We start from the raw sequence: 57,429 nt of genomic DNA on the forward strand, positions 1-57,429 counted from the left end.
CGCAGGGGGTCTCCACCCCAAAAGGATGGCCTGTCGAGGTCTCGTGGGGGCCCGGCCACTGTGCCCGCCGGGGCCGCGCGGTCCGGTGCCTGGCGATGCACGGCACCGGACCGCGCGGCCTGACCGGGCGCTCACAGTGCAGCAACCCCTGGGCTGCGGCGCTCCGCCCCCTCACACCGGCACCAGCCCCGGGTTGCCCGCCTCCGTCACGAAGGACGCCGCCGTGGTGACGGGGGCGCCGGATGTCGTCACCGCGGCGACCGTGCGGAAGTCGGCGCGGGCGGCGTCCCGGCCGAGCGCCACGCGGAGGTAGCCGCGGCGGCCGTCGTAGAAGCGCAGGTGCGGGTTGGCCTGCAGGAGCGTGTCCCAGTTCGCGGGTCTGACCGCGCCGTCCCCGCCGCTGGCGACGGAGGTGGCGACGAGTTCGGTGCCCAGGGTCCTCGACGTCGGGTCGCCGAAGTCGGTCTTGATGTCGAAGGCGTAGCCCACGTGCACGTCACCGGTGAGGACGACCAGGTTGCGCACCCCCGCCGCGGCCGCCCCGGCGAGGACGCGGTCGCGGGAGGCGCGGTAGCCGTCCCAGGCGTCCATCGACATCAGCGGCTGTGCCGTGAGGTCCAGCCCGCGCTGGGAGAAGCAGACCTGTTGCGGCAGCACGTTCCACAGCGCCCGGGACGTCCGCCAGCCGTCGACGAGCCACTGCTCCTGGGTGGCACCGATCATGGTGCGCGCCGGATCGTCCGACTCGGGCCCGGGCGGGTGCTTGGTGTCGCCGTACGCCTGGTCCGAGCGGTACTGGCGGGTGTCGAGCACGTCGAACTGGGCGAGGTCGCCCCAGTGCAGCCGCCGGTACAGCGGCAGGTCGGGTCCGACGGGCATCCGGGCGGCCCGCAGCGGCTGGTGTTCCCAGTAAGCCCGGTAGGCGGCGGCGCGGCGCAGCAGGAACTCCTCCGGCGGGCTGCCGTGCTCGTCGACGGCGCCCGCGTAGTTGTTCTCCGTCTCGTGGTCGTCCCAGGCGACGACGAAGGGGTGGGCCGCGTGGGCCGCCCGCAGGTCGGGGTCGCTCTTGTAGAGGGCGTACCGCAGCCGGTACTCCTCCAGCGTGACGGTCTCGCGGTCGAACAGTTCGGGCAGCACCCGGTCGGTGTAGGCGCGGGCCCCGCCGGCGGAGTTCACCGCGTACTCGTACAGGTAGTCCCCGAGGTGGAAGACGACGTCCACGTCTTCCTGGGCGAGATGGCGGTGCGCGGTGAAGTACCCGTCGTGGTACGCCTGGCAGGACACCGCTCCGAAGGCCAGGGCGTCGACGGCGGCGCCGGAGCCGGGCGCGGTGCGGGTGCGGCCCGTCTCGCTGATCCAGCTGCCCGTCCGGAACCGGTAGTGGTAGGTGCGGCCGGGTTCGAGTCCGTCGACCTCGACGTGCACGGTGTGGTTGTACTCGGGGAAGGCGGTCGCGACCCCGCCTCGGACCACCCGCGCGAAGCGCTCGTCCCCGGCCACCTCCCAGACGACGGGCACGGACCGTCCCGCGAGCCCGCCGCCCGGCTCGTACGGGGCGGGCGCGATCCGGGTCCACAGCACCACCGACGTGGGCAGCGGGTCTCCGGAGGCGATGCCCAGGGTGAAGGGGTCCTCGGTGATCCGCGCCGTGTTCGCCTCCCGGGCGGCGGCCACGCCGGTGGCGGGCAGGTGCACGGCGAAGGCCACGGCGGCCACGGCGGCGGTGCGGGTCAGGAACCGGCGGCGTCCGAAGTGCCGTGCCGCGGACCGCAGTTCGGGTCCGTGGTCGGCCGGGCGGTGCAGGAGCGGGGGTCGGTGACGGCCTGTCGGTCGCATGAAGCCTGGCTCCCAGGGCTCGGTGGGGCGTCTGCGGCCCCCACGGGCCGGAGCCTGCGAGCGGCAGGCGACTCGATGCTAAGCAGACATACTTCATATGTCCGGCAGGCGGGACGGGCGTGCCGGACACGCGCCGGACCCGCCGGGCGAAGGTCGCTGATCCTCCGTCGGTCCGACGGAGGACACGCGCCGGGCCACCTGGACGAGGGCCGCTGATCCTCCGTCGGTCCGACGGCCGCGGACCCGCGCCCCGCCCGCCCGGCACCTCACACGCTCAGGTAGAAGCGCACCGCCGTCCCCTGGTCCGAGGTGTGCGTCCGCACCAGGTCGGCCACGTAGTGGACCAGCATCAGGCCCCGGCCGCCGATCTGACCGTTCCTCGGGGGCCTGCGGCCGGCGAGGAGATCGGTGAGCCGGCCCCGGTCGCTGACCTCGCACACGACCTGACCGGCCTCCGCCCAGATCCGCAGGACCCCCTGCCCGCCGCCGTGGACGACGCTGTTGGTGGTCAGTTCGGCGACCGCCAGTTCCGTGTCCTGGAGCCGCTGTCCGCTCAGGCCCAGCCGGCCCGCCTCGCCGACGGCGAAGTGGCGGACGCCGGGGAGGTCGGCGGAGCCGAAGGGGAAGACGGCGGCGTCCGCGGCGGGGACCAGCGTCTCGTTGTAGCGGGCGACGACGGCCTGCCAGTCGTAGGCGTCGCTGGCGCTCTCCAGGCCATCGGAGATGACGGTGGGGTGGGTGACGCGCGCGTCGTTCAGGACGTGCGCGTCCAGGCGGCTCTCGTCGTAGGGACACAGGATCGTCGCGGCGCGGCCAGTGAAGGCGGCGTTGATCAACGCCTCGTGCTGGGCGCACGCCGGGTACTCCACCGGGGTGCGGCCGGCCCAGATCGGCTCGCCGATGATCCGCACCCGGCCCTGCGGGTGGGCGTCGGCGAACGCCCGCAGGACGCGGGGGATGATCCGCCCCGGGTTGCGTCCGACCTCGGTCATGTCGAGGAACAGCACCCGGGCGGCGTCCGCGCCGAGCCCCGACCGGACCAGTTCCAGGTTGGGTCCGGGCACCGCCACGGCCACCGGTTCGTCCGCGGCCAGACCCTCCCGGACGAAGGTCACCGTCCGGTCGGTGTAGTCCTCGGCGGTGCGGTAGAACAGCGCCGGGTGGGCGAACTCCTCGTCGACGGCAACTGAGCTCATCGCGGCGCCACCTCGATCCTGCGCAGACTCGGCCAGAACAGGTCCAGCACCCGGGAGACCTGGGGTGGTGGCTGTTCGACCACGACACGTCCGCCCGGCAGGCCCAGGGCCGTCACCGCGAGGGCGGACACTCCGGCCACGTCGACGAACTGCACCCGCGACAGATCCATGTAGGAGACGTCGGTGTGCAGCCTGGCCAGCTCGGCCAGGGCGCTCTCCCAGGTCGGACGGGTGGTGACGCTGATGTCACCGCTGACGCGTATTCCGGCGCGACCGGACAACGGGCTCACCTCCAACACGGCCCCGCCATGCTCTGAAGCGGGTTCCCCGATGTCGCGTGTGCCATCCACCCTCGATCCCCTCGGCAGTCCGCCGCCCCTTTCTCCGTGCCGCGCGGCCGTCGGCGGAGAGAGGCCGTTCGACCTGGCAGCTTAGCGCGCACCCCGGCACCGGCGGGGACCGCCGTCGGAAGCGGGCGCGGCTCGCCGGCCGATGCCCTCCACCCGGAGTGACCCGCGGCGCCCCCGGCGCGACGATCAGCTGACGGGTTGTCGATAACGTGGGCCCGCCGCCCGCCGCCCGCCGCCCGCCGCCCGCCGCCCGCCGCCCGCCCGGCTCTCCGGCGGCGGACTCCAGCGCGCGGCCCTCGCCCGCGCCCTGCTCGCCCGGCCGAGGGTGCTGGTCTGCGACGAGATCACCTCCGGCCTCGACACGGTCGCCCGACGCGCCCTCTTCGACCTCCTCACCGGCCTGCTCCACGACGGCGGCGACCTGTCCCTCCTCCTCCTCACCCACCACCCGGACACCGCACGCCTGGCCGACCGTGTCGCGGTCGTGGACGAAGGCCGGCCGGTCGCACCGGACGCGGGGGAGAAGGGCCGCGGAAAACCGCTGGCGCCGCCGGCCCGCCCCTCCCTAGGCTGAGCCCGCGACGGCACGCGTCGCACGCAGCGCACGCCGCGCACGACCTGACGAACGGGAGGTGTGACCGATGACCGCCGCCACCAACGGCGCCGTCCACAGCGACGGTGACCGGACGATCGTCCACTCCACCTCCGCGGTGACCGGCTGACCCCTTGAGTTCACGCGCGCCGTGAGCGCGCCGCCGGGACCGCCCCGTGAAGGGTCTGTCTTGAACCTCTCCACCTCCCCGGCCTCCTCCCACCCCCTCGCCGCCTACGGCTGGGACGAGGGATGGGCCGCCGCGTTCGCGCCGTACGCCGAACGAGGACTCCTGCCCGGCCGCGTCGTCCGCGTCGACCGCGGGCAGTGCGACGTCGTCACCGCCGACGGGGTGATGCGCGCCGACACGGCGTTCGTCACCCCGCACGACCCGCTGCGCGTGATCTGCACCGGGGACTGGGCCGCCGTCGACGCCGACGGCACCCCGCGTTACGCCCGGGCCTGCCTGCCGCGCCGCACCGCGTTCGTGCGGTCCACCTCCTCCAAGCGGTCCGAGGGACAGATCCTCGCCGCCAACGTCGACCACGCCGTCGTCGCCCTGTCCCTGGCCGTCGAACTCGACCTCGGACGGGTGGAACGGTTCGTGGCGCTGGCCTGGGAGTCCGGCGCCCAGCCCGTCGTCGTGCTCACCAAGGACGACCTCGTGCCCGACCCGGCCGCGCTGGCGCACCTCGTCGAGGACGTCGAACGCAGCGCGCCCGGCGTCCCCGTGCTCACCGTCAGCGCCCGGCTCCAGCAGGGCGTCGAGGAACTCGCCCTCCAGCTCGGCCGGGGCACCACCGTGCTGCTCGGCGCGTCCGGCGCGGGCAAGTCGACCCTCGCCAACGCCCTCGCCGGGCAGGACGTGATGGATGTCCGCGCCACCCGCGACATGGACGGCAAGGGACGGCACACCACGACCACCCGCAACCTGCTCCCGCTGCCCGGCGGCGGCGTCCTGATCGACACGCCGGGGCTGCGCGGGGTCGGACTGTGGGACGCCGGGGCCGGCGTCGGCCAGGTCTTCGCCGAGATCGAGGAACTCGCCCGCGACTGCCGCTTCCAGGACTGCGCGCACGAGCGCGAGCCGGGCTGCGCGGTGCTGGCCGCCGTCGACGACGGCGACCTGGCGGTCCGGCGGCTGGACAGCTACCGCAAGCTCGTCCGGGAGAACCGGTGGATCGTCGCCAAGTCCGACGCCCGGCTCCGCGCCGACGTCCGCCAGCACTGGAAGCGCAAGCAGGCCGCGGGCCGGGCCGCGGCGCGGGCCAAGCGCGGGGAGTGGTGGTGACCCCCACGAGCTGACACCCCGCCGCCGCGCCCGCTCCACCTCTGTGTCCGAATCCCGCTGGCCGATCCACCGCCGCGGACCAAGACTGGAACGCGTGAGAGACCGGGTGACAGACCCCGTGACGGACGGGGACAGCAGGTACGAGGCGGTCCGCAGCAGGGACGCCCGCTTCGACGGCGCGTTCTTCTTCGCCGTCGAGACGACCGGCATCTACTGCCGGCCCAGCTGCCCCGCCGTGACGCCGAAACGCCGCAACGTGCGGTTCTTCACGACGGCCGCCGCCGCGCAGGGCTCGGGATTCCGGGCCTGCCGGCGGTGCCGCCCGGACGCCACGCCCGGCTCGGCCGAGTGGAACGTGCGCGCCGACGTCGTCGGCCGCGCCATGCGCCTCATCGGCGACGGCGTCGTCGACCGCGAGGGCGTCGCCGGACTCGCCGCCCGTCTCGGCTACAGCGCCCGGCAGGTGCAGCGGCAGCTCACCGCCGAACTCGGCGCCGGTCCGGTCGCCCTCGCGCGGGCGCAGCGCGCGCACACCGCGCGGGTGCTGCTCCAGACCACCGGCCTGCCGGTCACCGACATCGCCTTCGCCTCCGGGTTCGCCAGCGTGCGCCAGTTCAACGACACCGTCCGGGCCGTGTACGCGCAGACCCCGACCCAGCTGAGGGCCGCCGCCCCACGGCAGGGACGCACGGCCGCCCCCGGAGCCGGGATCCCGCTGCGGCTCGCCCACCGGGGCCCCTACCACGCCGCCACCGTCTTCGACCTGCTGCAGGACGAGGCGGTCGCCGGAGTGGAGGAGATGGCCGGCCCCCCGGGCGGACGCACCTACCGCCGCACGCTGCGCCTGCCCTACGGCACCGGGATCGTCGCCGTCCGGGAGCGGGCGGGCACCGCGCCTGCCACCGCCGTCCACCCCGGCGGCTGGCTCGACGCCCGCCTCCACCTCACCGACCCCCGTGACCTCACCACCGCCGTCCAGCGGCTGCGCCGGCTGTTCGACCTGGACGCCGACCCCTACGCCGTCGACGAACGGCTCGGCGCCGACCCGCGGCTCGCCCCGCTCGTCGCCGCCCGCCCCGGGCTGCGCGCGCCGGGCGCCGCCGACCCCGACGAGTACGCGGTGCGCGCCCTGGTCGGCCGCGCCGAGGCCGAACAGCTGGTGCGCGCCCACGGCAAGTCCCTCGACGCGCCCTGCGGGGGCCTCACCCACCTCTTCCCCGAACCGGCTGCCCTGGCGGAGACACCGGGCCCCGTGGGGACCCTCGCCGCCGCCCTCGCCGACGGCACCGTGCGCCTCGACCCCGGCGCCGACCGGGACGACGCCCAGGAAGCGCTGCTCGCGCTGCCCGGTCTGGACGGCCCCGCGGTCGCCGCGATCCGGGCCCGCTCCCTCGGCGACCCCGACGTCGCGCCGCCCGACGCGGACGTCCCCGACACCTGGCGGCCCTGGCGGACGTACGCCCTGCACCACCTGCGGGCCGGGCGGCTCACACCGCGGGGCGCGCCGTGAGAGCGGCGTCGGGCAGCGCGAGCAGTTCCACGATCCCGGTCGTGTCCTCGTCCCCGTGCCCGCCGGCCAGCCGGCGCTCCATCAGCGCCATGTACGGCGTCAGCAGCTCCGTACTGACGCCCTGCTCCTCGGCCGTGGCCAGCAGGGTGGCGTTGCCCGCGACCTGCATGGCCAGGTTGGACACCACGCCCCGGCCGTAGTCGCCGCTCTCCAGCTGCGCGGCCGCCTGCAGGGCCATCGGCGCCATCGCGCCGAGCCACGACACCAGCAGCGGCGCGAAGTCGGAGGGCGCGATGTCCTCCCGCCGGATCAGCGCGAAGGCGTGCAGGATGCCCGCGAACATCGAGTTCATCGCGCTCAGCAGCGCCACGTCGTGCAAGGCGGCGAAACCGGCGTCCGCACCCACGTACACGGCCCCGGCGGGCACGGCGAGGGCCTCCCGGTGCTCCTCGAAGAGACCGGCGGAACCGCTGTAGAAGACGTACGCCCCGCTCTCGGGCGCCCCGACCATCGGCGGTACGGCCATGATCCCGCCGTCCAGGAACCGGGCTCCGCGCGCCGTCGCCCAGGCGCCCCGGGCGCGGCCCTGCGCGGGCGTGCCGGTGGTGAGGTTCACCAGGTCGCGGCCGGTGAGGTCGGCCTGTGCGAGGGCCGCGCCGACGGACGCGTCGTCGAGCAGGCAGACGACCACCAGCCGGTTCGCCGCCACCGCGGCCGCCGCGCTCGGGGCGACGACGGCACCCTCCGCGGCGAGGGCCTCGGCACGGGCCGGGGTGCGGTTCCAGACGGTCACGGAATGCCCGGCGGCCAGCCAGGCGCGGGCGAGCGCGGTCCCCATGGCACCGGCGCCGAGCAGAGAGATCGGGGAAAGGGTGTTGTCGGTCATGGCGACTAGGCTCGTGCCCGGCGGCCGGCCTGCTCAAGTACGTACTCCGAAGTGGGCGGTTACCGCCGGGAAAGCATCCAGGCAGGGGGAGGACGGCATGGCGATCGGCCGGCGGCCGGGAGCGTACGTGTGCGGCATCGACGCGGCGATGGACGTCATCGGCGGCAAGTGGAAGGTACTGATCCTCTGGGAGCTGCACGAGGGACCGCGCCGCTTCGGCGCGCTCCGGCGGGGCCTGCCGGGCGTCACGGAGAAGGTCCTCGCCGCCCAGCTGCGCGAGCTGGAGGCCGACGGCATCGTGCACCGCGAGGAGTACGACGAGGTGCCGCCCCGGGTCGTGTACTCGCTCACCCGCCGCGGTGAGTCCCTCAACGAGGCCCTGGGCCCGCTCGGGGCGTGGGGCCGGGAGAACCTCCTGGAAGGTCCCCGCCTCACCCCCACAGCACCGCCCACAGCCACGCCCCCAGGATCAGCAGGCAGGTGAACAGCTCCGCGAGGATGCTGGAGCCGCCCGCGCCCATCACCGTGCGCAGGGACGCGCGGGCCGCGTCGGGGCGGCCCAGCCGGATGCGTTCGGACAGGTAGACGCCGCCGAGGAAGCCGGGGATCGCGCCGACCACCGGCAGCAGGAAGAACCCGAGGAACGCCCCGGCGCCCGCGTACCCCGCCATCCGGCGGGTCGCGCCGCTCACCCGCAGCCGGCGCGGTGGCAGCGCCCAGCGCACCACCTGCGACAGGAACAGCACGACCGTCGCCCCGACGAGCACGGCCCAGGCGACGGGCCGCGGGTCCTTCAACGCCCACCACAGGACGGCCGCCCACACCAGCCAGGAACCCGGCACACCCGGGACCAGCACCCCGCACACACCGAGCAGGATGACCAGACCCACCAGCAGGAGTTCCCACGCTCCCATCTGCCCAGCCTGCCGGACTCCGGGAGAATCCGCAGGTCAAGACCGATGCCCCACGCATGCGGCAGGCCGTCGGCAGCCACCGCGGTCGAACCGGGACCCGCCGCCGACGCGGGTGCCCGCGCCCGCGTCCTCGGCGGTGGTCCCGGGACGCGGTCACCGTTCGCGCGTCACCCATCCCCGCTCGTGCGCGTGCCAGCCCAGTTGGAGCCGCGTCGACGCGCCCGTGAACTCCATCAGCCGCCGCACCCGCCGCTGCACGGTCCGCAGCCCCAGACCGAGCTGCTTGGCGACGCTCGCGTCGGTCAGGCCCGCCGGCAGCAGCGACAGGATCTCCAGATCGGCGACGTCCGGGCCGTCCGGGCCGCCTTCCTCCCGCGCGACGCCGTCCGTGCCCAGCCGCAGCGGCAGGGCCCCCCGCCACACCGACTCGAACAGACCCGACAGCAGCTCCAGCAGCCCGCCGGCGTGCACCACCAGCGCGGCCGGCTCCGCACCGCGGCCGGCCAGCGGCACCAGGGCGAGCGAACGGTCCGCCACGACCAGCTTCGTCGGCACCTCGTCCACCACCCGCACCCGCTCCCCCCGCCCCAGCGCCGCGGACAGCTCCGTGACACCGTGCGGCTGGCCGAGGACCGCCCGCTCCAGCACCACGCGGTAGCGCACCCCGCGGGCCGCCGCCTGCTCCTCGGCGTCGTTCTCCGCGCCGACCACCGCCACCGGCGTGCCGGTCACCAGCGCGCACACCTCCTCGCTCGCGCCCAGCTGGATCTGCAGGAAACGCTGGGCGACCGCGGCGGCACCCGTCACCACCTCCACCAGGTCGTGCACCGACGGCTCGGCCGGCGCCGCCCGGTACTCCTCGGCCAGCAGCACCGCCGCCGGCTCCGCCTGCTCCAGCTCGTGCCGCCGCCGGGTCAGCAGCGCGCCCAGCGCGACGCCCGGCGGCGCCGAGACCCCAGCGTCCGGGCCGCCCCGGGGACTGCGCGGCCAGCCCGTGCCGCTCCAGCCGGCGCAGCGCCCGCTCGGTGTCCTCCTCGCCGAGCGTCAGCCGACGCGCCAGATCGGGCACGTCGGCGGCGCCCACCGTCACCAGCGCCCGGTACGCCGACTCGTGCGTCTCGTCCAGCCCGATCGCCGACAGCATCCGGTGTCGTCCCTCCCCGCGCCCGCCCCTTCGCGGGTGGCGGGAAACAGCCACGGCGCGAACCCGCCACCGCGCATCATCGCCCGCGAGCCGGTCACTCTGCCGAGGTGAGGCCACGCGTCCTCACCGGTGGTGACCCACGAGCGGCCGCGAGCGTCCGTCACAGCGGACGCCCAGATGGGCTGGGCACACTCTGGCCCGCACCCCGGAACGTGGTCCGGGCTCATCGTGCGCAGGGGCGCTTTCAGAGGATATGAGCCCGCGCCACCGAAGTCGCCGGACGGTCCTCCCGTGGGGGGTGGGACCGTCCGGCGGCCTCCCCCTCGCGGGGGGAACCGTCCGCCGATTTTCCCGATGCCCCGTTTTCACACGGCCGGTGCGGTGGACAATCAGGGGCATGAGCCAGCAGGGGGGAACGCCCACCGGTCGCGAGGACGACTGGTGGGGGCAGCTGTACGACGACTCCACCGAGGACACCGGGCCCACGGCCGCCGCCGACTCGCTGGACGACCGCTTCGCCTCGGCGGCGGGAGCGGTGCGCTCGGCGGGCGGAACGGACGACACGATCCCACCGGCACCGGCACCGGCACCGGCACCGGCACCGGCGTCGCCGGCCGGACCGCCACCGTCGGCGGAACCGCCACCGGCGCCGGTCCCGCCCCAGAGATCGGAACCGGCCGGGACACCCGGACGCGCAGAGGCGTCGGGCCGGGAGAGGGATCCGGACGAGCCCGGTGGGCCGGGACGGGCGGCGGCTTCGGACCGGTCCGGTGCGTCGGGCCGGCGGGGGCCTTCGGACACCGGCCCTTCCCGTCGCTCCGGTGCGCCGGACCGGTCCGACCGGCGGGCGCCGGAGACCCCGGTGACCACCAGACCCCCCGGGGCCCCCGAACCGGCACCTCCCACGCCTCCGGCACCGTCTCAGGCACCCCCTGCACCCCCCGCCCCTCCGGCACCTCCCACACCTCAGGCACCCCCCGCATTTCCGGCACCTCCCGCGCCTCCGGCACCGTCAGCACCCCCGGAACCTCCGCCGCCTCCGACCTCCGCACGGCCCCGTGCTCCCTGGGAACCTCCGTCGGACCCGCCCGCCGACCCCACCACGTTTCTTCCGGGCCCCCTGCCTCCCGGGTTCGACGAGCGTCCGCCGCACGGCGCCGCCCCGTCCCCGTCCGCACCCACCGCCTCCGGTCCCGGCTCCGGCCCGGCCGTCGTCCCGCCGGTCCCACAGAGCCCCCCGCCCGCTCCCGGGCGTCGGCCCGCGGCCAAGCCCTACGTCGGTTCCGGCCCGCCCACCTACGACGCCGAGCCCACCGCGCTCCCGGCCGCCGACGCCGACGCCCTCGACGACCTGGTTCCCGACACCGTCCTGGACGGCGCCCGCTACGGTGCCTGCACCCTGAGGGCCGCCTCGGTGCGCGGGGACTCCGCCCGCTACCGGGGCGAGCCGCGCCGCGACTTCCTCCTCACCGCCCGCTTCGGCAGCGGCGAGCAGGCGCTGCTCCTGGTCGCGATGGCGACCGGCGCCCGGGCCACCGCGGGCGCGCACCGGGCGGCCGCCGAGGCGTGCCGGTGGATCGGACGGGCCGTCGGCCGCAGCCACGTCCGCCTCTGCGAGGACATGAGAGGAGCCCGGCGCGGCGACCTGAAGTCCGGCCTGCACCGCCTCACCGACCGCAGTCTCGGCCGGCTCCGCGCCAGCGCCGCCGAACAGGGCCTGGAACCCGGGGAGTACGCGGCGACCCTGCGCTGTCTCCTGCTGCCCGCCGACCCCGCCTGCCGGACCCGGGTCTTCTTCGGCGTCGGCCCCGGCGGACTGTTCCGTCTCCGCGAGGGCGAGTGGCAGGACATCGAGCCCAGGGCCGGTGAGGTCGTCGGCGAGCCGGTCGTCGGGTTCGGCTCACCGCCGTCCGAGACGCCCGAGGGCGACCGGCTCACCATGGATCTGGGCATCCCGACGCCGCCGAACCCCTACGACCCGGACCCCGGGCCGCCCCGCGAACCCTTCCGGTTCCGCGCCTCCGTGGCCCGTCCGGGGGACACGCTCCTGATGTGCACCGGCGGCCTCGCCGACCCGCTGCTCGGCGAACCCGAACTCCGTGCCCACCTCACCGAACGGTGGTCCGGCCCCACGGCTCCCGGTCTGGCCGCCTTCCTCGCCGACACTCAGATCCGGGTCAAGGGATATGCGGACGACCGTACGGCCGCCGCCGTGTGGGAGGCGTGACGCGGGCCGCCGTGGATTCATGGGATCCGGAGGGACCCGATGGATCCACGGAGACCGAAGGGGCATGAGAGCACCATGGCCAAACAGAACGTTGCCGAACAGTTCGTCGACATCCTCGCCCGCGCCGGGGTCGAACGTCTCTACGGGGTCGTGGGCGACAGCCTGAACCCGGTGGTGGACGCCGTCCGCCGCAACCCCGCCATCGACTGGGTGCACGTCCGCCACGAGGAGACCGCCGCCTTCGCCGCCGGTGCCGAAGCGCAGATCACCGGGAAACTCGCGGCGTGCGCCGGTTCCTGCGGGCCGGGCAACCTGCACCTCATCAACGGCCTGTACGACGCCCACCGCTCCATGGCACCCGTCCTCGCCCTCGCCTCCCAGATCCCCTCCAGCGAGATCGGCCTCGGCTACTTCCAGGAGACCCACCCCGACCGGCTGTTCCAGGAGTGCAGTCACTACAGCGAACTCGTCTCCAGCCCCGAGCAGATGCCGAGGCTGCTGCACACCGCCATCCAGAACGCCGTCGGCCGCAGCGGCGTCAGCGTCGTCACGCTCCCCGGTGACATCGCCGGCCGGCCCGCCCCGGAGCGGGCGGCCGGGACGGCCCTCGTCACCTCCCGGCCCACCGTCCGCCCAGGTGACGCGGAGATCGACCGGCTGGCGCGGATGATCGACGAGGCGGACCGGGTCACCCTGTTCTGCGGCAGCGGCACGGCCGGCGCCCACGCCGAGGTCATGGAGTTCGCGGAGAAGGTGAAGTCCCCGGTGGGACACGCCCTGCGCGGCAAGGAGTGGATCCAGTACGACAACAGGTTCGACGTGGGGATGAGCGGTCTCCTCGGCTACGGCGCCGCCTACGAGGCCACCCACGAGTGCGACCTGCTGATCCTGCTCGGCACCGACTTCCCGTACAACGCGTTCCTCCCCGACGACGTGCGGATCGCGCAGATCGACGTCAGGCCCGAACACCTCGGCCGGCGCTCGAAGCTGGACCTGGCCGTGTGGGGGGACGTGCGCGAGACCCTGCGCTGTCTTCTCCCGCGGGTGCGGGAGAAGACGGACCGGCGCTTCCTCGACAAGATGCTGAAGAAGCACGCCGACGCGCTGGAGGGCGTCGTCAAGGCGTACACGCGGAAGGTGGACAAGCACGTCCCCATCCACCCCGAGTACGTCGCCTCCGTGCTCGACGAACTCGCCGACGAGGACGCGGTGTTCACCGTCGACACCGGCATGTGCAACGTCTGGGCGGCGCGTTACCTCTCGCCCAACGGCCGCCGCCGCATCATCGGTTCCTTCTCACACGGCTCGATGGCGAACGCGCTGCCCATGGCGATCGGCGCCCAGTTCACCGACCGTGAGCGGCAGGTCGTGTCGATGTCGGGGGACGGCGGGTTCTCCATGCTGATGGGCGACTTCCTCACCCTCGTCCAGTACGACCTGCCCGTGAAGGTCGTCCTCTTCAACAACTCCTCGCTCGGCATGGTCGAGCTGGAGATGCTCGTCGCGGGCCTGCCCTCGCACGGCACGGCGAACAAGAACCCCGACTTCGCCGCCGTCGCCCGCGCCTGCGGGGCCCACGGGGTGCGCGTGGAGAACCCCAAGGACCTTCCCGGGGCCCTGAAGGCCGCCTTCAAGCACAAGGGTCCGGCCCTCGTCGACGTCGTCACCGATCCCAACGCGCTGTCCATCCCGCCGAAGATCAGCGCCGACATGGTGACCGGGTTCGCGCTGTCGGCGTCGAAGATCGTGCTGGACGGCGGCGTCGGACGCATGCTCCAGATGGCCCGCTCCAACCTGCGCAACGTGCCGCGGCCTTGAGGGGTCCTTGCCCCATGCCCGCCTGGGCCGCGCGGCCCGGTACCGGACTGTTCGCAGCTCCCAGCCGCCGCGGATGCCTGAGGGGGTCCTTGCCCCATGCCCGCCTGGGCCGCGCGGCCCGGTACCGCACCTCGCCGCGTTGCCGGAAAGCCCTGGTAGCGGAGTTACCAGGCTTTCCGGCGCCTTGCGATGCACGGCACCGGACGACGCGGCCTGATCAGGCGCTCACAGTGCGCGGACCCCTGAGTCAGTCGGTCACGGGGACCCACCGGCGTTGCCCGCCGTCCGAGTCGTACGCGTAGCGGGGCAGGCCCTTGATGCCGCTGGTGCGGAACGGGCGGCCGTGGTCGTCGATGCGGACCGTGCCCGTGCGGCCCTGGGAGGACCAGTCGAGTTCGAGGTACCAGGAGCAGGCGCAGCTCTCGGTCCGAGCGGTGACCAGCAGCACCTCCGGGTCGGTGGCCGACACGCTGTAGGGCATGCGGACCGCCGGGATCGGGGTGCCCGTGTCGTTGCCGTCCACCGAGCGGGCGATCGGGCGGTCCCTGTCCAGGTCGACGGCGAAGTGGCGGGGGCTGATCGCGCCGCCGCAGCCCTGGTCCATCGCGTAGACGCTGCCCGTGGCGGGAGCGGTCCGGCCGACGACCCGCACCCGAAGACCCGTCAGGACGACGGCCGCGGAGCCGCGGCCCTGCACCGAGATCTCCACGTTGGTCTTCCGCCCGTGCACCGCGCCCTGGGTGGCCGCCCAGGGGCCGGCGTCCTGCGGCACCGGGGGCGGCGGCACCTGCGCCGGCGGCTTGCGGACGACGTAGTCGTGACTGCACCCGAACTCCCACACCTGCGCGTCGGCGGTCCAGGTGAGCGGCACGGCGGGGGCCGCGCCGTCCGTCCCGGCGGTGCCCGGGGCGGCGGACGACGGCTTCCCCGGTCTCCCCGGCCTCCCCGCGGTGGGGGAGGGCGAGTCGCCGCCGGGCCGGGCGGAGGGGGAGGCGGACGGCGACACGGAGGCCGTGGGGGCGGGTGACCGGTGCGGCGCCGCCGGGGCCGTCGTCCGGGCCGAGGCCGAGGAGCCGTCCGCCGCGGGAGGCCCAGGGTCGTCGGCGGGCAGCGCGGACAGCGTGCCCAGCGTGGCCAGGAGCACACAGGTCAGAGCGGCGAGCAGAGCCGTGCGGCGGCGCCGGTGCCAGGGGCGGGCCGGGGGAGCGGGGGCGTCCACCGGCCCCGGCCTCCCACCGGCCACCTCCGGCAGCATCCGCCCCGATCCCCTCCCGGCCCGCTCCACCGGCCCGTGTCCCGGCCCGTCCTGACGTCCGTCCGCCGGCCCGTCCTGGTGTCCGTCGGTCGGTTCGTCCTGGTGTCCGTCGGTCGGTTCGTCCTGGTGTCCGTCGGTCGGTTCGTCTGCCGGTCCCTCCTGGTGTCCGTCCCGCGGGCCGTCGGTCGGTTCGGGTGCGGGTCCCTCCTGGTGTCCGTCCCGCGAGCCGTCCGCGGATCCGGGTGCGGGTCCCTCCGGCGGTCCGTCCGGCGGCTGTGCCGTGCGCGGACGTTGCCGTGCCGCCACCGCCAGGAGCCAGCGCCGGTGCAGTTCGAGCCGCTCCTGCGGCGAGGCCCCGCAGAACTCGGCGAGCCGCTCCACGGGCGCGAAGTCCTGCGGTACGGCGTCCCCGGCGCAATAGCGGTGCAGCGTGGAGGTGTTCATGCCGAGTCGGCGCGCCAGGGAGCCGTAGCTCCGCTCGGTGCGCGCCTTCAGCTCCGTCAGCAGGGCCCCGAACTGCGCGACCTCGTCCGGTGTTGTCGACACCGTTCTCCTCGTCCGTCCCGACCCGCATCCCAGGCACTCACATATCTGCACGTCAGAAGGGATGGGATGGTTCCATGCCCGCCGAACGGGCGTCATGGCTTGCCCCCGGCCGGGGTGCCCGCCGATGCTCTTGGTGTCGCCGCGGGGCGGTGCCGGGCCGACCACCCGCCACCCCGCGACGCCCACCGATCCCTGCCTTCACTCACTCACTCACTCACGGGGGGACACCCATGTCCAAGCACATCCGAGCGCTCACCGCGCTCACCGCACTCGCCTCCGCCGGCCTCGCCCTCGGCACCGTCCTCACCGCACCGGCGGGCGCCGCTCCCGCGCCGAGGCAGCCCGCGTTCCTCTCCGCGAAGGAGCTTCCGCCGCACCCCTCGTCGACGTGGACGGCCGGGCCGGTCCGGGACGGCGTCCCGGAGTCGCTGCTGAACTGCGTCACGGACGCGCTGCCGGGCTACGACTCCCGTTATCGCGAGTTCCGCACCGACCTCGACGCCGGCGCCGAGCAGGTCACGTTCGTCGTCGGCAGCACCGCCAAGGCCAAGGCCCTGGCCGGACGCCTGAACGAGGAGATGCGCACCTGCGCCGCCGAGATCGAGCAGGCCGACCCGGAGACGGACGCGGCCGTACGGGACTACGGCGCCCTCGCGGTCGAGGAGGGCGCCCACGTGTACGGCCTGCACACCGAGACCTCGTGGGGCGCCACCGACATCCACCTCTTCTCGGTCGGCCGGGACGGCCGGACCGTGACCCTCGTCCAGTGGGGCCAGATGGGCGACTTCGCGGACGCCCCGGTGCAGGCCTTCAGGAAGACGACCACCACGGCCGTCACCAAGCTCTACTGACCGCACGGCCACCGCAGGGAAAGAAGGGGCCGCCGCCCTCCCGCCACGGGGGTCGGGAGGGCGGCGGCCCCGCACCATCCCCCGGCCACCGGCAACCTCGCCGGGCCGGCGGCTTCTTTTCGGCCAACTTCCCCGGCGCCCCGGCGTCGGGCACCACGCGCCCCACCCCTTCCTCGTATACGGCCGGGTCGGCAGACACGCCTCGGTGAAGCGGCGCACCCGCTCCGGACGGACGCACCGGCTCACCACTCCTCGCCGGGGCGGCACCCGCGCGCCGCCTCGCGCGCGGGTGCACGCCGGTCGGCGGCCTGCCCGCGCCGCCGACCGGTGAACGGCTGACCCATGCTCGGGGACCGGCGGCCACCAGGGGTTTCCGCCGACGGGGCCGGCCCGGGCAGGGACCGCGACACCCGCTCACCGGTGCTCGGCCCGCCCGACGCCCGGCCGGTGCGACACCCGTCGGGACCGGCGGAAGCGGTCCGCGGACTTGGCCGAACATCCGGTCGTTGATGATTCGACATGACTGGTCCCGTGTCGATCGGGCAAGCATCCCCGTGAACGTGTTCGAGCAGGAGGGAAACCGACATCGGCACGCGGGCGGGGGTCATGAAGAGGCAGGCACGAGGCAGCGGTTCCACGGTGATCGCGGCCACCTCGAAGAACACGGGGACAGCACGGGACAAGACCGACGGCGACGACGAGCGGGCCCGGGCGGCCCAGTTGCGGCGCAGACTGGGGAGCGCGGACCTGCGGGCCGTCCCCGAGACCCGCCGGGCACTGCGCGAACTGCTGCGGCACTGGGGGGAACCGGGACAGTCGGAGACGGCGGAACTGCTCACCAGCGAGCTCGTCACCAACGCGCTCGTCCACACCGACCACGACGCGGTGGTCACGGCGACCGTTTCGGCGGAGGGGCTGCGGGTGGAGGTGCGGGACTTCGTGGCCCGTGGTCCGCGACCACGCCCGCGGCACACCGAGGGCACGAACGGCCGGGGCCTGGTCCTGGTGGAGTCCCTCGCCGACGCGTGGGGGGTGCGGGCGCACGGCGTCGGCAAGGTGGTGTGGTTCGAGCTGGACGCCGAAGCGGCGTGACCACGACGACGTGAACCACGGGAAGGGGCCGCGACCTCGCCGGTCGCGGCCCCTTCCCGTGGTGCTCCCGCCCGGCCGTCAGCCGAACTGCTGCTCCAGGTCCTTGAGCTTGCGCTCCAGGGAGTCCAGGCGCGGCAGGGCCATGGTGTCGTCCTCGGCGGTGAGGTCGACGGTGATCGGGTCAGAACTCTGGCGAACGGGCTGCAGGGAGGGCCGCGTACGCACGGGCAGCTGCTCCGGCGAGCTCGCTATGGCAGGCTCCGCGGAGACTCGTTCGCCGGCCCGCTCGAGCGTGGCCTGCGTCTCCATCTGACGGCCGCCGCGGCCCGGGAAACCCCGGTGCCCCCGGCTGATCGCCTTCAGCTGGGCCCGCTCCACGCGCTGCTGCTCGCGGCGGCGCATCCGGGTCTGCTCCTTCTGGCGCTTGTCCTCGCGGACCTCCTCGACGGCCTCGTCCAGGCTGCGCACACCCTCCAGCAGCATCAGCGACCACGCCTTGTAGGTCTCGCGGGGGGCACGCAGCCAGCGCACGACGCGGATCTGCGGCAGCGGCCGCGGCACGAGGCCCTGCTCGCGCAGCGCGGCGCGGCGGGTCTGCTTCAGTGCGCGGTCGAAGAGGACGGCCGCCGAGAGCGACATGCCCGCGAAGAAGTGGGGGGCGCCGTCGTGGCCGAGGCCCCGGGGGGCGTGGACCCAGTTGAACCAGGCAGCGGCGCCCGCGAACGTCCACACGAGTATCCGGGAGCCGAGTGCGGCGTCACCGTGGCTGGCCTCGCGCACCGCGAGGACCGAGCAGAACATCGCGGCACCGTCCAGGCCGAACGGCACCAGGTACTCCCAGCCGCCGGACAGATTCAGGTTCTGCCGGCCGAAGCCGACCAGTCCGTGGAAGGAGAGCGCGGCGGCGACCGCCGCGCAGCAGAACAACAGCACGTAGGAGGCGGTACCGTACAGGGCCTCCTTGCGCCTGCGGCGCTCCTCGCTGCGTTCCCACGAGTCGTCCGCGCTCGCGTTCTCCCCGGAGGAGCGCTTTCCGCGCGCGAGCACCGCCACCGCCGCCAGCATGCCCAGGAGCAGTACGGCGCCCGGAAGCAGCCAGTTCAGCGATATGTCGGTCAGTCTCATCTGGGGTCCCTTGCATTGGGATAGGGCGTAACGCCCGCCATAGTGGCCCAATCCCACCGGCCCTCAGGGGGTTTCGGGGCAAGAGGCCGCCAAGGAGGTGCAAGGGAATGCCCAAGGCGACGTTCTGCTCGAACTGCCGCTTGAGGGGCGGGAGTTGAGTTCGAACAAGACTACCCGTACGGGTGGTTCCACGGAAAGTTCCTGCGTCCGGTGAGGACGTTGTGAAGTCCCTGCGGGCCCGCGGGGGTGTCCCGTTCGGGTGATCTTACGGGACGCGGTCGGCCGTCCGGACCTGAGGGTGCCTCAACCGGCGGCTGCCGCCGTGAGTTTGGCGACGCGGTCCGCGTCGCAGGTGCGCGGGCAGGTGGCGCAGGTGTCCTCGGGGCGCACCGTGTAGAACATGCAGCAGCTCGCCCGGTCCCGGGTGGGCAGCGGCGTACCGTCCGGTCCGGTCAGCTCACGGAAGGCGGCCGAGCCGACGTATGGCCGGGTCGCGCCCGGCAGCAGCAGCTCCAGCTCGCGCCGGGCCCGCCGCTGCTCGCCGTCGCCCAGCAGGTGGGCGACGTACCACAGGCCCTCCACGATCTCGTCCGTCACCATGCCCCACAGGGCGCGTCCGCGGCGCCGCGTGCGGGGTGCGAAACCGGCGAGCAGCGGCTCGTGGTGCTCGGCGACGGCGGTCCGCACCTGCGCCCGCAGCGCCTCCTCGTCCGCGACCACCCGGGCGCCGGGCAGTGTCGCCGCCGGATCGCCGGGCAGGCAGGCGAAGGAGGCGGGCGCGCGCACGGCCATGCGCATCCCGGAGCCGGTGCGGTCGTACGAGACATGCGTCACGGGGAAGCGGGGGACCCGGCGCCGCAGGAACCACGGGACGGTGATCAGCAGGCAGGCCGGCCAGGAATACCGGTGCAGGCCGAAACTCGCGACGACGTCGGGGCGGGCCCGGCTTCCGTAGTCCCGCACCACCTGGTCGTCGTCCCAGGCCAGGAAGGCATCCAGGGCGGTGCCGCCCGCCGCGAGGTCGGCCGCGGCGACCCAGCCCTCGCCCGTCGGCGCGGGTTCCCCGTCCTCCAGCTCGGTGACGGCGAAGCCCGGATAGACCTCGGTCAGACGGGCGTAGGCCTCCGCTGTCACCGACAGGGCGATGGGCATGCGGACCCCCGATCCGTGCATCGTGTCAAGTAAGCCTAACCTTACTGGCCGGGATCGGGATGTGAATTGGCGGCCCGGTGCGCCTAAGGTGCTTGACGGACGAGTAACAACCCGCCGTAATGACCCCAAGTACCGAAACGTCCCCAGGAGGATCCCGTGGAGCAGAGCGCGCAGGGCTTTGCCGGCACGGGGATCCCCGAGGGGCACGCGGCGGCTCCGCCGCGGGTGCCCGTGCAGCCGCGGGCGGCGGACGTGGACCGTGCGCGCGGGGCGGCCCGGGGCGAGCACACCCACAGCGAGACGCCGCTGCCGCGGACGCGGCCCGTCGTCCAGCGGGCGTCCGTGCGCGGGCAGATCCTCGACGCCCTGCGCACCGCGCTCGTCTCCGGGGACCTGGAGCCGGGCGAGGTGTACTCGGCGCCGGCCCTCGGCGAGCGGTTCGGGGTGTCCGCCACGCCGGTGCGCGAGGCGATGCAGCAGCTCGCGCTGGAAGGGGCCGTCGAGGTGGTGCCCAACCGGGGCTTCCGGGTGATCGTGCGGGGCACGCGCGAACGGGCCGAGCTGGCCGAGGTGCGGGCGCTGATCGAGGTGCCGGTGATGCTGCGGCTGGCCCGGACCGTCCCCGCCGAGCGGTGGGCGCACCTGCGCCCCCTCGCCGAGGCGACGGCCCGCGCCGCGAGGTCCGGCTGCCGGGCGACCTACGCCGAGTCCGACCGCGCCTTCCACCGGGCGGTGCTGGCGCTGGCCGGCAACGAGCAACTGGTCGGCATCGCCGAGGACCTGCACCGGCGCGCCCAGTGGCCCCTGGTCGACGGTCCGGTCGGCCGGGACCGGGCGGACCTCGTCGCCGACGCCGCGGAGCACATGGCCCTGCTGGAGGCGCTGACCGCGGGCGACCTGGACACGGTGCGCACCCTGGTCCAGGAACACGTCACAGGCGCGGGCTGACCCCGGCCCACCTCCGGCACGACGGACGCCCGTAGCCAGGAACACCGGAACACCGGAACTCCTCAGCACCGGAACGAACTCCGAACATCGGAACTCGTCAAGACCGGAGCTCCGGAACACCGGGGAAGAACCCCGCCCCCCGCCCCGACGCAGCCCGCCCGCGCTCCGGGCCTCCCCGCGCCGTGCCCCGAGCTCCACCGCCCGCCCGGTGACCCGGGGCGCCGCCTCCCGTGCCGTGGGGGTGTTCCCGTCGGCCTTCCGGTTCGGGCGGTGCCGCCTGACCGTCCTCGGCCGGTCGCCGGCCGGGACGTGGCCCCGGGGTGTCGCCTCTCGTGCCGTGACGGGGTGTCGTCGGCCACCGGGCCGTGGGGGTGTCGCCTCCCGTGCCGTGACGGGGTGCCGTCGGCCACCGGGCCGTGGGCGTGGCGCTCGCGGCCGGGGCGGCGCGCCCGCTCCGGTGCCAGGGCGAGCGCCACGGGCGCGGGCCCCCGCCCCCTACGCCGTGGCCGCCGGTGGGGTGAGGTGGTGGGCCAGCCAGGTGGGGACCCCTCCCAGGAGGCGGAACAGGCGGCGGGCCTCCTCGCGCAGTCGGGAGGCCTCGGGCTCGACCTCGGCGTCCGCGAGGGAGACCAGGGCCGGGGCCGTGCCGACGAGGTAGCCCAACTCCTCCCGGATGCGCAGGGATTCGGCGAAGCCGTGGCGGGCCTCGGCGAGTTCGCCGTCACGCAGGGCGAGTCCCGCGAGGTGGCGCCAGGTGAAAGACAGCAGCAGGGCGTCGGAGTGGGCGGCGGCGGCCGTGTGGGCGCGCCGGTAGGCGGCACGCGCGGCCTGCGGGGAGCGCGCGATGTTCTCGGCGAGCAGCCCCCGGCGGAAGTCCAGCAGGGCCCGCCCCGCCGCGTCCGGCGGGATCAGCGCGGCCGCCCGGCCGAGCGCGGCCCGCGCCTCGTCGACCCGGTCGCGCACCCCGTGCAGGGTCGCCGCGTACGCCAGGTGCCCGCGTTCACAAGCGGCCGCGCCGCGCTCCTCGTCGGTGTGCGCCAGCGCCTCCGCCGTGCGCAGCGCGTCCTCCGCCTCCTGCCAGCCCTGTTCGGTGTACAGGCACCGCTCGACCAGCAGCGAGGCCCGCTGGATGGAGCCCGCCGCGGTGCCGGGCGGGAGGAGGGCCGCGGCGTCCGCCCAGCAGGCGCGCGAGCGCAGCCGCCACACCGCGGTCTGGAGGGGATCGTCACCGGCGGTCGTTCCGTTACCAGACATGGCGGGATACGCCACTTGCCCTCCCCGAGCACGCCATCGAGCTTTGGTTGGTGGCGGCATCTCAGCACGAAGTCAGGCGCCGGGCCAAGGGGGCGGGTGAAGGATTTCACAAAGTCGTGGGAAGCGGGGGTCCCCAAGGTTTCAGCTCATCCGCAGCGCCAGGAAGAAGTCCAGCTTGTCCTCCAGCCGCGACAGGTCACGACTCGTCAACTGCTCGATCCTGCCCACCCGGTAGCGCAGTGTGTTGACGTGGAGGTGCAGCCGGGACGCGCACCGCGTCCACGAGCCGTCGCAGTCGAGGAACGCCTCCAGGGTCGGGATCAGTTCGGCGCGGTGCCGGCGGTCGTAGTCACGCAGCGGGTCCAGCAGCCGGGCGGTGAAGGCCCGGCGGACGTCGTCGGGCACGAACGGCAGCAGCAGGACGTGCGAGGCCAGCTCCTGGTGCCCCGCCGCGCACACCCGGCCGGGCCGGGCGGCGGCGACCCTTCGCGCGTGCCGTGCCTCCTCCAGCGCCCCGCGCAGCCCCTCCGCGGAGTGCACGGCCGCGCTCACGCCCAGCGTGACCCGGCCGTCGCCGTCGAGCCCCGCCGACAGCGGGTCCCGCACGGAGGCGAGGAGGGCGTCGGCGAGGACGCCGGACTCGGTGCCGTCGTGCTCGACGGAGACCGCCGGCAGCGGGACCAGCGCGACGGCCTCGTCGCCGGTGTGGGCGACGGCGATGCGGTCGGAGGGCTCGGGCCCGGTGGCGTGCGGGTCGACCAGGATCTCCTCCAGCAGCGACTGGGCGACGGGGCCGGTCTCGAGTCCGTCCGCGGGACGGCCGCCCTCGCCGCCCTCGGCGGTCGGTCCCGCCTCGTCCCACTCGACGCGCGCCACGACCACCTGCCAGTGCGGGGCGGCGCCGAGCCCGGGCAGCAGTACCGGCGCCGCCACCCGCAGCCGGGCCGCGATCTCGGCGGGTGCCGCGCCGCCCTGCACCAGCTCCAGCACCTCCTGCGCGAGCCGCCTGCGCACCGTGCGCGCCGCGTCCCGGCGGTCGCGTTCGACCGCGATGAGCTGGGTGACGCCCTGGAGCAGGTCCAGGCGCTCCTCCGCCCAGTCCCCGGCGTCCGCCTCGACGGCCAGCAGCCAGTCCGACAGCACCGTCTCGCGCGCGTCGCGCCCGCCCTGCGGGGCGCGGCCGCTGCTGCGGATCGGGAAGAGCGAGTACGTGGTCGGCCCGAGCAGGACGCGGTGCGGGCCGCGGCGACCGGTGCGGACGGCCACCAGGTGCTCGGCGGCGAGCCGCGCGCACACGTCCGCCGCGAGGCCCGCACCCGCCCCCTTCGGGCCCGCGATGAGCCGCCCGGTGGGGGAGAGCACCCAGGCCCGCAGGTCCAGGTCCGAGCCGAGCAGGTCCAGCACCACGTCCGGGCCGCCGCCCGCCGGGCCCGAGGTCATCATCCGGCGGTGCCGGTCGACGACGGCCGCGAGATCCCCGGCCCGCTCGCCGGAGACCTGCCGCACGACGTGCTCGGTGATCGTCGCGAACGCCACCGACTCGTGCACCGCGAACAGCGGCAGCCGGTGCCGGGCGCAGGCCACGACCAGGTCGTCCGGCACGTCCCCCAGCTCGGCCTCCCCGGCCGCGAGCGCGGCCACCCCGGCCTGCACCAGGATCCGCACGAACGGCTCGGAGTCCGCGGCGTCCCGCCGCCAGGCCAGACCCGTCAGCACCAGCTCGCCGCCGGAGAGGTAGCGGCTGGGATCGCGCAGGTCGGTCGTCATGACGCCGCGGACGCCGCGGTCCAGTTCGTCCTCGCCGCCGAGCAGCCGCAGGCCCAGCGCGTCGGTGTCCAGCAGTGCGCGCAGCCGCATTCTCGTCGCCGCCGTTCCTTGTCTAGAAATCTACGATGGAGCGTGAGGGCCCGCCGGGTTGGAGGAGGCCCTGCCGACGGGCTCGGGGGCCCCAGTGAGCCGCATTCTCCGGTTGCCGGGTCGTTTCCCACGTTTCCACAGGAAAGCGAGGAGGTTACCGGGCACCTCCGTTCATACGAATCTACAAGATGCCCTCCACGACCAGCCAACTCCTTCATGGTTTCGGTGACTGACCCGGGTGGAGCAAGGCGCTGTGTACTGACCTCACTCCACGTGAACAGCACATGAACGAGCCGAACCCGCCGCACCCGATTCCGGCTCGATCCGAACGACTCACGAGACGAAGAAGAAGAGAGCCGGTCATGGACTTCCTTCGCCCCGCCAGCTGGGAGGAGGCGCTCGCCGCGAAGGCCGAGCACCCCACCGCTGTGCCGATTGCGGGTGGCACCGACGTGATGGTCGAGATCAACTTCGACCACCGCAGGCCCCGGTACCTCCTGGACCTGAACCGCGTCGGTGACCTCCACGAGTGGGAGGTCGGCGAGGACAGCGTGCGGCTCGGCGCCTCCGTCCCCTACACGCAGATCATGGAAAACCTGCGGACCGAGCTGCCGGGCCTGGCCCTCGCCTCCCACACGGTGGCCTCCCCGCAGATCCGCAACCGCGGCGGCGTCGGCGGCAACCTCGGCACCGCCTCCCCGGCCGGCGACGCCCACCCCGCGCTGCTCGCGGCCGGCGCCGAGGTCGAGGTCGAGTCGGTGCGCGGCTCGCGCCGCATCCCCATCGACGCGTTCTACCGGGGCGTCAAGCGCAACGCGCTCGAGCCCGACGAGCTGATCCGGGCCGTGCACGTCAGGAAGGCCGACGGCCCGCAGCAGTTCTCCAAGGTCGGCACCCGCAACGCCATGGTCATCGCCGTGTGCGCCTTCGGCCTCGCGCTGCACCCCTCCTCGCGCACGGTCCGCACCGGCATCGGCTCCGCCGCCCCCACCCCGGTGCGGGCGAAGACGGCCGAGGAGTTCCTGAACGCGGCACTCGACGAGGGCGGCTTCTGGGACAACGGAAAGATCATCACCCCGTCGGTCGCCAAGCGGTTCGCCGACCTGTGCGCCGCCGCCTGCAACCCGATCGACGACGTCCGGGGCACCGCGAGCTACCGCCGTCACGCGGTCGGCGTCATGGCCCGCCGCACGCTGACCTGGACCTGGGAGTCGTACCGCGGCGCCCACCGCACCTCGGAGGGAGCTGCGTGATGCGCGTCAACTTCACCGTCAACGGTCGTCCCCAGGAGGCCGACGACGTCTGGGAGGGCGAGTCCCTGCTGTACGTGCTGCGCGAGCGGCTCGGCCTGCCGGGCTCCAAGAACGCCTGCGAGCAGGGCGAGTGCGGCTCCTGCACCGTCCGCCTCGACGGCGTGCCCGTGTGCTCCTGCCTGGTCGCCGCCGGCCAGGTCGAGGGCCGGGACGTCGTCACCGTCGAAGGGCTCGCGGACCTCGCAGCCCAGCGGTCCTGCGGGACCGGCGCCTGCGGGGGCGCCTCGCCCGGCGAGGCCGGGGGAACCGACTCGCGGACCGGCGAGGGCACCGGGCTCGCCCCGATCCAGCAGGCGTTCATCGACGCCGGCGCCGTCCAGTGCGGCTTCTGCACCCCAGGCCTGCTCGTCGCCGCCGACGAGATGCTGGAGCGCAACCCGAACCCCTCCGACGCGGACATCCGCGAGGCGCTCTCGGGGAACCTGTGCCGCTGCACCGGCTACGAGAAGATCATGGACGCGGTCCGCCTGGCGGCCGCCCGGCAGCAGGAGGCGGTCTGATGCCGACCAACGGCGCTCCCACGAAGATCACCCAGAGGTCGCAGACCAGGGGCGGCGTCGGCGAGTCCACGCTCCGCCCGGACGGCACCCTCAAGGTCACCGGCGAGTTCGCCTACTCCTCGGACCTGTGGCACGAGGACATGCTCTGGGGCCAGATCCTGCGCTCCCCGGTCGCGCACGCCGAGATCGTCTCGATCGACACCGGCGAGGCCCTCGCCACCCCCGGCGTCCACGCCGTCCTGACGTACGACGACCTGCCGACCGACGTGAAGCACTACGGCCTGGAGATCCGGGACACCCCCGTCCTGGCCCACGGCAAGGTGCGCCACCACGGCGAACCCGTCGCGATCGTCGCCGCCGACCACCCGGAGACCGCGCGCCGGGCCGCCGCCAAGATCAGGGTCGAGTACCGCGAGCTGCCGGTCGTCACCGACGAGGCCTCCGCGACCGCGCCCGACGCGATCCTCGTCCACGACCACCGCGACGACCACCACAGCGGTCACGTCCCGCACCCCAACATCGTCCACCGCCAGCCCATCGTCCGCGGCGACGCGGCGGCGGCCGCGCGGCGGGCCGACGTCGTCGTCACCGGCGAGTACCACTTCGGCATGCAGGACCAGGCCTTCCTCGGCCCCGAGTCGGGGCTCGCCGTGCCCGAGGAGGACGGCGGCGTCCACCTCTACATCGCCACCCAGTGGCTGCACAGCGACCTGCGGCAGATCGCCCCCGTCCTCGGCCTGCCCGAGGAGAAGGTGCGGATGACGCTGGCCGGCGTGGGCGGCGCGTTCGGCGGCCGCGAGGACCTGTCGATGCAGATCCACGCCTGTCTGCTGGCCCTGCGCACCGGCAAGCCCGTCAAGATCGTCTACAACCGCTTCGAGTCCTTCTTCGGCCACGTCCACCGCCACCCGGCCAAGCTGTACTACGAGCACGGCGCCACCCGTGACGGCAAGCTGACCCACGTCAAGTGCCGCATCGTGCTCGACGGCGGCGCGTACGCGTCCGCCTCCCCGGCCGTCGTCGGCAACGCCTCCTCGCTCGGCATCGGCCCGTACGTCGTCGACGACGTCGACATCGAGGCGATCGCCCTCTACACCAACAACCCGCCCTGCGGCGCGATGCGCGGCTTCGGCGCCGTCCAGGCGTGCTTCGCCTACGAGGCGCAGATGGACAAGGTGGCGAAGGAACTCGGCATGGACCCGGTGGAGTTCCGGCAGCTCAACGCCATGGAACAGGGCACGATCATGCCGACCGGACAGCCGGTGGACTCGCCCGCCCCCGTCGCCGAACTGCTGCGCCGCGTCAAGGCGATGCCGCTGCCGCCGGAGCGCCAGTGGGAGAGCAGCGAGGGCGCGGACGTACGGCAGCTGCCCGGCGGTCTGTCCAACACCACCCACGGCGAAGGCGTCGTCCGCGGGGTCGGCTACGCGGTCGGCATCAAGAACGTCGGCTTCTCCGAGGGCTTCGACGACTACTCGACGGCGCGGGTGCGCATGGAGGTCGTCGGCGGCGAACCGGTGGCGACCGTGCACACCGCGATGGCGGAGGTCGGCCAGGGCGGCGTCACCGTCCACGCGCAGATCGCCCGTACCGAGCTGGGCGTCACCCAGGTGACGATCCGTCCGGCCGACACCCGGGTGGGCAGCGCCGGTTCGACGTCGGCCTCGCGGCAGACGTACGTCACCGGCGGCGCCGTGAAGAACGCCTGCGAGCGCGTCCGCGAGAAGGTCCTGGAGATGGGCCGGCGCAAGCTCGGCACCTACCACCCGGCCTGGGCCACCGCCGAGCTGCTGCTGGAGGGCGGCAAGGTCGTCACCGACGGCGGCGAGGTGCTCGCCGACTTGGTGGACGTCCTCGGCGACGAGGCCGTCGAGGTCGAGGAGGAGTGGCGGCACCGGCCGACCGAACCCTTCGACCTGCGCACCGGCCAGGGCAACGGACACGTCCAGTACTCCTTCGCCGCCCACCGCGCGGTCGTCGAGGTCGACACCGAGCTCGGTCTGGTCAAGGTCGTCGAGCTGGCCTGCGCCCAGGACGTCGGCAAGGCGCTCAACCCGCTGTCCGTCGTCGGCCAGATCCAGGGCGGCACGACACAGGGCCTGGGCGTGGCCGTCATGGAGGAGATCGTCGTCGACCCGAAGACGGCGAAGGTGCGCAACCCCTCCTTCACCGACTACCTCATCCCCACCATCCTCGACACGCCGACCATCCCGGTCGACGTCCTCGAACTCGCCGACGACCACGCCCCGTACGGTCTGCGCGGCGTCGGCGAGGCCCCGACCCTGTCCTCGACCCCGGCCGTGCTCGCGGCGATCCGCGACGCGACGGGGCTGCAGCTCGACAGGACACCGGTCCGTCCCGAGCACCTGACCGGCACGCACCTCTCCGAGCACTGAGCGGAGAGGCATCCACCGGGGGGATCACCCCCCGTGCCCCCCTTGTCCGTCTCGGGCCGTCCCCCGGGTCGTGCACATCCCAACCCCCTCTGAAACTTGGGAGACGGCACCATGGCCCAGCAGTCACTGGAGCCCAGGACCACCGCCGAGGACGCGGGCGCAGGCACCCGCGTCCCGGCCGGCAGGTCCTGGCTCGACCGGTACTTCCACATATCCCGCCGGGGATCCACGGTCGCGCGTGAAGTGCGCGGCGGCGTCACCACCTTCATGGCGATGGCGTACATCCTCCTGCTCAACCCGCTGATCCTGTCGGGCAGGGACGCGGCCGGGGACACCCTCGGCCGGCAGGCGCTGATCACCGCGACCGCCTTCGCCGCGGCGCTCACCACACTCCTGATGGGCTTCGTCGGCAGGGTGCCGCTCGCGCTCGCCGCCGGCCTGTCCGTCTCCGGCGTCCTGGCCTCCCAGGTCGCCCCGCAGATGACCTGGCCGCAGGCGATGGGCATGTGCGTGATGTACGGCGTGGTCATCATGCTGCTGGTCGTCACCGGCCTGCGCGAGATGATCATGAACGCGATCCCGCTCGCGCTCAAGCACGCGATCACCATGGGAATCGGCCTGTTCGTCGCCCTGATCGGCTTCGTCAAGGCCGGTTTCGTGCACCAGGGGAGGGCGACCCCCGTCTCCCTCGGGCCGACGGGCGAGCTGGCGGGCTGGCCGGTGCTGCTGTTCGCCCTCACCCTCCTCGCGATCTTCATGCTCCAGGCGCGCGGCGTCCCCGGGGCGATCCTGATCGGCATCGTCGGCGGCACCGTCCTCGCGGTGCTCCTCAATGCGCTGGACGTCATCGACCCCGAGCAGTGGGCGAGCGGCGCCCCCGAACTGCACGGCGGCGCCGTGTCGATGCCCGACTTCTCGCTCTTCGGGCACGTCGCGTTCGGCGGCTGGGGCGAGGTCGGCGCGATGACCGTCGGCATGATCGTCTTCACGCTCGTGCTCGCCGGGTTCTTCGACGCGATGGCCACCATCATCGGTGTCGGCACCGAGGCGAAGCTCACCGACGGCGAGGGCCGTATGCCAGGCCTGTCCAGGGCGCTGTTCGTCGACGGCGCCGGCGGGGCGATCGGCGGAGTCGCCGGCGCGTCCGGCCAGACGGTGTTCGTCGAGTCGGCGACCGGCGTCGGCGAGGGAGCCCGCACGGGCCTGTCGTCGGTGGTCACCGGCCTGTTCTTCGCGGCCTGCCTGTTCCTCACCCCGCTGACCGCGATCGTCCCCGGCGAGGTCGCCGCCGCGGCCCTGGTGGTCATCGGCGCCATGATGATGATGAACGCCCGGCACGTCGACTGGGCCGACCGCGCCACCGCGATCCCCGTCTTCCTGACCGTGGTGATCATGCCCTTCACCTACTCGATCACCGCGGGTGTCGCGGCCGGCGTCATCAGCCACGCCGCCGTCAAGGCCGCCCAGGGCAGGGCGCGGCAGATCGGCGCCTTCATGTGGGGCCTGACCGCGATCTTCCTCGTGTACTTCGCCCTCGACCCGATCGAGAGCTGGCTGGGCGTCCACTAGCCCCGCCGCGGCCACCCTCCGCACGACCGCAGACAAGGAGACCGAGACATGCTGGACATCGCCGAGGAGCTGAACCGGTGGGTCGGGCAGGGCCGTGACTTCGCCGTCGCCACCGTGGTGGCCGTCGGCGGCAGCGCGCCCCGCCGGCCGGGCGCCGCCCTCGCGGTGGACGCCGACGGCACGGCGATCGGCTCGGTCTCCGGCGGCTGTGTGGAGGGCGCGGTGTACGAGCTGTGCCGACAGGCCCTGGAGGACGGGGAGTCGGTCCACGAACGCTTCGGCTACAGCGACGACGACGCCTTCGCCGTCGGCCTGACCTGCGGCGGTGTCATCGACGTCCTCGTGGTGCCGGTACGGGCGGGCGACCCGGCCCGCCCGGTCGTCGCGGCCGCGCTGGCCACCGCCGCGGGCGGCGGGGCGGTGGCGCTCGCCCGGATCGTGCGGGGCCCCGCCGACCTCCTCGGCCGCGCCCTCCTCGTCCGCCCCGACGGCACCCACGAGGGCGGCTTCGGCGACCGTCCCGCACTGGACCGCACGATCGCCGCCGAGGCCGGCGCCCTCCTCGACGCCGGCCGCACCGCCACCCTGGAGATCGGCGAGCAGGGCTCCCGCTGCGGCGCCCCGCTCACCGTCCTCGTCGAGGCCTCCGTACCCCCGCCCCGGATGATCGTCTTCGGCGCGATCGACTTCGCGTCGGCGCTGGTGCGGGTCGGCAAGTTCCTCGGCCACCACGTGACGGTCTGCGACGCGCGCCCCGTCTTCGCGACGCGGGCCCGCTTCCCCGAGGCCGACGAGATCGTCGTCGACTGGCCGCACCGGTACCTCGAGCGCACCGAGGTGGACGCCAGGACCGTGCTGTGCGTCCTCACCCACGACGCCAAGTTCGACGTCCCCCTGCTCCGGCTCGCCCTGCGCCTTCCGGTCGCCTACGTCGGCGCCATGGGCTCCCGCCGCACCCACCTCGACCGCGCCGAGCGCCTGCGCGAGGTCGGCGTCACCGAGCTGGAGCTGGCGCGGCTGCGCTCACCCATCGGCCTCGACCTGGGCGCCCGGACGCCCGAGGAGACCGCGCTGTCGATCGCCGCGGAGATCGTCGCGAACCGGCGCGGGGGCAGCGGGGTGTCGCTGACCGGCGCCCGCACGCCCATCCATCACGACGGGACGTCGGCGCCGGCCCGGCGCATCGGGTCGGTCGCCTGAACCACGGCCGTGAGCCGGCGCACCGGCGGCTGGTCCGGCCAGACGAAGGCGTAGTGCGGGTCGTCCGCCTCGCTCAGCCGGACGAAGCGCAGCAGCTCGCGCACGATGCCCGCGGTGCCCATGGCCCACCCGGGGCGCGGCTCCAGGGCGCTCGGGGTGGCCCGGTGCTCGACGTTCGACCAGCGGGCGCCGGCGGCGTCCCGGGTCGCCCTGTCCACGAGGTCCGCGACCAGCACCCGGGCGAAGTCCGGGGTGTCCCCCCGCTCCGCCACCCGGTCGCAGGCCAGCGCCAGCACGCCCGCGGTGCCGCAGCAGCGGCCGTTGTTGTCCCAGAAGCCGGGGCGCAGCCGACGCGGCAGCCCCGAGCGGGTCACCGTGTGCCAGCAGCGGTCGACGAGGGCCGCCCACGCGGGCTCGGCCAGGACGTCCCGCAGCAGCCGGAACACCTGGGCGTCGCCCGCCGGGCCGTGGCACCAGCCGTAGCTGTACCGCTCGATCAGGTCGGGCCGGTACTGCGGGTCGGAGTGCGGCACCAGAAATCCCCGCGGACCCGCCTCGTCGCGGGACACCACGTGCGCGGCACCGGCCCGCGCCAGCTCCACCAGGTCCGCGCGGCCGGTGGCGGCGCCGACGGCGGCCAGCGCGTACACGATGCCGAGGGTGCCGTGCGAGACGTGGTGCAGCCGCGCGTCGGTGCCCGGCCGGTGCGCCCACTGCACCCCCGCCGGCGTCTCCTCCGCCGTCCGCGCGTACGGCTCCACCGCCAGGACGGCGAGTTCCGTGTCACCGGCGGCCAGCGCACCCAGGCCGATGCCCGCGTTGCCGCCCATCAGCTCGAACAGCTCGCCCCAGCGGGTCCCGTCGAAGCCGGCCCGCACCCGCTCCAGCGCCCGGTCGGCGGCGGCGCCGGCCGCGCCGTCGCCCAGCTCGCGGTGGACGGCCCGCAGCGCCAGCGCCATGCCCGTGCGCCCGAAGTACAGCGAGTCGTCCCGGCACTCCTCGACGGCCGGTACCAGCGCGCGCGCCGCCCGCAGCGCGCAGTCGCCGTAGGCGTCGTCCCCGAAGTGCCGGCGCGCCTCCAGCAGGACCGGGACGATCCCGGCGGTGCCGTCGTAGAGCGCCGGCCGCACGGCCCCGTCCGAGGGCGTGGACGGCCATCCGAGCCCCCCGCCCCCGGTGTCCCGCGCCACCCCCCGCAGCCACCGCAGCCCCTCCACCGCCAGCGCCTCGACCTCACCCACCGCCGTCATGGCTCCACCCTGACAGGTGCCGGGGGGCGTGCCCAGGGGGCGCGGGGTCCGGGCGGGCGCGGGCGGTGCCGACGGGGCCACGGCCCCGTCCGGCTCAGGGGCGGCGCAGCAGGCGGTTGGCGGCCCGGCCGAACATCCTGTGGGCGGCGAGCCGCAGGAGAGGGTCGAGGGCGGACGGCAGCGGGCGTACGCGCAGCTCCTCGCGCCAGACGACGCGGGCGCGGCCGCCCGGGCCGGGGCGCACCTCGATCTCGGCCCAGCCGAGGACCGTCCGGCCGCGCTTCTCCAGCCGGCACAGGCCCGGCTCGTCCTCGCCGGGCGGGCACCAGAGGGTGACCTCCATGCGGTCGTCGAGGGCGAGCGGGCCGACGCCGGAGCGGGCCACGAACACCGTGCCCTCGCGTGTGGGCCCCGGGGTGAGCACGGTGACCCGGGTCAGCGGGACGACGTCGCCGTGGCGGGGCCACTCGGTGAGCCGGCGCCAGGCTTCGTCGAGGGAGAGCGGGGCCGTGCGTTCGAACTGGAAGGTGACCACACCGTGATCGTAAGGAGTCCCGGCGTCCCGGCGGCACGTTCCCCGGCGGCTCACACGGTTGGCCCAGTCCCGGGAGGGCGCGCGAGCGTACGGGAAACGTTTCTCCGTCCGCCGGGCCCTCACCTCAGCGGTAGACCTTCCCCGGCTCGGCCCGGCCGGGCGCGAGGAGCTGAGGCACGGTGACGAAGACGAACCCCCGTTCCTTCAGCGCGTCGATGATGCCCGGCACGGCGGGGACGGTCCCCCGGTAGATGTCGTGCAGCAGGATGATCCCGTCCCGGTCGGCCTGCTCGAGGACGCGTCGCCGGATGAGCGCGGAATCCTCCGTCGTGTAGTCCTTCGCGGTCACCGTCCACAGCACCTCGGCGAGTCCGAGCTCGCGGCAGATCGCGTGGACGGTGTCGTCGGTGCGGCCCTGCGGCGGGCGCATCAGGGTGGGGCGGCGGCCGGTGAGGCGCTCTATCTCGTCGTTGGGGCGCTCCAGTTCCTCGCGTATCTCCCCGGGGTCCAGCTCGGTGAGGATCCTGTGGTCCCAGGTGTGGCTTGCCACCTCGTGACCCTCGTCGGCCATGCGTCTGACCAGGTGCGGGTACGTGTCGATGTGCCGCTCGCCGAGCAGGAAGAACGTCGCCGGCACCTGTTTGTCCTTCAGGATGTCGAGCAGGCGGGCTGAGTGTTCGCTCGGGCCGGCGTCGAAGGTGAGCGCGATGCACTTCGCCTCACGGCAGTCGACGGTCCCGAAGCGGGCCTGGGCGGTCGCGCCGGGCCGGGCGCGGGCGTTGCTGGGAGCGGTGGTGTCGAGGCCGGCGCAGCCGCTCAGGGCCGATGCCAGACAGGCGGCGGCCAGCGTGGTGGCGGCGGCGCGGAACGGGGTCCCCGTTTTCTTCGTCTTTTTGGTCGGAGAAGGCATGCCGGGACTATACACAGTGTGTATATACGGGGCGTACAGCCTCTGACCTGCCCGGACGTGCTCCGCGTTTGAGGCGGCTGTCATCTGGCACCCGAAAGGTACCGGATGCCGCCCACCCGTCGCCCGGGCGGAGGAAGGCGCACGCATGACCGCCTCGACCGCGTACACCGTCGTGATCCCCACCCTCGTGCGGGAGGGTCTCGCCGACTGCCTCGCCGCGCTCGCCGCCGCGAAGGGACCGAAACCGGCCGGCATCGTCCTCGTCGACGACCGGCCCGACCCCGAACCGGGCGCGCTGCGGCATCCGTTGAGCGTGCTCGGCGACCTCCGCGCCCGCACCCGGATCCGGTACGGAGACGGCCGTGGCCCCGCCGCAGCCCGCAACACCGGCCTGCGCGCGGTCGGTTCGCCCTGGGCGGTGCTCCTCGACGAGGACGTGCAGGTGGGGCCGCACTGGGGCGAGCAGCTCGCCGAGGACCTCGCGGACGCCACCCCCGACACGGCCGGCGTCCAGGGCGTGCTGGCCGTCCCCCTCCCCGGCCGGCGCCGCCCCACCGACTGGGAGCGCGCCACCGCCTGCCTCGCGCGGGCCCGCTGGATCACCGCCGACATGGCCTACCGCACCGAGGCGCTCGCCCGGGTCGGCGGCTTCGACGAACGCTTCCGGCACCCGGCTCGCGAGGACACCGACCTCGCCCTGCGGCTGCTGGACGACGGGTGGCGCATCCGCCAGGGACGGCGCACCAGCCGCCGTCCGGTCCGGCCCGCCGACCGCTGGGCCTCCGTGCGCGCCCAGCGCGGCCATGCCGACGACGCCCTGATGCGTCGGCTGCACGGGCCCGGCTGGCGGCACCGGGCGTTCACCCCGCGCGAGCGGATCCGTTCGCACACCGCGACCACCGCGGCGGGCCTCGCCGCGGGCGCCCTCGCCGTCACCGGCCGCCCCCGGGCCGCCACGGCCGCCGCGCTCGGCTGGGCGCTGGGCACCGGCGAGTACGCCTGGACCCGCATCGCCCCCGGCCCTCGCACCCGCGACGAGGTCACCACCCTCCTCGCCACGAGCCTGCTCATCCCTCCGACGGCGACCTGGCACCACCTGACCGGCACCTGGCGCCACCGCCACAGCGAGCCGTGGCAGGATCCGGGCCCCGCGTGAACCGGGCCCGCCCGCCGACCGGCTCCCCCGGGAGGCGGGCGCGAGCGTCGGCGCGCCGGCCGGATCGGCGCGGACGCGGGGTGGGGCGGGTCACCGGGGCGGGGAGGGGAGGCGGGACGCCCTCTGGGGGACGCCGGTCCCGGCCGTGCCCCGATGCCGGGGTGTCCGGGCCGCCGCCCTGTCGGGAGGGCGTGGCACGCCACAGGGCCGCCCGCGACGGGCGGCCCCGGCGGTGGGGCAGACGGGGCGGGCCCCGGGCAGGGGCGTGGTCGGGCCGGTCGGTCGGTGGTCGTCGCGGGAGACGTCCGGCGGTACAGCCGGCGCAGCGCCCCGTACGCCGACAGCGGCCACACCGCGGCGGAAGGCCCGGATCACGGCCGGTTGCGAGGTGACGACGCCGGTCACCAGGAGGCCGGCGGAGACGCTGAGCAGCAGGGCGACCGTCCACGCCCGGGGTGTCCAGGAGAGCACGCGGGAGAGGCGCGGGAGGCGGCGCAGGGTGCGCAGCCGCCGGTCGAGGCGGCGGTCGCGGCGCCGCAGCGCACGCTCCATCTCCGCCAGGACGCGCCGCTCGTCGTCGGAGAGCCGCTCTGTCGCCACTGTCCCTCCTCACCGGGCCGACACACCTCTTTCCGGTGCCCGGCCGGACGGCGCCCTGACAGACGGAACACCCGGCCGACGGCAGCGCCGTCGGCCGGGTGTTGCACCACCGGATCCCGCGGGTCAGCGAGGGCGGGGCGGGCGCCGCCTCACTGGGCGTAGAACGTCGCGTCCGCCCGGTCCGTGGCCGTGCTCAACGCCTGGACGTACAGCAGGTAGTCGTAGTGCCGGACGTAGCGGCCGGGGAGGCTGTACGACTCGAAGGAGACGCCCGCCGGGTCGGCGACGCCGGCCCGCCGGGTGAAGCTGGCGTCGGACGCGAACTGCGCCGTGCCGTCGTTCTTCTCCACCCACACCTCGGCGTTCTTGTTCCGCAGGTAGTAGCCGGGGAAGTTGGTCGACTCCAGCGAGACCGTGCCGCTGCCGGCCAGGCCGGTGACGACCCGGAACTGCGAGTCGGCGAGCGGGCTCACGTTCGCCTCGATGCGGGCCCGGTACTCCCAGTGCCGGACGAAGCGGTCGGCGAAGTTGTACGAGGAGAACCGCTGCGGGGTCACCCCGTCGGCGACGGGGATGCCGAAGTCGGGGGTGCCGTCCGCCTTCCAGTACAGCTTCTGCACGCGGGTGCGGCGGTTGGGGTCGTTCAGCGGGTCACCGGTGATGTTCTTGTAGTTGCGGTCGTGGTAGACGAGGATGTCGGACTTGCCGTCCTCGGAGACGGTGAAGGAGTTGTGGCCCGGACCGTACTGCGAGGTCGCGTCGTTGGACTTGAACACCGGCTGCGAGCTCTTCGCCCAGGAGGCCGGCGCGGTGAGGTCGGCCGAGGCCGACGCGGTCAGCAGGCCCAGGCAGTAGTTGGCGTCGGTCGCGCTCGCCGAGTAGCTCATGAAGACCTTGTTGCCGTGCTGGATGACCGCCGGCCCCTCGTTCACCTTGAAGCCGATCGTCTCCCAGGACAGCGTCGGCTGGGAGATCTCCGCCGGGGTGCCGGTGATCGTCCAGGGGTTGGCCATCTTCGCGATGAACAGGCTGGTGTTGTTGTTCTCGGCCGGGTTGCGCTGGGCCCAGGCGAGGTAGCGCACACCGTTCACGACGAACGTGGTGGCGTCCAGGGAGAAGGACTCCCAGGTGGTCTTGATCTGGCCCTTCTCGGTCCAGGTCGCGGTGAGCGGGTTGCTGCCCGTGCCCTCCAGGACGTACATCCGGATCGCCCAGATGTCGTTGGTGGCGCCGGCCGCGAAGTACACGTACCACTTGCCGTCGATGAAGTGGATCTCCGGGGCCCAGATGTGGGCGCCCATGATCCCGCTGGCGTGCTTGGTCCAGATGGTGACCTCCGGGGCGGTGGAGAGGCCCTGGATGGTCGTCGCCCGGCGCAGCACGATTCGGTCGTACTCGGGGACGGTCGCGGTGAAGTAGTAGTAGCCGTCGGTGTGCTTGAAGATGTGCGGGTCGGCCCGCTTCTCGACGAGGGGGTTGGTGTACGTCACGGCGGGGGAGGCGGGCACGGCCGCCTGCGCGGCGGGACCGGGCCCCACGAGCGTGGCCACGAGGGCCACGAGCACGGCCGTCAGCAGCCGCACTGCATTGCGTCTCACAGGAGTTCTCCAGATCGGGTGGGGGCGGTCAGGTGGTGGGTACGAGGCGCCACTGCTGGCAGGGGTTGTTCAGCCAGGTCCACTGCCGCACGTCGGTGCCGTTCGCCGTGCCGCAGTTGGCGACGTCGGCGACCTTGCCGCTGTTCTCGTTCACGAGCCGGACGTAGTCGCCGGTCGCGGTGAACACCGGGCGGAAGCGCTGGCACCGGTTGTTCAGCCACGACCACTGGCGCAGGTCGGCGCCGTCGGCGGTGGAGCAGCCGGCGGTGTCCAGCACTCCGCCGGTCGCCACGTTGACCAGCCGGCTGGTGTCGTCGCCGAGGTCCTCGATGCGCCACTTCTGGTTGGTCCCGCCGGTGCAGGTCCACTGGAGGACGTTGGTGCCGTTGGCGCTCGAGCCGCCGGCCAGGTCCAGGCACTTGCCGCTGTTGCGGTTGACGAGGGTGTACGACGTCGGGGTCGCCGCCGTCTCCCCGGACGGCCCGGGAAGGGTCGTGCCGAGGGCGACGGGGGTGCCGAAGTCCGGGGTGCCGTCGGCGTTCCAGGTGAACTTCTGGGCCCTCGTCGTGCGGCCGTTGCCGCAGCCGCCGTTGGAGGCGGAGTTGGCGTGGTAGACGATCCAGTTCTCGGTGCCGTCGGGTGAGGTGAAGAAGCCGTTGTGGCCGGGGCCGTAGACGCCGGCGGCGTCGTTGCGCTGGAAGACGGGGGTGGGCTTCTTCGTCCAGGAGGCGGGGCTGAGCGGGTCGGGACCGGTCAGCTCGAGCAGGCCCAGTTTGTAGTCGGCCGTCTGGCAAAAGCTCGCCGAGAAGGTGAGGAAGGTACGGCCGTCGCGGTAGAGCGGCTCGGGGCCCTCGTTCACCGGTGAGCCCGAGGTCTCCCAGCTCAGCGCGGGGCTGGAGATGACCGTGAAGGTGCTGCTCGCGAGGGTGTACGGGTTGCTAAGCGGCGCGATGACCAGGCTCTGCGTGCTGCCGTTCACGAAGCCGCTGCCGACCAGGTAGAGCCTGTTGTCGTGCCGGAGCACGCTCGCGTCGATCAGCCAGCCGCCCGGGGTGAGGTTGGAGCCGGTCAGCGAGCCCTTGTAGGTGTACGGGCCCATCGGGTCGGTGCCGGCGCTCTCCAGCACATGGGTGCGCTGGGAGTCGCAGCAGGCGACCCCGCTCTGCCCGGCCGAGTAGTAGAGGTACCAGTGACCGTCGAAGAGGTGCAACTCCGGCGCCCAGATGTTGGTGTTCCGGGTGGAGGTGGTGTCCGACCACACCTGCACGGTCGCCGCGGTGGCGAGCCCCGCCAGGGTCGGTGCCTTGCGTATGCCGAGGACACCGGTGAACGTCGTCGTCACGAGGTAGTAGTCGCCGTCGTGATACTCGAGCCACGGGTCGGCGCCCTTGGTCGATTTCAGCGGGTTGGTGTACGGGCGGCCCTCCGCCGCGGCCGCCGGCTGGGTCGCCCCGACCAGGGCGACGAGGAGCGTGAGCACGATCACCTGCAGGGATCCGCGGCGCGCGGCGCGCACGCCGGGGGGCTTGCGAAACACCCGACGCATACAGGACCGTCCCTTGTCCCATCGCGTTCGTTATTTCGAACGCAGTTCGTGACTTCGGCCAGAAGATAGGCCCGGGCCATCTCCCCGTCAATGGTTTCGACAAACGGTTCCTTCCCGGAGTCACCAGGTCGGGTGCCCCGTACGGGTGCCGCATGCCGCTGTAGGGGTGGAGTCGTAACCCGTGTGAACGCCCCGGATGGTGCGCCGGGCGGAACTGACTGACGGTGGATCACGTCAGGGCCGGGTCAGTCAGCTGGCGAGATGTCAGCTGCCCGGCTGCGACGGAAGGATTCCCAGATGCGTTCTGCACGCGTGCTGCTCGCCACCGCGACGGCCACGGCCGCCCTCGCGATCGCCGGGCCGGCCTACGCCGTCACGATGGCCGACTCGGACCACGACGACTCTTCGTACAGCACGGAGCACAAGGACTCCTCCGCCGGCGAGGAGCACGAGGACTCCACCAAGCACGAGGACTCCACCAAGCACGAGGACTGGACCAAGGACGAGGACTCCGCCAAGGACGAGGACTCCGCCAAGGACGAGGACTCCTCCAAGAAGGAGCACGAGGACTCTTCCTACAGCAAGGAGCACGGCAAGCACGGCAAGCACGACAAGCCGCACGGCGGGGTGCACACGGGCGGCGGAGCGCTGGCCCTGCTGAACCAGGACGACTGGGCCACGGCCAAGGACCCGAAGTACGACCCGGAGACCTACAAGGACAAGGGCGGCGAGGACTCCTCCGGCGGCAAGAGCGACAAGGAGTGGAGCGGCGGCAAGGACAAGGAGGAGTCCTGGAGCGGCAAGCACGACAAGGACTCCTCGTGGAAGGACGAGCACGACAAGCCGCACGGCGGGGTGCACACCGGTGGCGGCGCGCTCGCCTCGCCGGGTGCCTCCGCGAGCGGCCTGGCCGCGCTGGCCGTGGCGGGCGCCGGGCTCTACACGCTGCGGCGCAAGAAGGCCGCCGGGAACGCGGCGTGAGCCGTGCCTGACGACATAGCGGTCGGGGCCGCCGCCGTATGTGTGCGCGCATCGCGGCGGCCCGGCTGACTGTTCGGCCCCGATGTGTCCGCTGCGTGTCCGCTGCCGTGCCCGAGTGAGGTGGTCTTCGATGGCAGCCAGCCCTCCTACTCCTCCCGAACCCTGTCCACCGCCGTCGAGGCGGAGAGCCCGCCGGGCCGCGACGGTGTTCTGGGGCGTGGTTGCCCTGGTCCTGACGGTGAACCTGTTCGTCGACAGGCCCGAGGACGCGCCCCGCGCCGCTCTGACGCCGCACGCCCCGCCGGCTCCGGTCTCCGCACCGGCCTCGCTCTCCCCGTCGGCCGCGTCGGCCTCGCCGCGTCCGGAGGGCAGGCATCTGCCGCGCTCCAGGCCGGTGCGTCTGCTCATTCCCGAGATCTCCGTCGACGCCCCCTTCACCGACCTCGGCATCAGCCGCTCGGGTCAGCTCGAACCGCCTCCGGCACACGACGTCAACCTGGTGGGCTGGTACGCCAAGGGCGCGTCCCCGGGCGAGCCGGGTACGTCGATCATCGCCGGGCACGTGGACACGGCGACGTCCCCGGCGGTCTTCGTCGACCTGGGCGAGCTGGAGAAGGGGGACCGCTTCCAGGTGCTGCGGGCCGACGGACGCAAGGCGTCCTTCGTGGTGGACGGCGTGGAGACCTTCGACAAGGCCGACTTCCCCAGTGAGCGCGTCTACGGGGACACCCCCCAGGCCCAGGTCCGGCTCATCACCTGCGCCGGCGACTACGACCGCAAGGCCAGGGACTACACGGCGAACCTGGTGGTCTTCGCCCACCTGGTCTGAAGGGCCGGGGCCGACGGCGGGGCGGACCGGTCGAGGGCGTCGTCCCCGCCGCTCGGGGCCGTGGCCCCGGCACGTGGGAGGAGGGGACGGTGCCGGGCGTCCCCTCCCGGCACCGTCCCGGGGCCGTGCGCCGCTCAGGCACGGCCCGTCGGTGAGGCGGGGGGGGGGGGGGGGGGGGGGGGGGGGGGGGGGGGGGGGGGGGGGGGGTGTCCACCCCCCCCGCCCACAGGAAGGACACAAAAGGACTCCCCCCACCCCCCGGGGGTCTTCTACTGAGAAGATGTGGTTTTGGGGGGAGGGGGGGGGGGGGTGGGCGGCCGCGGTACCGGGGCCGCCCCGCCGTGCCTCGAAAGGGGACGCCGCGAGCCGGGCTCCCCTTTCTGCAAGGACCTCTCAGGGGTCCTTGCACTATGAGCGCCTGATCAGGCCGCGCGGCCCAGGCGGGCACAGTGCAAGGACCCCTCAGTGGGCTTCCGCGTGCTTCCTCTCCGCCTCGGCCGGCTCCGGACCGGCGTCGCGGACGGTGGCCCTGCGGCCGGGCAGGACGGCCAGGACGATCACGGCGCCGGCGGCCATGATGAGGCCGCCGACCAGGCTGGTGTGGGCGACGCCGTGGGCGAAGGACTCGTTGACCGCGTCCACCAGGGCCTGCGCCTGCCGCGGTCCGGCGTTCGGCGTCCCGGCGACCTGTTCGGCGACCGCGAGACCGGCGCCCACCGATTCCTTCGCGGCGTCCAGGGCGTCGTGCGGGAGCGCGGTGCCCACCAGGTCGGTCAGCCTGTCCTGGTAGGCGGTCCCCAGCAGCGAGCCCAGGACGGCGATGCCGAGGGAGCCGCCCAGCTCCAGCGAGGTGTCGTTGGCGCCGCCGCCGACACCCAGTTCGGACTCGGGGAAGGTGCCCATGATCGTGTCGGTCGCGGGGGAGACGCTGAGTCCGATCGCGAAGCCGAGCAGCAGCAGCGAGGGCAGGAAGTCGGTGTACGTCGAGCCCGCGTCGATCCGGGTGAGCAGGAAGACGCCGACGGTGCCGATGACCATGCCGGGCACGATCATGGCCTTCACGCCGAGTTTCGGCGTCAGCCTGCCGGTGACGGCGGCGCCGACGAACACCGCGCCGGCCAGCGGCAGCAGGCGGACGCCGGTCTCCAGGGCGTCGAAGCCGAGGACGAACTGCAGGAACTGGGTGGAGTAGTAGATCGAGCCGAAGGCGCCGAAGAAGAAGAACAGCACGGCGATCATGGAGCCGCTGAAGGGCCGCAGCGCGAACGTGCGGACGTCCAGCATCGGGTGCGGGTGCCTCAGCTCCCACAGGGCGAAGGCGAGGAAGCCCACGGCGGCGACCACGGCCGCGACGGTCGGGCCGGTGCCCCAGCCGAAGTGCGGGCCCTCGATCAGCGCGTAGACGAGGGAGCCGACCGAGACGATCGACAGCAGTCCGCCGACGTAGTCGATCCGCCCCATGCCCTGCGCCTTGGACGGCGGCACCAGGACGAGGGCGCCGACGACCGCGACCACGGCGATGGGCACGTTGATCAGGAAGGTCGAGCCCCAGGCGTGGTCCTCCAGCAGCCAGCCGGCGACCAGCGGGCCGACGGCTATGGCCAGACCGGAGGTGGCGGTCCAGGCGGTGATGGCCCGGGCCCGCTCGCTCCGGGGGAAGGTCGCCACCAGCAGCGACAGCGTGGCCGGCATGACGACGGCCGCGCCGACACCCATGATCGCCCGTGCGGCGATGACCAGGTCGGTCTCGTGGACCAGGCTGCCCATGACCGAGCCGCCGGCGAAGATCAGCAGACCGGTGACCAGGGCGCCGCGGCGGCTGTACTTGTCGCCCACCGCGCCGAGGACGAGCATCAGCGCGGCGTAGGGGACGGTGTAGCCGTCGACGACCCACTGGAGGTCGCTGCTGCTGAGCGACAGGGCGGCGGTCATGTCGGGGGCGGCGACGATCAGGGACGTGTTGGCCATGACCACGATCAGCAGACTCAGGCACAGCACGACCAGCGCCCACCGGCGCCGGGGATAGGGGCCGGTCATCTTCTCGACCGGTGTGTTCGCAAAGAGCGGCATCGGAAACTCCCGGAGCGTTTAATTGCCCATCGATGTGCAGAGTAGTTACCTGCTCGAGCGTGTGCAAATTTTCCTGCTCGTCGATGTGCAAGTAACGCGGTGGGGTCTTTCCAAACCGCGAGGGAGGGATGGGTGGGGGAGACGGGCCGCGGCCGGGGCGCCCTCAGCGCACGCGCAGCACGTCCAGGGCGGTCAGCGCCACATGGAGTTCGGTGCGCCGCTCGCCGGATTCGAGGTCGCAGTCGAGCAGCCGCTCGATGGCGCGCAGCCGCTGGTAGACGGTCTCGCGGGAGAGACCGCCGCGGCGGGCGGCCGTGGTCTTGTTGCCGGCCGCGTCGAGGTAGTGGCGCAGGGTCGGCAGCAGTTCGGTGCCGTGCCGCGCGTCGTGGTCGATGAGCCGGCCGAGCTGGCGTTCGGCGTGGTCCTGGATCCGGGGGTCCTCCCGCAGCGCGTACAGCAGGCGCCGCAGACCGATGTCGGTCGGCTCGTGGAAGGACCGGTCCTCGGGCAGGGGCTGGCCGGGCGGGGTGGCCTCGGCGACCCGGGCCGCGGCCCGGAAGGAGCGGGCGGTGCCGGAGAGCTCCGCCACCTCGGGGCCGACGCTGACGACCGCTCCCGGTGCGAGACCGAGGGCGGTGCGGGCCAGGCGTTCGACGACGGGGCGCCAGGGCCGGGAGGGGCGCAGGGCGAGCAGGACCCCGAGTCGTCCGGGGTCGAGGCCGCCGACGAGCGCGGCGATCCCCGCCGTCCGCAGCTCCCGCGCCAGCCGGGCCTCCGCCTCCGCGCCCTCGGCGGCCTCCCGGCCCTGCGGCACGGCCGGGGCGAACCCCGCCGGGAGATCCACGAGGACCGCGAGGAAGCGGCTGTCGTCCGTCGGCAGACCCAACGCGGCACAGCGGACGCGGGCGTCCTCGGCGGAGAGATGGCGCTGTCCGGCCAGGTCCCGCAGGACGCTGCGGTGCGCGGTGCGCTCCCACGGCGTCGGATGGATGAGGCGGGCGACGGTCAGGGCCATCGCCGTGCGCTCCAGCACGGTGACGTGCTCCGGTCCGAACCCGGCGGCACCCTCGCCGCCGGCCGGCAGCATCACCACCCGCCCCCAGCGCTCGCCCTGGTACTCCACGGGCGAGGTGAGCCACCCCTCCCGCCCGCGCACGCCCGCAAGGTCCCCGGACGGGGTCGCGCGGGAGCGCTGTTCCCAGTCGGTGAGCGCCTCCTCCACGGTGGCGCCGGACGGTTCGCAGACCAGCGCCTGGTGCACGAGGTTCTCCAGCACGACCGTGCGGCCGCTCATCTCCGCCGCCGCCCGCACCACGTCCTGCGCGCCCGCGCCGCGCAGCGTCAGCGCGGTGAACGCCTCGTGGATGCGCTGCGTGCGGCGCATAGCGTCGGCCTGGCTGCCCAGGACGAGGGCGTGGACGACCTGGGTGACCTCCAGGAAGTTGACGTCCCCGGCGAGCGTCACCAGCGGCAGACCGCGCGTGTGGCAGGCCTGCACCAGCGCGTCCGGTGGGCGGTGGTAGCGCCGGACGAGTTCGATCACCAGGGCCGCCGCCCCGACGTCGGCGAGTTCGTCGACGTACCGGCGCACCCCGGCCGCGTCCTCCGGCAGCGGCATGCCGGTGGTCAGGACGAGCTCACCGCCCTTGAGGAAGGAGGCGGGGTCCGTCAGCTCGGTGATGTGGACCCAGCGCACCGGACGGTCCAGACCGGCGGCACCGGTGACGACCCGCGGCCGTCCGGCGGCCAGCACGGGAAGGGCCAGGGCGTCGGCGACGGTGAGCGCGGCGCCGTCCGCGGCCGTGGGGTGGATGTCGTTCACGGTGTCTCCCTGGGTCCCCCTGCGCGCGGAGCGCGGGAGTCAGGGGGCGTGCCCGGTCACTGTGACAAGCGGCGCTGACCTGCGCAAGTGCGGTCACCCTGACACAACGTCCGAACACCGTGCCCCCACCGGACACATCAGGCGTTGTCGCCCTCCCCGCCGAGGGAGAGCCTCTAAGAGCTCCGCACGGAGCTCCAAGACCTCCGCACGGAAGGGGCGTCGCGAGCCGGGCTCCCCTTCTGTCGGGCTCCGAAGCCGGAGCACCTCACCCCACCCACGGCCGGGAGACGAACATGACCGCACTGTCGCCGCACCTTCGCCAGGCCACGCCCGTGGTGGCGGTCAGGGGCGAGGGCGTCCACCTCTACGGTGAGGACGGCCGCCGCTACCTCGACTTCACCGCCGGCATCGGCGTCACCAGCACCGGCCACTGCCACCCGAAGGTCGTGGCCGCCGCCCGGGAGCAGGTGGGCACCCTCATCCACGGCCAGTACACGACCGTCATGCACCAGCCGCTGCGGCGCCTGGTCGAGAAGCTCGGCGAGGTGCTGCCGGCCGGCCTGGACAGCCTGTTCTTCACCAACTCCGGCAGCGAGGCCGTCGAGGCCGCCCTGCGGCTGGCCCGCCAGGCCACCGGCCGGCCGAACGTCATCGTCTGCCACGGCGGCTTCCACGGCCGTACCGTCGCCGCCGCCTCCATGACGACCTCCGGCACCCGCTTCCGCTCCGGGTTCTCCCCGCTGATGGGCGGCGTGGTCGTCACCCCGTTCCCCTCCGCCTACCGCTACGGCTGGGACGAGGACACCGCCACCCGCTTCGCCCTGCGGGAGCTGGACTACACGCTCCAGACCATCTCCTCGCCCGCCGACACGGCCGCGATCGTCGTCGAACCGGTGCTCGGCGAGGGCGGTTACGTGCCCGTCACCCGCGCCTTCCTCGAGGGCCTGCGCGAGCGCGCCGACCGCCACGGCTTCCTGCTGGTGCTCGACGAGGTGCAGACCGGCGTCGGCCGCACCGGCCGCTTCTGGGGCCACGACCACTTCGGCGTCACCCCCGACGTCCTCGTCACCGCCAAGGGGCTCGCGAGCGGTTTCCCGCTGTCGGGCATCGCGGCCTCCGAGGAGCTGATGAGCAAGGCGTGGCCCGGTTCGCAGGGCGGCACGTACGGCGCGAACGCCGTCGCCTGCGCCGCGGCCTGCGCCACCCTGGACGTCGTCCGCGACGAGAAGCTCGTCGAGAACGCGGAGGCGATGGGCGAGCGGCTCCGCCGGGGCCTGGAGGCGGTCGCCGACCGCACGCCCGCGATCGGCGACGTACGCGGCCTCGGACTGATGCTGGCCACCGAGTTCGTCACCGAGGACGGCAGCCCCGACCCCGACACCGCCGCCCGCGTGCAGCGCGCCGCCGTCGACGAGGGCCTGCTCCTGCTGCTGTGCGGCGCCTGGAACCAGGTCGTGCGGATGATCCCGGCCCTCGTCGTCGACGAGGCCGCGGTGGACGAGGGCCTCCGGGCCTGGGCCGCCGCCGTGGAGGCCGGCACCTCGGGGGCGCCGCGGCGTTGACGGACTCCCTCGGGGCCCGTCCCGTGCGCTGCGCGTGAACGAAGGGCCGGGAGGCGGGCGCGGCGGGGCCGAACACCGGGCGTGTCCCCGCCCCGGCCGCATCCCGGTTCCCCGCGGTCGCCGGGGGACCGGCCCGGCCGACGGGGCTGACGGCGGCCGTTCGGCGGGACCGCGCTGTCCGGTCCGGGCCGTGGGGCTGCCGGGCCGGGGCCGACGCGTCCGCGGAGTCGGCACCTCGCAAGACCCTCCAGACCTACGACGACGGCCGGGTCGACCGCTGGATCGAGCTGGAGGACGAGGCGGGCGGCGACGGCCACGGTCACGGCCACCCGGCGCCCCGCCTCGCGCTGAAGGCCGCCGCCCCCGGCGCGGTGACCGTCGCGCCCGCCCCCACCCGGGCGCCCGCCGCGGCCTCCCCCTCGCCCGGCACCGCCTCCGCCGCCACGCCGGTGACGACGCCGTCGCCGTCGACGGCCGAGGGGGACGGCGACGACGGCCTGCCCGTCGCCGTCCCCCTCGGCATCGGGGCCGCCGTCCTCACACTCGGCGTCGGTGCCCTGTGGTTCCTCCGCCGCAGGCCCGGGCCGGGCCGCCGTCCGTCAGGCCAGTGACACCTCCACCGGCAGCTTCTTGGTGCCGTTGACGAAGTTGGAGCGCACCCGCGGGACCTCGCCGGCCAGGCGGATGCCGGCGAGGCGGGGGATCAGCTCCTCGCACATGACGCGGCTCTTGCTGCCGGCTGCACGGTCGTCCTCAAGCCGTCCGAGAACTCCCCGCTGTCCGCCCTGCTGCTCGGCCGGATCGCCACCGAGGCGGGACTGCCGCCCGGCGTCCTCAACGTCATCACCGGCGACGGCCCGACCGCCGGCCGCGCCCTCGGCCTGCACCCCGACGTCGACGTCCTGGCCTTCACCGGCTCCACCGCCGTGGGCCGCCACTTCCTGCGCTACGCCGCCGACTCCAACCTCAAGCGCGTCTGGCTGGAGCTGGGCGGCAAGTCACCCAACATCGTCCTGCCCGACGCCCCCGACCTGGAGCAGGCCGCCGCCACCGCCGCGTGGGGCATCTTCTTCAACCAGGGCGAGATGTGCACCGCCCCTCCCGCCTGCTGGTGCACTCCTCCATCGCCGAACAGGTCACCGACGCCGTCGTCCGACGGGCACGGGAACTGAAGGTCGGTGACCCGCTCGACCCGGCGACCGAGATGGGCGCCCTGGTCTCGGCAGCCCACACGGAGCGCGTCCTGGACCACATCGCCACCGGCCGGGCGGAGGGGGCCCGACTGCGCACCGGCGGCGAGCGCACGCTGACCGCCACCGGCGGCAGCTTCCTCCGGCCCACCGTCTTCGACCGCGTCGACGCGGGCATGCGGCTGGCCCGGGAGGAGATCTTCGGCCCCGTGCTGTCGGTGCTGGCCTTCGACGACCTCGACGAGGCCGTGAGGCTGGCCAACGCCACCGAGTACGGTCTCGCCGCCGGCCTGTGGACCTCCGACCTCACCACCGCCCACCAGGTCTCCCGCGCGCTGAAGGCCGGCACGGTCTGGGTCAACTGCTACGAGGAAGGCGACCTGACCGTGCCCTTCGGCGGGATGAAGCAGTCCGGCAACGGCCGCGACAAGTCCGCCCACGCCCTGGAGAAGTACACCGAGCTCAAGACCACGTGGATCCAGCTGTGACCACCCGCCCGCTGATAGCCGTCCCGGCCCGCTTCTCCGCCACCACCTCCGCGCTGCGCTATGCCGCCGAGGTCAACGCCCGCGCCCTGATCGAGGCCGTGTGGCGGGCAGGCGGCGAACCGGTGAGCATCCACCCCGCCGATCCGGCCGGCACGGACGTCGCCGCCCGCCTCGCCCGCTTCGACGGCGTCCTGCTGCCCGGCGGCGGAGACCTCGCCCCGCACCGCTACGGCGCCACCGACACCCACGACACCGTCTACGACGTGAACGACGTGCAGGACGCCTTCGACCTCGAAGTCGCCCGCACGGCCCTGGAGTCGGGGATCCCGATGCTGGCGATCTGCCGCGGCCTCCAGGTCGTCAACACCGCCCTCGGCGGCACGCTGCACCAGGACATGGGCGGCCCCGGACGCGACCACCGCCATCTGCGGCACCCGGTCGCCCTCGAACCCGGCTCGGCCCTGGCCCGGATCACCGGGGCCGACAAGCTCGACGCGTCCTGCTACCACCACCAGCACATCGACCGGCTCGGCACGGGCCTGACCGTCACCGCCCGCGCCGCCGACGGCACTGTCGAAGCCGTGGACCGCGCGGGCCACCGCGACGGCCGGTTCCTCGCCGTGCAGTGGCACCCGGAGGACACCGCCCACGAGGATCCGGCCCAGCAGGCCCTGTTCGACGCGCTGGTGCGCGCCGCCGGATGACCGATCAGCTCCGGGCGCGGCGTCCGCTGCGGCGCCGGACCGGCGTCCCCCCTTCGCGCAGGCCGCACCGGCGGTCCCCGCCGTGGTCCTCCGCCCCGGAGGACCACCCGGGTCCCCCCAGCACGACGAACGCCCTCCACGTCGGGCCGGACCCGCGCGGCACGGCGCGGCCCAGGCCGGGCACAGTGCAAGCACCCCCTTTTCCACGGAGCCGCGTCCACGGGCCGCGTAGCGTGCCCCCATGTCGAAGACGACCTCCACGGCGTCCCCCGTGCTCTCCCCGCGCGCCCTCAACCGCGCGACCCTCGACCGGCAGCTCCTGCTGCGCCGGTCCCCACTGTCCGCGAAGGCCGCCGTCGAGCACCTCCTCGGCCTCCAGGCGCAGAACGTCACCCCGCCGTACCAGGCCCTCGCCGCCCGCCTCGAGGGCTTCGCGCCCGAGCAGCTGTCGGCGCTGATGGCCGAGCGCGAGGCCGTCCGGATCGTCTCGATGCGCTCGACCATCCACACGCACACCGCCGACGACTGCCTCACCCTGCGGCCGCTGGTCCAGCCGGCCCGCGAGCGCGAGCTGAAGGCCTTCCGCAAGGGCCTCACCGGTGTCGACCTCGACCGGCTCGCCGTCCTCGCCCGCGACCTCGTCGAGGACGAGCCCCGCACCATGGGTCAACTGCGCGAGGCGCTCGCCGCCGAGTGGCCCGACGCCGATCCGCAGGCACTCGGCGTGGCCGCCCGCTGCCGGCTGCCCCTCGTGCAGGTCACCCCGCGCGGCCTGTGGGGCCGCAGCGGACAGGTGGCGCTCACCACCGCGGAGCACTGGCTGGGCCGCCCCGCCGAACCCGCCCCGCGACCCGAGGAGGTGGTGGTGCGCTACCTCGCCGCCTTCGGCCCCGCCTCGGTGAAGGACATGCAGACCTGGGCGGGCCTGACCCGGCTGCGCGAGGCCTTCGAACGCCTCCGCCCGACCCTGCTCACCTTCCGGGACGACAGCGGCGTCGAGCTGTTCGACCTTCCCGACGCCCCGCGCCCCGACCCCGACACCCCGGCCCCGCCGCGGTTCCTGCCCGAGTTCGACAACCTGCTCCTCTCCCACGCCGACCGCACCCGCGTCGTCCCGCCCGCCTACCGGGGCCGCACCTGGCAGGGCAACCAGGCCCACCGCACCTTCCTCGTCGACGGCTTCCTCGCCGGCGTGTGGAGGCCGGAGGGCGCCACACTGGTCGTCGAGCCCTTCGGCACGCTGACGGGGCGGCAGCGACGGGACGTCCTCGCCGAGGGCGAACGCACCCTCGCGACCCTGTACCCGGGCACGCCGTACGACATCCGGTTCGGGACCGTCGTCCGGACGTGAAGGAGCCCCTCGGGGACGCCGAGGGGCGGTGGATAGGGGGCGTTGCGGGCCGCTCGTGGAGGCCCGCAACGCCCCCCGGTCTGTCACCTGAGGGGTACTCAGGGTTGCCTGGGGGTCAGGAGTTGACCTGCGCGGCCACCAGGCTGGAGAACGTCGCCAGTCGGGTGTAGATGCCGGGGTAGGCGGCATCCGCGCAGCCCTCCCCCCAGGAAGTGATCCCTGCCAGGACGCCCCCGATGAGCAGGGGACCGCCGCTGTCGCCCTGGCAGGTGTCTGTGCCGCCGGAGGTGTATCCGGCGCAAACCATGTCGGTCCTGACGAAGTCCGAACCGTAGGCGCTCGCACACGTGGAGTCGGACGTGATCGGCACGGTCGCCGTGCGCAGCTGGTTGGAGGCGCTGCCACCCGAGGAGGTGTCGCCCCAGCCGATGATGCGGGCCGTGGTGCCGGCCGCGTACACGCTCGTCTGCGAGGAGGAGACATACGACGCCGGGGTGTACGGCATCGACGTCGACAGCGTCAGCACGGCCACGTCGTCGCCCTTGGTGACGTTCGTGTAGCTCGGGTGGATCCAGATCTTGCTGACCCGGCTGACCGTGCCGTTGGTGCCGTTGCGGTAGGTGCGGCCGCCGACCACCCGCACGCTGCTCGTGGTCTCGCCGACCATGCAGTGCGCGGCGGTGACGACCTTGGTGGGCGAGACCAGGGTGCCGCCGCAGAACTGGTCCTGCGCGGCGTCCGTGATCTGCATCATGAACGGGTACGCGGTCGTGGTGGTCGTCGTGCCGCCGACGATCGGCTGCGGGGCGGCGATCGCGGACGGCGCGCCGAGCAGCGCGGTCGCCGCCGCCGCGGCGGTCGCCGCGACGACGGCGGCGGTCTTCTTGGCGCGGTTGAACCCGAACATGCATCTCCTCGGTGGGGGTTGCCGGTGGGGGGTCGCACGGGCGTGGGGGGTGTACGAGGGCCGCGGGACCGACCCCCGTGTGCCCGGCGAGCGGCACGTCCCTTACGCTAGGCGGTTGAGCACCGGCCTCCCAATGAGGGAACCCCCTAAGGGAGTTGGGGAGGGAAAACCCTCGGTGGCTCCTCGGCAAACCCGCGCGGGCGGTGAAACCCGTGCAGGCAGTCAACCCGAGGAACCCTCACTTCGCGTGGCGCCCCGCCGCCAGCCGGACGATGTCCACCCGCGAGCGGATCCCCAGCTTGCGGTAGACGCGGGTCAGGGTCGCCTCGACCGTCTTGACGCTGATGAACAGACGCGCGGCGATCTCCCGGTTGGTGGCGCCCTCCATGACCAGCGCGGCCACCTGACGCTCCATCGAGGCCAGACCCTCCAGCGCGTCGGACGCCGGAGCGGGCGCGGGCGCGACCGCCGGCTCCACCGGGCCCTCGGCCGCCTCCGCGGCCGCCACGTCGACCTGCCGCAGCCACGGCAGCGCCCGGCACCGCCGGAACAGCCGCGCCGCCTCGTCGTACGACGTCGGGCCCGGCCGCCGGGTGCGCAGCCGCGCCAGCTCGAACGCCGCCCGCGCCTCCTCCAGGCCGTACCCCAGCTTGCCCAGCCGGTCCTGAACGGACGTCAGCCGGGCCAGCGCCTCCTCCAGATCCCCCCGCGCCGCCCGCACCAGGGCCTCCGCCCGGTCCAGCACCGCCAGCACGCTCTCCCGGCCCAGCCGCAGCGCGTGCTCGCGCGTGACGTCGATGACGTCCTGCGCCTCGCCCGGCTCGCCGACGCGGACCAGCGCCTCGGCGAGGTCGCCCTGCCAGCGGCCGCGCGCCGGGTCGGTGATGCCGAGGCCCAGCTCCAGCTCCCGCACCCGGCGCAGCGAGGCGACCGCGCCCGCCGCGTCCCCGGCCACCAACTGGGCGTAGCCCAGGGAGGCCAGGGCCCGCGACAGGTACATCTGGTCGCCGTCCTCCTCCGCCCGGTCCACGGCCTCCCGGGCCAGCGCCAGCGCGCGGTCGACGTCGCCGCCGGAGGCCTCCGCGAGGGAGGTGAGCATGGCCGACGCGCCCAGACCGATGCCGGAGTCGCGGGCCAGCCGCAGGCTCTCGCGGGCCAGGTCCAGGGCCCGCCCGCAGTGTCCCGAGCGCAGTTCGATGTCGGCGAGGAACCGCTGGAAGTGCACCTCGCTCTCGACCATCCCGCGCCGGCGCACCTCGCGCAGCAGCGCGGTGATGGTCGAGCGGGCCTCGGGCAGCTGGTCGCTCATCAGCAGCCAGCGGAAGCGGGCCATGCCGGCGCCGTTGTGATGGCACGCCACATACGGGTCCTGAGGCTCCTTCAGCGCCCGCTTGATGGTGGCGGGCGCGTCCGGATGGCCCATGAGGATCTCGGTCGAGGCCTGGAAGGACAGCGCCATCAGCTCGGTGCGCCGGTCGGCGCCGCGCGCGGCCAGCTCCGCGGCGTGCGCGGCCTGCCGGCGGGCTTCGGCGAAGTCGCCCTGGACGACCAGCCCGCGCCAGGCGAGCTGGTAGTGCACCTGGGCCAGCAGCCCGGGGTCGTCACCGGCGTCGGCGAGCACCTGCGGGTAGACGGCGTCGACGTCGCCCAGGGACTGCCCGGCCGCCTCGATCACCACCATCCAGGCCCGCACCCGCTCGGCGGGCGCGCTGGCCCGGGTCAGCACCTCGCGGGCGATGTCCCGGGCGAGGTCCACCTCGCCGGCCGTGATCGCGTCCTCCGCCGCCTGCAGCCGCCGTTCGTCCGGTGCCGGACCGCCGTCGGCCGGGGTGTGCCGGGCCGCGAGCAGACCGAGCGCGGCGGCCACCGAGGGCGCGCCGCGGTCCCGGGCCAGCGCGGCGGCCTCGGCGAGCCGCGCGGCCACCTCCGGGTCCGTCCCGCTGGTCGACAGGGCCAGGTGCCGGGCCCGCTCGATGGGGTCGGAGGCCGCCAGGGAGAGCGCGGCGTGCGCGGCCCGGCGCTCCTGCGCGGGGGCCTCCGCGTACAGCGCGGCCGAGATCAGCGGATGCGCGAACCGCACGGCCGGCCCCTCGGGTTCCGTCGCCAGCAGCCCGAGCGCCGCGGCCTGGGCGGTCTCCGCCTCGGCGTTCTCCCGGCCGGCCGCGTGCAGCAGCGCCAGCGTGGGGCGGGCGCCCGCGCTGGCCACGAGCAGGGTGCGGCGGGCCTCTCCGGAGAGCATGTCCAGCCGGCTGAGCACCAGGGCGCGCAGCGAGGTGGGCACCGGCAGCGGCTCGCCGGGGCGGGGCGGGGTCGGGTTCTCGCCCAGGGCGCGGCCGAGCTCCAGGGCGAACAGGGGGTTGCCGCCGCTGGTGCGGTGGATCTCCCGGACGGTCGAGCGGGGCAGGTCGGTGTAGCCGCGGTGGTCGAGCAGGGCGGAGACGTGGGCGCGGGAGAGGGGGTTGAGCCGGACGGGGAGCGTGTCGGGCGGGGACGCGCGTAGATGGCGGTCGTACTCCTGTCCCTCGGTGCGCACCGCGCAGAGCATCTGGACGGGGGTGTCGCCCAGGCGGCGGGCGGCGAAGCCGAGGAGTTCGGCGCTGGCGGAGTCCAGCCACTGGAGGTCGTCGGCGACGAGCAGGACGGGGCCGGCCGCGGCCAGCGCGCGCAGTGCCGACAGCACGGCCAGACGCAGGGCGAGGCCGTCGCGTTGCAGGGTCGATTCGCCCCGGCCGGTGAGGGCCGACTCCAGGGCGGTGCGCTGGGCGGAGGGCAGCTTGTCCGAAATCCCGTCGAGGACCAGACCGAACAGGTCCGCCAGCGCCAGGAAGGGGAGATGGGATTCGGACTCGGTCGCCGAGCAGCGCAGGACGGTGCGGGCCGCGTCGCCGTAATCCGCGGCCAATGCCCGCAACACGGTGGACTTTCCTATTCCGGCCGGGCCGTGGAGCAGCACACTGCCGCCGCGGCCGAGCTGGTCGCGGGCGGCCGTGAACAGCTCGTCCCGGCCGATGACCAGGTCGGAGCGGCACCTGGCAGACTCCTTGAAGTCCCGTCGCACGGTCACCGCTCCCCTCCGTGTGTCGTGTCCGGGCCAAATTCTAGGCAACGTCTCATTGAAATTCGGAGGGACGGCGTGGTGAGGGATATAACAGCCGCAGGCATAGGGAAATTCATCAGGGCGACGACTGAATGAGGGGTCGTCGTGACGCGCTCCTCCTGGCCGGATCCGACCGCCGGGCCGTGAGCCGGGACGGCTACGGCAGCAACCCCGCTCTCCGCGCCGCGACCACCGCCTCTCCCCGGGTGTGGGCGCCCAGTTTGCGCATCGCCGACCGCAGGTAGCCCTTGACGGTCTCCGGACGCAGCCCCAGCCGCTCCGCGGCCGTCGCGTTCGTCGCCCCCGCCGCCACACACGTCAGGACGTCCACCTCCCGCGGGGCCAGCACGACCTCCGGCACCGGCGCCCCCGACGTCAGCAGTCCGCACGCCGCGAGGAGTTCGGCGCGCAGGGTCGCGTCGGCGATGCGCGGGGCCAGCGCGCGCAGCGCCGCGTGCGCCTCGCGGACCTGCTCCCAGCCGGCGGGCGGGCCGGCCGCAGCGGCCGGCGCCGGGGAGGCCGCGCCGAGCAGTTCGCGTGCCTCGTCCCCGACGACCAGCGCCTGCTCCACGTCCCGCGCCACCTCCACGGCCGCGTTGAGCGTGCGGTCGCCCAGCGGCTGGGCCGTGCGCAGGGCGCCGTACAGGACACCGCGCACCCGGCGTCGTACGACCACCGGGATCGCGAGGACCGAGCGCAGGCCCTCCTGCGCGACCGCCGTGTCGTACTCGTGGCTGATCTGCCGGGAGAGCGAGTAGTCGGTCACGGCGCACGGGCGGGCCTGGGCCACCACCTTGCCGCCGAGGCCGTACCCGGAGGTCACCGCGAGCCCGCGCAGCGCGAGGGTGGACGCGCCGCTCAGTTCGCTGATCCGCATCCGCCGCCGCCCCGGATCCACCAGGCCGCCGAAGGCGACCGGCAGCCCCGTCGCCCGCCGCAGCCGCGCCAGCGCGCCGCGGATCTCCGCCGCTCCGGCCGCCTCCGTCGTCACCCGCCCGCCCTTCCTCGCGCCCGCACACCACGGGTGCCCCCCGTTCGGGGGTAGTGAGACCCGCATCACGGATTACACGATGGCAGAGAGCCGCCCGGCAATGGTCCGGCACCGAACGGGAGCGAGCCGACACCGGCGAAGACGCCCCGCGGGCGACGACCAGACGAAAGCGAGGACACGGATGACGACGGCGACGGAACAGTTCCGCAGGGCACGGGACTTCCTGCTGGAACACCGCGAGGACTACGCCGGCGCCTACGACGGTTTCGAGTGGCCCCGGCCCCGGCACTTCAACTGGGCCCTCGACTGGTTCGACGTCATCGCGCAGGGCAACGACCGCACCGCCCTGCACATCGTCGAGGAGGACGGCTCCGAGGTCCGGCTCTCCTTCGCCGACCTGTCCGAGCGCTCCGACCGGGCCGCCAACCTGCTGCGCGAGCGCGGTGTGGCGGCCGAGGACCGGATCCTCGTCATGCTCGGCAACCAGGCCGAGCTGTGGGAGGTCGCCCTCGCCGCCATGAAGCTGCGGGCCGTCGTCATCCCGTCGACCCCGCTGCTCGGCCCCGCCGACCTGCGCGACCGGGTCGAGCGCGGCCGGGTCCGGCACGTCGTGGCGCGCGCGGCGGACGCCGGGAAGTTCGACGAGGTGCCCGGCGACTACACCCGTACGGCCGTCGGCGGGGTGCCGCAGGGCTGGCAGCCGTACGAGGACGCCCGGGCCGCCTCCGCCGAGTTCCTGCCCGACGGGCCGACCCTCGCCGACGACCCGCTGATGCTGTACTTCACCTCCGGGACGACGGCCCGCCCCAAGCTCGTCGAGCACACGCACACGTCCTACCCGATCGGGCACCTGGCCACGATGTACTGGATCGGCCTGCTCCCCGGTGACGTGCACCTCAACATCTCCTCGCCGGGCTGGGCCAAGCACGCCTGGTCCAACCTCTTCGCGCCGTGGAACGCCGAGGCGACCGTCTTCCTGCACAACTACACCCGGTTCGACCCGGCCCGGCTGATGGCGGAGATGGAGCGGGCGGGCGTGACCACGTTCTGTGCCCCGCCGACCGTGTGGCGCATGCTCGTCCAGGCCGACCTGACCCGGTTGCGGACCCCGCCCCGCGAGGCCGTGGCCGCCGGCGAGCCGCTCAACCCCGAGGTCATCGAACAGGTGCGGCAGGCCTGGGGGGTGACCGTCCGGGACGGCTTCGGCCAGACGGAGACGGCCGTGCAGATCGCCAACAGCCCCGGGCAGCGGCTCAAGAGCGGCTCCATGGGGCGGCCCGGCCCCGGGTACCGCGTGGAACTGCTCGACCCGGTGTCCGGCGCGCCGGGCGCCACGGAGGGCGAGATCGCGCTCGACCTGTCGACGCGGCCGGTCGGCCTGATGACCGGCTACCACGGAGACGCCGACCGCACGGCGGAGGCGATGGCCGGCGGCTACTACCGCACCGGCGACATCGGCGAGCGCGACGAGAACGGCTACATCACCTACATCGGGCGCAGCGACGACGTCTTCAAGGCCTCCGACTACAAGATCAGCCCCTTCGAGCTGGAGAGCGCGCTGCTGGAGCACGAGGCGGTCGCCGAGGCGGCCGTCGTCCCCGCCCCGGACGAGCTGCGGCTGGCCGTGCCCAAGGCGTACGTCGTCCTCGCCGAGGGCTGGGAGCCCGGGCCCCACACCGCGAAGGTGCTGTTCGAGCACGCGCGCGAGGTCCTGGCGCCGTACAAGCGGATCCGGCGGCTGGAGTTCGCGCCGCTGCCCAAGACCGTCTCCGGCAAGATCCGCCGGATCGAACTGCGCGAGGCGACGGCCGCCGGCTCGGCCGACGAGTACCGCGAGGAGGACTTCCGGTGACGGCACTGTCCTACACCCACGGGACGAGCGACACCGTCCTGCTCGGGGACACGATCGGGGCGAACCTGGACCGGGCGGTCGCGGCCTGGCCGGACCGCGAGGCGCTGGTCGACGTGGCCTCGGGGCGGCGCTGGACCTACGCCCGGTTCGCCGTTGACGTCGACGCGTTGGCGTACGCGCTGCTGGCGAGCGGCGTCGCCAAGGGCGACCGGGTGGGCATCTGGGCGGTCAACTGCCCCGAATGGGTCCTCGTCCAGTACGCCACCGCCCGTATCGGCGCGGTCATGGTGAACATCAACCCGGCCTACCGCACGCACGAGGCCGAGTACGTCCTCGACCAGGCCGGCGTCCGCCTGCTCTTCGCCTCCCTCCGTCACAGGACGAGCGACTACCGGGCGATGGTCGAGCAGGTGCGGGGCAGGTGCCCGCAGTTGAGGGAGACCGTGTTCATCGGGGACCCGAGCTGGGAGGCGCTCCTCGCGCGGGGAACGCCCGTCGCGTTCGAGGAGCTGTCCTGCGACGACCCGATCAACATCCAGTACACGTCGGGCACGACGGGCTTCCCCAAGGGCGCCACCCTCTCCCACCACAACATCCTCAACAACGGGTTCTTCGTGGGCGAGATGATCGCCTACACCGAGCAGGACCGGGTGTGCGTTCCCGTGCCCTTCTACCACTGCTTCGGCATGGTCATGGGCAATCTGGCCGCGACGTCCCACGGCGCCTGCATCGTGATCCCGGCCCCCTCCTTCGATGCGAAGGCCACGCTGGAGGCCGTGCAGCGGGAGCGCTGCACCTCCCTGTACGGCGTCCCGACGATGTTCATCGCGGAGCTGAACCTCCCCGGCTTCGCGTCGTACGACCTCTCCTCCCTGCGCACCGGCATCATGGCGGGCTCGCCCTGCCCGGTGGAGGTGATGAAACGCGTCGTCGCCGAGATGCACATGGCGGAGGTCTCCATCTGCTACGGCATGACCGAGACCTCCCCGGTGTCGCTGCAGACGAGGCGGGACGACGACCTGGAGCACCGCACGGCCACGGTCGGGCGCGTGCTGCCGCACATCGAGGTCAAGGTCGTCGACCCGGCCACCGGCGTGACGGTGGAGCGCGGCCGGGCGGGCGAGCTGTGCACCCGCGGCTACGGCGTCATGCTCGGCTACTGGAACGA

General features: G+C 74.0%; 43 protein-coding genes and 3 pseudogenes (1 of these 46 cut by a window edge). 23 read left to right on the forward strand and 23 right to left on the reverse strand.

The annotated features are described in order from the left end of the window. Positions 1–171: 171 nt before the first annotated feature. From ACZ4YY_RS04245 to ACZ4YY_RS04255, 3 genes are all read right to left on the reverse strand, one after another. Positions 172–1,836 carry an alkaline phosphatase D family protein gene (locus ACZ4YY_RS04245; protein WP_468283657.1) on the reverse strand — a complete coding sequence of 555 codons (1,665 nt, stop codon included), beginning with the start codon at positions 1,834–1,836 and terminating at the stop codon, positions 172–174. A 266-nt stretch (positions 1,837–2,102) separates the two neighbouring features. After that, on the reverse strand, positions 2,103–3,032 hold the full coding sequence (locus ACZ4YY_RS04250) for an anti-sigma factor RsbA family regulatory protein (RefSeq protein ID WP_468283659.1): 930 nt from the start codon (positions 3,030–3,032) through the stop codon (positions 2,103–2,105). Then, on the reverse strand, positions 3,029–3,322 hold the full coding sequence (locus ACZ4YY_RS04255; RefSeq protein ID WP_468284342.1) for an STAS domain-containing protein: 294 nt from the start codon (positions 3,320–3,322) through the stop codon (positions 3,029–3,031). The genes ACZ4YY_RS04250 and ACZ4YY_RS04255 overlap by 4 nt, the downstream gene beginning before the upstream one ends. A gap of 328 nt (positions 3,323–3,650) precedes the next feature. Between ACZ4YY_RS04255 and ACZ4YY_RS04260 the strand changes: the two are divergent. From ACZ4YY_RS04260 to ACZ4YY_RS04270, 3 genes and pseudogenes are all read left to right on the forward strand, one after another. Then, a pseudogene (locus ACZ4YY_RS04260) lies at positions 3,651–3,956 on the forward strand (ABC transporter ATP-binding protein); the annotation flags it as partial. A 208-nt stretch (positions 3,957–4,164) separates the two neighbouring features. Beyond that, a complete protein-coding gene (gene rsgA / locus ACZ4YY_RS04265; RefSeq protein ID WP_468283661.1) occupies positions 4,165–5,265 on the forward strand; it encodes a ribosome small subunit-dependent GTPase A in 1,101 nt (366 codons plus the stop codon). Positions 5,266–5,383: 118 nt separating this feature from the next. Then, the gene (locus ACZ4YY_RS04270) at positions 5,384–6,775 is read left to right on the forward strand and encodes a bifunctional transcriptional activator/DNA repair enzyme AdaA (RefSeq protein ID WP_468283663.1); all 1,392 of its coding nucleotides are present in this window, start codon (positions 5,384–5,386) and stop codon (positions 6,773–6,775) included. Here the strand turns inward: ACZ4YY_RS04270 and ACZ4YY_RS04275 are convergent. Beyond that, entirely contained in the window at positions 6,753–7,661 is a 909-nt protein-coding gene (locus ACZ4YY_RS04275) for an NAD(P)-dependent oxidoreductase (protein ID WP_468283665.1), read from the reverse strand. The two genes, ACZ4YY_RS04270 and ACZ4YY_RS04275, sit on opposite strands and share 23 nt — an antisense overlap. 97 nt (positions 7,662–7,758) lie before the next feature. On the opposite strand from ACZ4YY_RS04275, the gene ACZ4YY_RS04280 reads away from it, so the two are divergent. Beyond that, on the forward strand, positions 7,759–8,145 hold the full coding sequence (locus ACZ4YY_RS04280) for a winged helix-turn-helix transcriptional regulator (RefSeq protein ID WP_468283667.1): 387 nt from the start codon (positions 7,759–7,761) through the stop codon (positions 8,143–8,145). Here the strand turns inward: ACZ4YY_RS04280 and ACZ4YY_RS04285 are convergent. Further along, complete coding sequence (locus tag ACZ4YY_RS04285) at positions 8,093–8,575, reverse strand: DUF456 domain-containing protein (RefSeq protein WP_468283669.1); 483 nt, start codon at positions 8,573–8,575, stop codon at positions 8,093–8,095. The two genes, ACZ4YY_RS04280 and ACZ4YY_RS04285, sit on opposite strands and share 53 nt — an antisense overlap. Positions 8,576–8,728: 153 nt before the next feature. Next, positions 8,729–9,719 (reverse strand): annotated as a pseudogene (locus ACZ4YY_RS04290) (helix-turn-helix domain-containing protein). Positions 9,720–10,116: 397 nt separating this feature from the next. Between ACZ4YY_RS04290 and ACZ4YY_RS04295 the strand changes: the two are divergent. Both ACZ4YY_RS04295 and ACZ4YY_RS04300 read left to right on the forward strand, forming a co-directional pair. After that, positions 10,117–11,946: a protein phosphatase 2C domain-containing protein gene (locus ACZ4YY_RS04295; protein ID WP_468283671.1), complete on the forward strand. Its 1,830-nt coding sequence runs from the start codon at positions 10,117–10,119 to the stop codon at positions 11,944–11,946. A 75-nt stretch (positions 11,947–12,021) separates the two neighbouring features. Further along, on the forward strand, positions 12,022–13,764 hold the full coding sequence (locus tag ACZ4YY_RS04300; protein ID WP_468283673.1) for a pyruvate dehydrogenase: 1,743 nt from the start codon (positions 12,022–12,024) through the stop codon (positions 13,762–13,764). A 247-nt stretch (positions 13,765–14,011) separates the two neighbouring features. Here ACZ4YY_RS04300 and ACZ4YY_RS04305 read toward each other — a convergent pair whose 3' ends face one another. Next, a complete protein-coding gene (locus ACZ4YY_RS04305) occupies positions 14,012–15,565 on the reverse strand; it encodes a helix-turn-helix domain-containing protein (protein WP_468283675.1) in 1,554 nt (517 codons plus the stop codon). Positions 15,566–15,795: 230 nt separating this feature from the next. Between ACZ4YY_RS04305 and ACZ4YY_RS04310 the strand changes: the two genes are divergently transcribed. Both ACZ4YY_RS04310 and ACZ4YY_RS04315 read left to right on the forward strand, forming a co-directional pair. Further along, positions 15,796–16,416, forward strand: a complete 621-nt coding sequence (locus tag ACZ4YY_RS04310) for a hypothetical protein (protein ID WP_468283677.1) — start codon at positions 15,796–15,798, stop codon at positions 16,414–16,416. Positions 16,417–17,022: 606 nt separating this feature from the next. After that, positions 17,023–17,508, forward strand: coding sequence for an ATP-binding protein (locus tag ACZ4YY_RS04315; RefSeq protein ID WP_468283679.1), 486 nt, complete (start codon positions 17,023–17,025; stop codon positions 17,506–17,508). 78 nt (positions 17,509–17,586) lie between these two features. On the opposite strand, the gene ACZ4YY_RS04320 is transcribed toward ACZ4YY_RS04315, so the two are convergent. Then, positions 17,587–18,633 (reverse strand): DUF2637 domain-containing protein, encoded by a 1,047-nt coding sequence (locus ACZ4YY_RS04320; RefSeq protein ID WP_468283681.1) that lies wholly within the window; start codon positions 18,631–18,633, stop codon positions 17,587–17,589. 303 nt (positions 18,634–18,936) lie between these two features. Beyond that, positions 18,937–19,785, reverse strand: coding sequence for a (2Fe-2S)-binding protein (locus ACZ4YY_RS04325; protein ID WP_468283682.1), 849 nt, complete (start codon positions 19,783–19,785; stop codon positions 18,937–18,939). A gap of 156 nt (positions 19,786–19,941) precedes the next feature. Here ACZ4YY_RS04325 and ACZ4YY_RS04330 point away from each other — a divergent pair, with 156 nt between their 5' ends. Beyond that, entirely contained in the window at positions 19,942–20,733 is a 792-nt protein-coding gene (locus ACZ4YY_RS04330) for a GntR family transcriptional regulator (protein WP_468283684.1), read from the forward strand. 495 nt (positions 20,734–21,228) lie between these two features. Here ACZ4YY_RS04330 and ACZ4YY_RS04335 read toward each other — a convergent pair whose 3' ends face one another. Together ACZ4YY_RS04335 and ACZ4YY_RS04340 are read right to left on the reverse strand one after the other, a co-directional pair. Next, positions 21,229–21,987 (reverse strand): hypothetical protein, encoded by a 759-nt coding sequence (locus ACZ4YY_RS04335; RefSeq protein ID WP_468283686.1) that lies wholly within the window; start codon positions 21,985–21,987, stop codon positions 21,229–21,231. Between the two features lie 141 nt (positions 21,988–22,128). Further along, positions 22,129–23,844, reverse strand: coding sequence for a PucR family transcriptional regulator (locus ACZ4YY_RS04340; RefSeq protein ID WP_468283688.1), 1,716 nt, complete (start codon positions 23,842–23,844; stop codon positions 22,129–22,131). 362 nt (positions 23,845–24,206) lie between these two features. Between ACZ4YY_RS04340 and ACZ4YY_RS04345 the strand changes: the two genes are divergently transcribed. The 5 genes from ACZ4YY_RS04345 (at position 24,207) to ACZ4YY_RS04365 (ending at position 30,822) form a co-directional block, all read left to right on the forward strand. Next, positions 24,207–25,097 (forward strand): FAD binding domain-containing protein, encoded by an 891-nt coding sequence (locus tag ACZ4YY_RS04345; RefSeq protein WP_468283690.1) that lies wholly within the window; start codon positions 24,207–24,209, stop codon positions 25,095–25,097. Continuing rightward, positions 25,097–25,657 carry a (2Fe-2S)-binding protein gene (locus ACZ4YY_RS04350; protein ID WP_468283692.1) on the forward strand — a complete coding sequence of 187 codons (561 nt, stop codon included), beginning with the start codon at positions 25,097–25,099 and terminating at the stop codon, positions 25,655–25,657. Before ACZ4YY_RS04345 ends, ACZ4YY_RS04350 begins: the two co-directional genes overlap by 1 nt. Continuing rightward, positions 25,657–28,053 carry a xanthine dehydrogenase family protein molybdopterin-binding subunit gene (locus ACZ4YY_RS04355; protein WP_468283694.1) on the forward strand — a complete coding sequence of 799 codons (2,397 nt, stop codon included), beginning with the start codon at positions 25,657–25,659 and terminating at the stop codon, positions 28,051–28,053. The genes ACZ4YY_RS04350 and ACZ4YY_RS04355 overlap by 1 nt, the downstream gene beginning before the upstream one ends. Before the next feature lie 111 nt (positions 28,054–28,164). Continuing rightward, positions 28,165–29,622 carry an NCS2 family permease gene (locus tag ACZ4YY_RS04360; protein WP_468283696.1) on the forward strand — a complete coding sequence of 486 codons (1,458 nt, stop codon included), beginning with the start codon at positions 28,165–28,167 and terminating at the stop codon, positions 29,620–29,622. Between the two features lie 48 nt (positions 29,623–29,670). Continuing rightward, a complete protein-coding gene (locus tag ACZ4YY_RS04365) occupies positions 29,671–30,822 on the forward strand; it encodes an XdhC family protein (RefSeq protein ID WP_468283698.1) in 1,152 nt (383 codons plus the stop codon). Here ACZ4YY_RS04365 and ACZ4YY_RS04370 read toward each other — a convergent pair. The 3 genes from ACZ4YY_RS04370 to ACZ4YY_RS04380 form a co-directional block, all read right to left on the reverse strand. Continuing rightward, positions 30,774–32,072, reverse strand: a complete 1,299-nt coding sequence (locus ACZ4YY_RS04370; RefSeq protein WP_468283700.1) for a lanthionine synthetase LanC family protein — start codon at positions 32,070–32,072, stop codon at positions 30,774–30,776. The two genes, ACZ4YY_RS04365 and ACZ4YY_RS04370, sit on opposite strands and share 49 nt — an antisense overlap. A gap of 94 nt (positions 32,073–32,166) precedes the next feature. Next, the gene (locus ACZ4YY_RS04375; protein WP_468283702.1) at positions 32,167–32,607 is read right to left on the reverse strand and encodes an SRPBCC family protein; all 441 of its coding nucleotides are present in this window, start codon (positions 32,605–32,607) and stop codon (positions 32,167–32,169) included. Between the two features lie 124 nt (positions 32,608–32,731). Continuing rightward, on the reverse strand, positions 32,732–33,517 hold the full coding sequence (locus tag ACZ4YY_RS04380; RefSeq protein WP_468283703.1) for a polysaccharide deacetylase family protein: 786 nt from the start codon (positions 33,515–33,517) through the stop codon (positions 32,732–32,734). A 145-nt stretch (positions 33,518–33,662) separates the two neighbouring features. Here ACZ4YY_RS04380 and ACZ4YY_RS04385 point away from each other — a divergent pair, with 145 nt between their 5' ends. Then, positions 33,663–34,673, forward strand: a complete 1,011-nt coding sequence (locus tag ACZ4YY_RS04385) for a glycosyltransferase (protein ID WP_468283705.1) — start codon at positions 33,663–33,665, stop codon at positions 34,671–34,673. A 90-nt stretch (positions 34,674–34,763) separates the two neighbouring features. Here the strand turns inward: ACZ4YY_RS04385 and ACZ4YY_RS04390 are convergent, their stop codons facing one another. From ACZ4YY_RS04390 to ACZ4YY_RS04400, 3 genes are all read right to left on the reverse strand, one after another. After that, positions 34,764–35,273, reverse strand: coding sequence for a DUF3040 domain-containing protein (locus ACZ4YY_RS04390; RefSeq protein WP_468283707.1), 510 nt, complete (start codon positions 35,271–35,273; stop codon positions 34,764–34,766). Between the two features lie 149 nt (positions 35,274–35,422). Continuing rightward, the gene (locus ACZ4YY_RS04395) at positions 35,423–36,871 is read right to left on the reverse strand and encodes a family 43 glycosylhydrolase (RefSeq protein ID WP_468283709.1); all 1,449 of its coding nucleotides are present in this window, start codon (positions 36,869–36,871) and stop codon (positions 35,423–35,425) included. Between the two features lie 28 nt (positions 36,872–36,899). Continuing rightward, positions 36,900–38,417 (reverse strand): family 43 glycosylhydrolase, encoded by a 1,518-nt coding sequence (locus ACZ4YY_RS04400; protein WP_468283711.1) that lies wholly within the window; start codon positions 38,415–38,417, stop codon positions 36,900–36,902. A 297-nt stretch (positions 38,418–38,714) separates the two neighbouring features. On the opposite strand from ACZ4YY_RS04400, the gene ACZ4YY_RS04405 reads away from it, so the two are divergent. Next, on the forward strand, positions 38,715–39,398 hold the full coding sequence (locus ACZ4YY_RS04405) for a hypothetical protein (protein WP_468283713.1): 684 nt from the start codon (positions 38,715–38,717) through the stop codon (positions 39,396–39,398). A gap of 130 nt (positions 39,399–39,528) precedes the next feature. Further along, the gene (locus tag ACZ4YY_RS04410; RefSeq protein ID WP_468283715.1) at positions 39,529–40,227 is read left to right on the forward strand and encodes a class F sortase; all 699 of its coding nucleotides are present in this window, start codon (positions 39,529–39,531) and stop codon (positions 40,225–40,227) included. A gap of 462 nt (positions 40,228–40,689) precedes the next feature. On the opposite strand, the gene ACZ4YY_RS04415 is transcribed toward ACZ4YY_RS04410, so the two are convergent. Then, positions 40,690–42,297 carry an MFS transporter gene (locus ACZ4YY_RS04415; protein ID WP_468283717.1) on the reverse strand — a complete coding sequence of 536 codons (1,608 nt, stop codon included), beginning with the start codon at positions 42,295–42,297 and terminating at the stop codon, positions 40,690–40,692. Between the two features lie 163 nt (positions 42,298–42,460). Then, a complete protein-coding gene (locus ACZ4YY_RS04420; RefSeq protein ID WP_468283719.1) occupies positions 42,461–44,119 on the reverse strand; it encodes a PucR family transcriptional regulator in 1,659 nt (552 codons plus the stop codon). A 293-nt stretch (positions 44,120–44,412) separates the two neighbouring features. Here ACZ4YY_RS04420 and ACZ4YY_RS04425 point away from each other — a divergent pair, with 293 nt between their 5' ends. Then, positions 44,413–45,681 (forward strand): aspartate aminotransferase family protein, encoded by a 1,269-nt coding sequence (locus ACZ4YY_RS04425; protein WP_468283721.1) that lies wholly within the window; start codon positions 44,413–44,415, stop codon positions 45,679–45,681. A gap of 319 nt (positions 45,682–46,000) precedes the next feature. On the opposite strand, the gene ACZ4YY_RS04430 is transcribed toward ACZ4YY_RS04425, so the two are convergent. Continuing rightward, positions 46,001–46,204, reverse strand: a complete 204-nt coding sequence (locus tag ACZ4YY_RS04430; RefSeq protein ID WP_468283723.1) for a hypothetical protein — start codon at positions 46,202–46,204, stop codon at positions 46,001–46,003. Positions 46,205–46,406: 202 nt separating this feature from the next. On the opposite strand from ACZ4YY_RS04430, the pseudogene ACZ4YY_RS04435 reads away from it, so the two are divergent. The 3 genes and pseudogenes from ACZ4YY_RS04435 to ACZ4YY_RS04445 all read left to right on the forward strand — a co-directional run. Next, a pseudogene (locus ACZ4YY_RS04435) lies at positions 46,407–47,359 on the forward strand (aldehyde dehydrogenase family protein); the annotation flags it as partial. Further along, complete coding sequence (locus ACZ4YY_RS04440; RefSeq protein ID WP_468283725.1) at positions 47,356–48,063, forward strand: gamma-glutamyl-gamma-aminobutyrate hydrolase family protein; 708 nt, start codon at positions 47,356–47,358, stop codon at positions 48,061–48,063. The pseudogene ACZ4YY_RS04435 and the gene ACZ4YY_RS04440, both read left to right, overlap by 4 nt. A gap of 241 nt (positions 48,064–48,304) precedes the next feature. Next, complete coding sequence (locus ACZ4YY_RS04445; RefSeq protein ID WP_468283727.1) at positions 48,305–49,414, forward strand: winged helix DNA-binding domain-containing protein; 1,110 nt, start codon at positions 48,305–48,307, stop codon at positions 49,412–49,414. A gap of 115 nt (positions 49,415–49,529) precedes the next feature. Here ACZ4YY_RS04445 and ACZ4YY_RS04450 read toward each other — a convergent pair whose 3' ends face one another. From ACZ4YY_RS04450 to ACZ4YY_RS04460, 3 genes are all read right to left on the reverse strand, one after another. Further along, positions 49,530–50,321 carry a S1 family peptidase gene (locus tag ACZ4YY_RS04450; protein WP_468283729.1) on the reverse strand — a complete coding sequence of 264 codons (792 nt, stop codon included), beginning with the start codon at positions 50,319–50,321 and terminating at the stop codon, positions 49,530–49,532. Between the two features lie 238 nt (positions 50,322–50,559). Continuing rightward, positions 50,560–53,385 carry a helix-turn-helix transcriptional regulator gene (locus tag ACZ4YY_RS04455; RefSeq protein ID WP_468283731.1) on the reverse strand — a complete coding sequence of 942 codons (2,826 nt, stop codon included), beginning with the start codon at positions 53,383–53,385 and terminating at the stop codon, positions 50,560–50,562. A gap of 190 nt (positions 53,386–53,575) precedes the next feature. Next, the gene (locus tag ACZ4YY_RS04460) at positions 53,576–54,409 is read right to left on the reverse strand and encodes a response regulator transcription factor (RefSeq protein ID WP_468283733.1); all 834 of its coding nucleotides are present in this window, start codon (positions 54,407–54,409) and stop codon (positions 53,576–53,578) included. Between the two features lie 181 nt (positions 54,410–54,590). Between ACZ4YY_RS04460 and ACZ4YY_RS04465 the strand changes: the two genes are divergently transcribed. Both ACZ4YY_RS04465 and ACZ4YY_RS04470 read left to right on the forward strand, forming a co-directional pair. Continuing rightward, positions 54,591–56,261, forward strand: coding sequence for an AMP-binding protein (locus tag ACZ4YY_RS04465; RefSeq protein WP_468283735.1), 1,671 nt, complete (start codon positions 54,591–54,593; stop codon positions 56,259–56,261). After that, positions 56,258–57,429, forward strand: partial view of an AMP-binding protein gene (locus ACZ4YY_RS04470; protein ID WP_468283737.1) — the 5' portion only. The gene runs 415 nt beyond the window's last position; the window shows 1,172 of its 1,587 coding nt (coding positions 1–1,172); its start codon is at positions 56,258–56,260; its stop codon lies off the right edge, out of view. The genes ACZ4YY_RS04465 and ACZ4YY_RS04470 overlap by 4 nt, the downstream gene beginning before the upstream one ends.

The sequence above is a fragment of the Streptomyces sp. NPDC030143 genome (assembly GCF_055573695.1).

Bases quoted from the DNA above. Each gene is read 5' to 3' on its own strand.
- ACZ4YY_RS04245 (WP_468283657.1), bottom strand. From the start codon at position 1,836: ATGCGACCGACAGGCCGTCACCGACCCCCGCTCCTGCACCGCCCGGCC.
- ACZ4YY_RS04250 (WP_468283659.1), bottom strand. From the start codon at position 3,032: ATGAGCTCAGTTGCCGTCGACGAGGAGTTCGCCCACCCGGCGCTGTTC.
- ACZ4YY_RS04275 (WP_468283665.1), bottom strand. From the start codon at position 7,661: ATGACCGACAACACCCTTTCCCCGATCTCTCTGCTCGGCGCCGGTGCC.
- ACZ4YY_RS04280 (WP_468283667.1), top strand. From the start codon at position 7,759: ATGGCGATCGGCCGGCGGCCGGGAGCGTACGTGTGCGGCATCGACGCG.
- ACZ4YY_RS04285 (WP_468283669.1), bottom strand. From the start codon at position 8,575: ATGGGAGCGTGGGAACTCCTGCTGGTGGGTCTGGTCATCCTGCTCGGT.
- ACZ4YY_RS04295 (WP_468283671.1), top strand. From the start codon at position 10,117: ATGAGCCAGCAGGGGGGAACGCCCACCGGTCGCGAGGACGACTGGTGG.
- ACZ4YY_RS04300 (WP_468283673.1), top strand. From the start codon at position 12,022: ATGGCCAAACAGAACGTTGCCGAACAGTTCGTCGACATCCTCGCCCGC.
- ACZ4YY_RS04310 (WP_468283677.1), top strand. From the start codon at position 15,796: ATGTCCAAGCACATCCGAGCGCTCACCGCGCTCACCGCACTCGCCTCC.
- ACZ4YY_RS04315 (WP_468283679.1), top strand. From the start codon at position 17,023: ATGAAGAGGCAGGCACGAGGCAGCGGTTCCACGGTGATCGCGGCCACC.
- ACZ4YY_RS04320 (WP_468283681.1), bottom strand. From the start codon at position 18,633: ATGAGACTGACCGACATATCGCTGAACTGGCTGCTTCCGGGCGCCGTA.
- ACZ4YY_RS04325 (WP_468283682.1), bottom strand. From the start codon at position 19,785: ATGCCCATCGCCCTGTCGGTGACAGCGGAGGCCTACGCCCGTCTGACC.
- ACZ4YY_RS04335 (WP_468283686.1), bottom strand. From the start codon at position 21,987: ATGTCTGGTAACGGAACGACCGCCGGTGACGATCCCCTCCAGACCGCG.
- ACZ4YY_RS04340 (WP_468283688.1), bottom strand. From the start codon at position 23,844: ATGCGGCTGCGCGCACTGCTGGACACCGACGCGCTGGGCCTGCGGCTG.
- ACZ4YY_RS04345 (WP_468283690.1), top strand. From the start codon at position 24,207: ATGGACTTCCTTCGCCCCGCCAGCTGGGAGGAGGCGCTCGCCGCGAAG.
- ACZ4YY_RS04350 (WP_468283692.1), top strand. From the start codon at position 25,097: ATGCGCGTCAACTTCACCGTCAACGGTCGTCCCCAGGAGGCCGACGAC.
- ACZ4YY_RS04355 (WP_468283694.1), top strand. From the start codon at position 25,657: ATGCCGACCAACGGCGCTCCCACGAAGATCACCCAGAGGTCGCAGACC.
- ACZ4YY_RS04360 (WP_468283696.1), top strand. From the start codon at position 28,165: ATGGCCCAGCAGTCACTGGAGCCCAGGACCACCGCCGAGGACGCGGGC.
- ACZ4YY_RS04365 (WP_468283698.1), top strand. From the start codon at position 29,671: ATGCTGGACATCGCCGAGGAGCTGAACCGGTGGGTCGGGCAGGGCCGT.
- ACZ4YY_RS04370 (WP_468283700.1), bottom strand. From the start codon at position 32,072: ATGACGGCGGTGGGTGAGGTCGAGGCGCTGGCGGTGGAGGGGCTGCGG.
- ACZ4YY_RS04380 (WP_468283703.1), bottom strand. From the start codon at position 33,517: ATGCCTTCTCCGACCAAAAAGACGAAGAAAACGGGGACCCCGTTCCGC.
- ACZ4YY_RS04385 (WP_468283705.1), top strand. From the start codon at position 33,663: ATGACCGCCTCGACCGCGTACACCGTCGTGATCCCCACCCTCGTGCGG.
- ACZ4YY_RS04400 (WP_468283711.1), bottom strand. From the start codon at position 38,417: ATGCGTCGGGTGTTTCGCAAGCCCCCCGGCGTGCGCGCCGCGCGCCGC.
- ACZ4YY_RS04405 (WP_468283713.1), top strand. From the start codon at position 38,715: ATGCGTTCTGCACGCGTGCTGCTCGCCACCGCGACGGCCACGGCCGCC.
- ACZ4YY_RS04410 (WP_468283715.1), top strand. From the start codon at position 39,529: ATGGCAGCCAGCCCTCCTACTCCTCCCGAACCCTGTCCACCGCCGTCG.
- ACZ4YY_RS04415 (WP_468283717.1), bottom strand. From the start codon at position 42,297: ATGCCGCTCTTTGCGAACACACCGGTCGAGAAGATGACCGGCCCCTAT.
- ACZ4YY_RS04425 (WP_468283721.1), top strand. From the start codon at position 44,413: ATGACCGCACTGTCGCCGCACCTTCGCCAGGCCACGCCCGTGGTGGCG.
- ACZ4YY_RS04430 (WP_468283723.1), bottom strand. From the start codon at position 46,204: ATGCCGAGGGGGACGGCGACGGGCAGGCCGTCGTCGCCGTCCCCCTCG.
- ACZ4YY_RS04445 (WP_468283727.1), top strand. From the start codon at position 48,305: ATGTCGAAGACGACCTCCACGGCGTCCCCCGTGCTCTCCCCGCGCGCC.
- ACZ4YY_RS04450 (WP_468283729.1), bottom strand. From the start codon at position 50,321: ATGTTCGGGTTCAACCGCGCCAAGAAGACCGCCGCCGTCGTCGCGGCG.
- ACZ4YY_RS04465 (WP_468283735.1), top strand. From the start codon at position 54,591: ATGACGACGGCGACGGAACAGTTCCGCAGGGCACGGGACTTCCTGCTG.